Origin of the sequence: Streptomyces sp. NPDC056486 (assembly GCF_042795295.1) — a bacterium.
GTDB lineage: Bacteria > Actinomycetota > Actinomycetes > Streptomycetales > Streptomycetaceae > Streptomyces.
Map to the genome: position 1 here is coordinate 1 of NZ_JBHTSF010000035.1, position 55626 is coordinate 55626.

Annotated in this window: 54 protein-coding genes and 2 pseudogenes (1 of these 56 only partly in view); 24 read left to right on the plus strand and 32 right to left on the minus strand. The window is 70.6% G+C overall.

The features are described from left to right. Positions 1-377 precede the first annotated feature (377 nt). Positions 378-596 (plus strand): annotated as a pseudogene (locus tag ACFQ7F_RS16505) (SARP family transcriptional regulator); the annotation flags it as partial. 29 nt (positions 597-625) lie between these two features. Here the strand turns inward: ACFQ7F_RS16505 and ACFQ7F_RS16510 are convergent. From ACFQ7F_RS16510 to ACFQ7F_RS16525, 4 genes are all read right to left on the minus strand, one after another. Then, a complete protein-coding gene (locus ACFQ7F_RS16510; protein WP_383270917.1) occupies positions 626-1588 on the minus strand; it encodes an electron transfer flavoprotein subunit alpha/FixB family protein in 963 nt (320 codons plus the stop codon). Positions 1589-1627: 39 nt separating this feature from the next. Further along, a complete protein-coding gene (locus ACFQ7F_RS16515; protein ID WP_383270919.1) occupies positions 1628-2413 on the minus strand; it encodes an electron transfer flavoprotein subunit beta/FixA family protein in 786 nt (261 codons plus the stop codon). A gap of 230 nt (positions 2414-2643) precedes the next feature. After that, positions 2644-3153 carry a flavin reductase family protein gene (locus ACFQ7F_RS16520; protein ID WP_383270921.1) on the minus strand — a complete coding sequence of 170 codons (510 nt, stop codon included), beginning with the start codon at positions 3151-3153 and terminating at the stop codon, positions 2644-2646. 240 nt (positions 3154-3393) lie between these two features. Continuing rightward, entirely contained in the window at positions 3394-3756 is a 363-nt protein-coding gene (locus ACFQ7F_RS16525) for a thioredoxin family protein (protein WP_383270923.1), read from the minus strand. Between the two features lie 200 nt (positions 3757-3956). On the opposite strand from ACFQ7F_RS16525, the gene ACFQ7F_RS16530 reads away from it, so the two are divergent. Further along, the gene (locus ACFQ7F_RS16530; protein WP_383270924.1) at positions 3957-4685 is read left to right on the plus strand and encodes a lysophospholipid acyltransferase family protein; all 729 of its coding nucleotides are present in this window, start codon (positions 3957-3959) and stop codon (positions 4683-4685) included. A gap of 31 nt (positions 4686-4716) precedes the next feature. On the opposite strand, the gene ACFQ7F_RS16535 is transcribed toward ACFQ7F_RS16530, so the two are convergent. The 6 genes from ACFQ7F_RS16535 to ACFQ7F_RS16560 all read right to left on the minus strand — a co-directional run bounded on the left by ACFQ7F_RS16535 (position 4717) and on the right by ACFQ7F_RS16560 (position 10096). Continuing rightward, a complete protein-coding gene (locus ACFQ7F_RS16535; protein WP_383270925.1) occupies positions 4717-5427 on the minus strand; it encodes a B3/4 domain-containing protein in 711 nt (236 codons plus the stop codon). A gap of 46 nt (positions 5428-5473) precedes the next feature. Further along, positions 5474-6067, minus strand: coding sequence for a transglutaminase domain-containing protein (locus ACFQ7F_RS16540; RefSeq protein WP_383270927.1), 594 nt, complete (start codon positions 6065-6067; stop codon positions 5474-5476). Positions 6068-6157: 90 nt separating this feature from the next. Then, positions 6158-7228, minus strand: coding sequence for a threonine aldolase family protein (locus tag ACFQ7F_RS16545; protein WP_383271018.1), 1071 nt, complete (start codon positions 7226-7228; stop codon positions 6158-6160). Between the two features lie 29 nt (positions 7229-7257). Continuing rightward, the gene (locus tag ACFQ7F_RS16550) at positions 7258-7998 is read right to left on the minus strand and encodes an SDR family NAD(P)-dependent oxidoreductase (RefSeq protein WP_383270929.1); all 741 of its coding nucleotides are present in this window, start codon (positions 7996-7998) and stop codon (positions 7258-7260) included. A gap of 26 nt (positions 7999-8024) precedes the next feature. Then, on the minus strand, positions 8025-9440 hold the full coding sequence (locus ACFQ7F_RS16555; protein ID WP_383270931.1) for a DUF6421 family protein: 1416 nt from the start codon (positions 9438-9440) through the stop codon (positions 8025-8027). A gap of 80 nt (positions 9441-9520) precedes the next feature. Beyond that, positions 9521-10096, minus strand: coding sequence for an alpha/beta hydrolase (locus ACFQ7F_RS16560; RefSeq protein ID WP_383271020.1), 576 nt, complete (start codon positions 10094-10096; stop codon positions 9521-9523). 151 nt (positions 10097-10247) lie between these two features. Here ACFQ7F_RS16560 and ACFQ7F_RS16565 point away from each other — a divergent pair, with 151 nt between their 5' ends. Then, entirely contained in the window at positions 10248-10544 is a 297-nt protein-coding gene (locus ACFQ7F_RS16565; protein ID WP_383271025.1) for a hypothetical protein, read from the plus strand. Here ACFQ7F_RS16565 and ACFQ7F_RS16570 read toward each other — a convergent pair. Both ACFQ7F_RS16570 and ACFQ7F_RS16575 read right to left on the minus strand, forming a co-directional pair. After that, on the minus strand, positions 10529-11659 hold the full coding sequence (locus tag ACFQ7F_RS16570) for an LLM class flavin-dependent oxidoreductase (protein WP_383270933.1): 1131 nt from the start codon (positions 11657-11659) through the stop codon (positions 10529-10531). The two genes, ACFQ7F_RS16565 and ACFQ7F_RS16570, sit on opposite strands and share 16 nt — an antisense overlap. 153 nt (positions 11660-11812) lie before the next feature. Beyond that, on the minus strand, positions 11813-12412 hold the full coding sequence (locus ACFQ7F_RS16575) for a CGNR zinc finger domain-containing protein (RefSeq protein WP_383270934.1): 600 nt from the start codon (positions 12410-12412) through the stop codon (positions 11813-11815). Between the two features lie 61 nt (positions 12413-12473). On the opposite strand from ACFQ7F_RS16575, the gene ACFQ7F_RS16580 reads away from it, so the two are divergent. Next, positions 12474-13700: an MFS transporter gene (locus ACFQ7F_RS16580; protein ID WP_383270935.1), complete on the plus strand. Its 1227-nt coding sequence runs from the start codon at positions 12474-12476 to the stop codon at positions 13698-13700. Positions 13701-13748: 48 nt separating this feature from the next. Here ACFQ7F_RS16580 and ACFQ7F_RS16585 read toward each other — a convergent pair whose 3' ends face one another. Together ACFQ7F_RS16585 and ACFQ7F_RS16590 are read right to left on the minus strand one after the other, a co-directional pair. Beyond that, positions 13749-14303, minus strand: coding sequence for a tellurite resistance TerB family protein (locus ACFQ7F_RS16585; protein WP_383271022.1), 555 nt, complete (start codon positions 14301-14303; stop codon positions 13749-13751). 144 nt (positions 14304-14447) lie between these two features. After that, positions 14448-14975: a GNAT family N-acetyltransferase gene (locus ACFQ7F_RS16590; protein WP_383270937.1), complete on the minus strand. Its 528-nt coding sequence runs from the start codon at positions 14973-14975 to the stop codon at positions 14448-14450. A gap of 119 nt (positions 14976-15094) precedes the next feature. On the opposite strand from ACFQ7F_RS16590, the gene ACFQ7F_RS16595 reads away from it, so the two are divergent. Both ACFQ7F_RS16595 and rox read left to right on the plus strand, forming a co-directional pair. Beyond that, on the plus strand, positions 15095-15730 hold the full coding sequence (locus ACFQ7F_RS16595) for a glyoxalase (protein WP_383270939.1): 636 nt from the start codon (positions 15095-15097) through the stop codon (positions 15728-15730). A gap of 232 nt (positions 15731-15962) precedes the next feature. Further along, on the plus strand, positions 15963-17444 hold the full coding sequence (gene rox / locus ACFQ7F_RS16600) for a rifampin monooxygenase (RefSeq protein WP_383270941.1): 1482 nt from the start codon (positions 15963-15965) through the stop codon (positions 17442-17444). Positions 17445-17459: 15 nt separating this feature from the next. Here the strand turns inward: rox and ACFQ7F_RS16605 are convergent, their stop codons facing one another. Next, on the minus strand, positions 17460-18665 hold the full coding sequence (locus tag ACFQ7F_RS16605) for a hypothetical protein (RefSeq protein ID WP_383271023.1): 1206 nt from the start codon (positions 18663-18665) through the stop codon (positions 17460-17462). A gap of 698 nt (positions 18666-19363) precedes the next feature. Here ACFQ7F_RS16605 and ACFQ7F_RS16610 point away from each other — a divergent pair. Beyond that, the gene (locus tag ACFQ7F_RS16610) at positions 19364-19936 is read left to right on the plus strand and encodes a dihydrofolate reductase family protein (RefSeq protein WP_383270943.1); all 573 of its coding nucleotides are present in this window, start codon (positions 19364-19366) and stop codon (positions 19934-19936) included. 21 nt (positions 19937-19957) lie between these two features. On the opposite strand, the gene ACFQ7F_RS16615 is transcribed toward ACFQ7F_RS16610, so the two are convergent. Both ACFQ7F_RS16615 and ACFQ7F_RS16620 read right to left on the minus strand, forming a co-directional pair. Next, complete coding sequence (locus ACFQ7F_RS16615) at positions 19958-21595, minus strand: amino acid ABC transporter substrate-binding protein (protein ID WP_383270945.1); 1638 nt, start codon at positions 21593-21595, stop codon at positions 19958-19960. Between the two features lie 4 nt (positions 21596-21599). Beyond that, on the minus strand, positions 21600-23738 hold the full coding sequence (locus ACFQ7F_RS16620) for a hypothetical protein (protein WP_383270946.1): 2139 nt from the start codon (positions 23736-23738) through the stop codon (positions 21600-21602). A 250-nt stretch (positions 23739-23988) separates the two neighbouring features. On the opposite strand from ACFQ7F_RS16620, the gene ACFQ7F_RS16625 reads away from it, so the two are divergent. Continuing rightward, positions 23989-25608, plus strand: coding sequence for a carboxylesterase/lipase family protein (locus tag ACFQ7F_RS16625; RefSeq protein WP_383270948.1), 1620 nt, complete (start codon positions 23989-23991; stop codon positions 25606-25608). Positions 25609-25689: 81 nt separating this feature from the next. Next, positions 25690-26934 carry an amidohydrolase gene (locus tag ACFQ7F_RS16630; protein WP_383270949.1) on the plus strand — a complete coding sequence of 415 codons (1245 nt, stop codon included), beginning with the start codon at positions 25690-25692 and terminating at the stop codon, positions 26932-26934. An 8-nt stretch (positions 26935-26942) separates the two neighbouring features. Here the strand turns inward: ACFQ7F_RS16630 and ACFQ7F_RS16635 are convergent, their stop codons facing one another. The 3 genes and pseudogenes from ACFQ7F_RS16635 to ACFQ7F_RS16645 form a co-directional block, all read right to left on the minus strand. Next, a complete protein-coding gene (locus ACFQ7F_RS16635; RefSeq protein WP_383270951.1) occupies positions 26943-28124 on the minus strand; it encodes an acyl-CoA dehydrogenase family protein in 1182 nt (393 codons plus the stop codon). 2 nt (positions 28125-28126) lie between these two features. Then, positions 28127-28768: pseudogene (locus ACFQ7F_RS16640) on the minus strand (CaiB/BaiF CoA transferase family protein); the annotation flags it as partial. Between the two features lie 134 nt (positions 28769-28902). Next, positions 28903-30075, minus strand: a complete 1173-nt coding sequence (locus ACFQ7F_RS16645) for an RNA-guided endonuclease InsQ/TnpB family protein (RefSeq protein ID WP_383270952.1) — start codon at positions 30073-30075, stop codon at positions 28903-28905. Positions 30076-30106: 31 nt separating this feature from the next. Here ACFQ7F_RS16645 and tnpA point away from each other — a divergent pair, with 31 nt between their 5' ends. Both tnpA and ACFQ7F_RS16655 read left to right on the plus strand, forming a co-directional pair. Continuing rightward, entirely contained in the window at positions 30107-30535 is a 429-nt protein-coding gene (gene tnpA / locus ACFQ7F_RS16650; protein ID WP_383270953.1) for an IS200/IS605 family transposase, read from the plus strand. A gap of 240 nt (positions 30536-30775) precedes the next feature. Continuing rightward, a complete protein-coding gene (locus ACFQ7F_RS16655; protein WP_383270955.1) occupies positions 30776-31090 on the plus strand; it encodes a hypothetical protein in 315 nt (104 codons plus the stop codon). A gap of 194 nt (positions 31091-31284) precedes the next feature. Here the strand turns inward: ACFQ7F_RS16655 and ACFQ7F_RS16660 are convergent, their stop codons facing one another. From ACFQ7F_RS16660 to ACFQ7F_RS16670, 3 genes are all read right to left on the minus strand, one after another. Next, complete coding sequence (locus ACFQ7F_RS16660; protein WP_383270956.1) at positions 31285-31674, minus strand: hypothetical protein; 390 nt, start codon at positions 31672-31674, stop codon at positions 31285-31287. Between the two features lie 93 nt (positions 31675-31767). After that, the gene (locus tag ACFQ7F_RS16665) at positions 31768-32451 is read right to left on the minus strand and encodes a M23 family metallopeptidase (RefSeq protein WP_383270958.1); all 684 of its coding nucleotides are present in this window, start codon (positions 32449-32451) and stop codon (positions 31768-31770) included. 70 nt (positions 32452-32521) lie between these two features. After that, positions 32522-34045, minus strand: coding sequence for a bifunctional phosphatase PAP2/diacylglycerol kinase family protein (locus tag ACFQ7F_RS16670; RefSeq protein WP_383270959.1), 1524 nt, complete (start codon positions 34043-34045; stop codon positions 32522-32524). A gap of 79 nt (positions 34046-34124) precedes the next feature. Between ACFQ7F_RS16670 and ACFQ7F_RS16675 the strand changes: the two genes are divergently transcribed. The 3 genes from ACFQ7F_RS16675 (at position 34125) to ACFQ7F_RS16685 (ending at position 35801) form a co-directional block, all read left to right on the plus strand. Next, on the plus strand, positions 34125-34829 hold the full coding sequence (locus ACFQ7F_RS16675) for a PadR family transcriptional regulator (protein WP_383270961.1): 705 nt from the start codon (positions 34125-34127) through the stop codon (positions 34827-34829). A 77-nt stretch (positions 34830-34906) separates the two neighbouring features. Further along, positions 34907-35041, plus strand: coding sequence for a hypothetical protein (locus tag ACFQ7F_RS16680; RefSeq protein WP_383270963.1), 135 nt, complete (start codon positions 34907-34909; stop codon positions 35039-35041). 76 nt (positions 35042-35117) lie between these two features. After that, entirely contained in the window at positions 35118-35801 is a 684-nt protein-coding gene (locus ACFQ7F_RS16685; RefSeq protein WP_383270965.1) for a glycerophosphodiester phosphodiesterase, read from the plus strand. Between the two features lie 39 nt (positions 35802-35840). Here ACFQ7F_RS16685 and ACFQ7F_RS16690 read toward each other — a convergent pair whose 3' ends face one another. Next, complete coding sequence (locus ACFQ7F_RS16690; protein WP_383270967.1) at positions 35841-36392, minus strand: GNAT family N-acetyltransferase; 552 nt, start codon at positions 36390-36392, stop codon at positions 35841-35843. A 93-nt stretch (positions 36393-36485) separates the two neighbouring features. On the opposite strand from ACFQ7F_RS16690, the gene ACFQ7F_RS16695 reads away from it, so the two are divergent. The 4 genes from ACFQ7F_RS16695 to ACFQ7F_RS16710 all read left to right on the plus strand — a co-directional run bounded on the left by ACFQ7F_RS16695 (position 36486) and on the right by ACFQ7F_RS16710 (position 41516). Beyond that, positions 36486-36878, plus strand: coding sequence for a VOC family protein (locus ACFQ7F_RS16695; RefSeq protein WP_383270969.1), 393 nt, complete (start codon positions 36486-36488; stop codon positions 36876-36878). A gap of 193 nt (positions 36879-37071) precedes the next feature. Further along, entirely contained in the window at positions 37072-38460 is a 1389-nt protein-coding gene (locus ACFQ7F_RS16700; RefSeq protein WP_383270970.1) for an NAD(P)/FAD-dependent oxidoreductase, read from the plus strand. Between the two features lie 382 nt (positions 38461-38842). Then, on the plus strand, positions 38843-40423 hold the full coding sequence (locus ACFQ7F_RS16705; protein ID WP_383270971.1) for a hydantoinase/oxoprolinase N-terminal domain-containing protein: 1581 nt from the start codon (positions 38843-38845) through the stop codon (positions 40421-40423). Then, entirely contained in the window at positions 40416-41516 is a 1101-nt protein-coding gene (locus tag ACFQ7F_RS16710) for a DUF917 domain-containing protein (protein ID WP_383270973.1), read from the plus strand. Before ACFQ7F_RS16705 ends, ACFQ7F_RS16710 begins: the two co-directional genes overlap by 8 nt. Here ACFQ7F_RS16710 and ACFQ7F_RS16715 read toward each other — a convergent pair. The 5 genes from ACFQ7F_RS16715 to ACFQ7F_RS16735 form a co-directional block, all read right to left on the minus strand. Further along, positions 41486-43906, minus strand: coding sequence for a penicillin acylase family protein (locus ACFQ7F_RS16715; protein ID WP_383270974.1), 2421 nt, complete (start codon positions 43904-43906; stop codon positions 41486-41488). The genes ACFQ7F_RS16710 and ACFQ7F_RS16715 overlap by 31 nt on opposite strands. Continuing rightward, positions 43906-45453, minus strand: coding sequence for a sodium:solute symporter (locus ACFQ7F_RS16720; RefSeq protein ID WP_383270975.1), 1548 nt, complete (start codon positions 45451-45453; stop codon positions 43906-43908). Before ACFQ7F_RS16720 ends, ACFQ7F_RS16715 begins: the two co-directional genes overlap by 1 nt. After that, positions 45450-45791: a DUF3311 domain-containing protein gene (locus ACFQ7F_RS16725; RefSeq protein ID WP_383270976.1), complete on the minus strand. Its 342-nt coding sequence runs from the start codon at positions 45789-45791 to the stop codon at positions 45450-45452. The genes ACFQ7F_RS16720 and ACFQ7F_RS16725 overlap by 4 nt, the downstream gene beginning before the upstream one ends. A gap of 146 nt (positions 45792-45937) precedes the next feature. Beyond that, positions 45938-46612, minus strand: a complete 675-nt coding sequence (locus ACFQ7F_RS16730) for a MarR family winged helix-turn-helix transcriptional regulator (RefSeq protein ID WP_383270978.1) — start codon at positions 46610-46612, stop codon at positions 45938-45940. A 37-nt stretch (positions 46613-46649) separates the two neighbouring features. Then, the gene (locus ACFQ7F_RS16735; RefSeq protein WP_383270980.1) at positions 46650-48350 is read right to left on the minus strand and encodes an FUSC family protein; all 1701 of its coding nucleotides are present in this window, start codon (positions 48348-48350) and stop codon (positions 46650-46652) included. A gap of 168 nt (positions 48351-48518) precedes the next feature. On the opposite strand from ACFQ7F_RS16735, the gene ACFQ7F_RS16740 reads away from it, so the two are divergent. The 4 genes from ACFQ7F_RS16740 to ACFQ7F_RS16755 all read left to right on the plus strand — a co-directional run bounded on the left by ACFQ7F_RS16740 (position 48519) and on the right by ACFQ7F_RS16755 (position 51776). Continuing rightward, positions 48519-49106: a DUF5134 domain-containing protein gene (locus tag ACFQ7F_RS16740; protein WP_383270982.1), complete on the plus strand. Its 588-nt coding sequence runs from the start codon at positions 48519-48521 to the stop codon at positions 49104-49106. 158 nt (positions 49107-49264) lie between these two features. Next, positions 49265-50200, plus strand: a complete 936-nt coding sequence (locus ACFQ7F_RS16745; RefSeq protein WP_383270983.1) for a M56 family metallopeptidase — start codon at positions 49265-49267, stop codon at positions 50198-50200. Between the two features lie 104 nt (positions 50201-50304). After that, positions 50305-51003 (plus strand): phosphatase PAP2 family protein, encoded by a 699-nt coding sequence (locus ACFQ7F_RS16750; RefSeq protein WP_383270985.1) that lies wholly within the window; start codon positions 50305-50307, stop codon positions 51001-51003. A 71-nt stretch (positions 51004-51074) separates the two neighbouring features. Then, complete coding sequence (locus ACFQ7F_RS16755) at positions 51075-51776, plus strand: HAD family hydrolase (RefSeq protein WP_383270987.1); 702 nt, start codon at positions 51075-51077, stop codon at positions 51774-51776. 53 nt (positions 51777-51829) lie between these two features. On the opposite strand, the gene ACFQ7F_RS16760 is transcribed toward ACFQ7F_RS16755, so the two are convergent. After that, entirely contained in the window at positions 51830-52075 is a 246-nt protein-coding gene (locus tag ACFQ7F_RS16760) for a DUF2630 family protein (RefSeq protein ID WP_383270989.1), read from the minus strand. A 191-nt stretch (positions 52076-52266) separates the two neighbouring features. Here ACFQ7F_RS16760 and ACFQ7F_RS16765 point away from each other — a divergent pair, with 191 nt between their 5' ends. Continuing rightward, positions 52267-52947 (plus strand): TetR/AcrR family transcriptional regulator, encoded by a 681-nt coding sequence (locus ACFQ7F_RS16765; RefSeq protein WP_383270990.1) that lies wholly within the window; start codon positions 52267-52269, stop codon positions 52945-52947. A 13-nt stretch (positions 52948-52960) separates the two neighbouring features. Here ACFQ7F_RS16765 and ACFQ7F_RS16770 read toward each other — a convergent pair whose 3' ends face one another. Then, positions 52961-54463, minus strand: coding sequence for an LVIVD repeat-containing protein (locus tag ACFQ7F_RS16770; protein WP_383270991.1), 1503 nt, complete (start codon positions 54461-54463; stop codon positions 52961-52963). A gap of 186 nt (positions 54464-54649) precedes the next feature. Here ACFQ7F_RS16770 and ACFQ7F_RS16775 point away from each other — a divergent pair, with 186 nt between their 5' ends. Beyond that, positions 54650-55303, plus strand: a complete 654-nt coding sequence (locus tag ACFQ7F_RS16775; RefSeq protein WP_383270993.1) for a DUF305 domain-containing protein — start codon at positions 54650-54652, stop codon at positions 55301-55303. A 29-nt stretch (positions 55304-55332) separates the two neighbouring features. Here the strand turns inward: ACFQ7F_RS16775 and ACFQ7F_RS16780 are convergent, their stop codons facing one another. Beyond that, positions 55333-55626: the end of an MFS transporter gene (locus ACFQ7F_RS16780; protein ID WP_383270994.1), read on the minus strand. It continues 969 nt past the right edge of the window; 294 of the gene's 1263 nt are visible here — the last part of the coding sequence; its start codon lies beyond the right edge, outside the window — the gene reads right to left on this strand; its stop codon occupies positions 55333-55335.

Consider the following 55626-nt stretch of genomic DNA (forward strand, 5'->3'; position numbering starts at 1 on the left):
CGACGATGTTGTAGACCAGCGGCAGGTATCCGGCCACCAGGTCGTCCTGCGCCTGCTGGTCCCCGGTCTGCGCCGCCGTCACCAGAGGATCGTGTTCACCGATCATGGACTGCCTCACTCGCTTTCTTCGTCGGCACGTTGTGGCCTTACACCTGGGAGATCGCGTGAGCGCACGGAGATAACAGAAATCCGCGAACAGAAATCTGCGGCGAGCATACGCACCTGGTCATTCGCGCAAGCGATACAGGAATGCGTAAATCCATATATACGGCTTACCGGATATTGACCGGTTTTGCACGATCGATGAGGCAAGTGACCTCACGCCCGCGACAAGCACTCCTTGACCGCCCCGATCAGACGCGCGGACCGTGCGTCGCCTCCCGGACCCGCCCCGCGATCTACTGCTCGAAGCCCTGTGGTGTCTGGTCGGGCGAGCGGCGATCGCCGTCGACGACCGGGAGACGATGGAGCGCGCCCACGCAGAACTGGCCCCCGCCACAGGGGAGTTGGCGGGGGCGGGCAGTGGTCTGCTCACGCTGGGTCCGGTCGCACAGCACCTCGACGACCTCACCGCCGCCCTCCGACGGGCGCGGTGAGCGGCCGTCAGGAGGCGGACATGCTGCGCTCAGCCCTTGCGGGTGTTGACCTCTTCGGTGAGGGCGGGGACGACGTCGAAGAGGTCGCCGACGACGCCGTAGTCGACCAGGTCGAAGATCGGGGCCTCGGCGTCCTTGTTGATCGCCACGATGGTCTTGGAGGTCTGCATGCCCGCCCGGTGCTGGATCGCACCCGAGATGCCCGAGGCGATGTACAGCTGCGGGGAGACGGACTTGCCGGTCTGGCCGACCTGGTTGGAGTGCGGGTACCAGCCCGCGTCCACCGCGGCGCGCGAGGCACCCACGGCCGCGCCAAGGGAGTCGGCCAGGGACTCGATGAGGTGGAAGTTCTCCGCCCCGTTCACGCCACGGCCGCCGGAGACCACGATGGCCGCCTCGGTCAGCTCCGGACGCCCGGTGGACTCGCGCGGGGTACGCGAGACGACCTTGGTGCCGGTCGCCTGCGCGGAGAAGGACACCGACAGGGCCTCGACCGTGCCGGCGGCCGGGGCGGCCTCCACCGCGGCACTGTTGGGCTTGACGGTGATGACCGGGGTGCCCTTGGAGATACGGGACTTGGTGGAGTACGACGCGGCGAACGCGGACTGCGTGGCCACCACGCCCTCGTCACCGGCCTCCAGGTCGGTGGCGTCGGTGATGATGCCCGAGCCGATACGCACCGCGAGGCGGGCGGCGATCTCCTTGCCCTCCGCGGAGGAGGGCACCAGGACGGCGGCCGGGGAGACGGCCTCAAAGGCGGCCTGCAGGGCGTCCACCTTCGGCACGACCAGGTAGTCGGCGAACTCCGGGGCATCGGCGGTCAGGACCTTGACGGCACCGTGCTCGGCCAGCACCGGCGCGGTCTCCGCGGCACCGGCGCCCAGGGCCAGGGCGACGGGCTCGCCGACCCGGCGGGCCAGCGTCAGCAGCTCCAGGGTGGGCTTGCGGACGGCACCGTCCACGTGGTCGACATAGACAAGAACTTCAGCCATGACTCTTCCAATTTCCTCGACGTGTCAGCGAATCAGGGACTAGATGAACTTCTGGCCCGCGAGGAACTCGGCGAGCTGCTTGCCGCCCTCGCCCTCGTCCTTGACGATCGTGCCCGCGGTGCGCGCGGGACGCTCGGTCGCCGACTCGACCTTCGTCCAGGCACCCTCCAGGCCCACCTGCTCGGCCTCCAACTCCAGGTCCGAGAGGTCCCAGGCCTGCACCGGCTTCTTCTTCGCCGCCATGATCCCCTTGAACGAGGGGTAGCGCGCCTCACCCGACTGGTCGGTCACCGACACCACCGCGGGCAGCGAGGCCTGCAGCTGCTCACTGGCCGAGTCACCGTCCCGGCGCCCGGTCACCACACCATCGGCGACCGCGACCTCGGAGAGCAGCGTCACCTGCGGCACGCCCAGGCGCTCGGCGAGCAGCGCCGGAACCACACCCGCGGTGCCGTCCGTGGAGGCCATACCGGAGATCACCAGGTCGTAGCCGGCCTTCTCGATCGCCTTGGCAAGCACCAGCGAGGTGCCGATGATGTCGCTGCCGTGCAGGTCGTCGTCCTCCACATGGATGGCCTTGTCCGCACCCATCGACAGCGCCTTGCGCAACGCGTCCTTGGCGTCCTCGGGACCCACCGTCAACACGGTGATCTCCGCGTCGTCCGCCTCGTCCGCGATCTGCAACGCCTGCTCGACCGCGTACTCGTCCAGCTCCGACAGCAGGCCATCGACGTCATCCCGGTCGACGGTCAGGTCATCGGCGAAGTGCCGGTCGCCGGTGGCGTCGGGCACGTACTTCACGGTGACAACGATCCTCAAGCTCACGCCGGCTCTCCTACTGCATCGTCTTTACTGGGCTGCTGCCTTGCTCTGGCCACTGCCTTCTTGCAGGCAGCATAGGCGCCTGAAGGGGCGGATCCCGGTCGGGGCGGCCCGCGCTCCGACCAGAATATTACTCGCCAGTACACCCAGTACATTCCCACTAAGCAAGCGCTTTGAACTGTGACCTTCCCAACGCTCTGCAATCGGGCGCGGGAAGGGTCATCCGGGAACTTTCAGTCGCGCAGCGCGTTGAAGCGCCCTTGGTGGTAGAGCAGGGGCCGACCCGCACCGGCGGGATCGCCGAGTACGGCCTCCGCGAGGACGATGCGGTGGTCACCGGCGGGCACCCGCGCCGCGACCTTGCAGACGAGCCAGGCCAGCGTGCCGTCGAGCACGGGGACGCCCTCGGGCCCCTCGTACCAACGCGTGCCCGCGCCGAAGCGGTCGGCGCCGCTGCGCGCGAAGGTCGTGGCGAGGTCGAGCTGATGCTCGCCGAGTATGTGGACGCCCACGTACTCCGCCTCCGAGACCGCGGGCCAGCTGGACGCCCCCGTACCGATGCCGAACGAGAGCATCGGCGGCTCGGCGGAGACCGAGACGAGCGAGGTGGCGGTGAAGCCGACGGGCCCGGCGGGGCCCTGAGCGGTGATCACGGCGACCCCTGCCGCGTGCTGCCGGAAAACGGAGCGCAGGAGGTCGGGGGAGGCGATGTGGGGAGTGCGGAGATCGGGCGTGGCCGTCATGGACTTGTCCTTCTGCAGGAGGTACGAGCGGTTCCGTGGCTGCTCAGCAGCCCGGACAGCGCGCACTTGCATGACGGGCGAGGTCCACGTGGACACGCTCGACGAGAAGGAGTTCCGAAGGCATGGGAGAAGGCTGGCGATAGGTGGCGGGTGCAGTCAAGTCCGTTCCGCGATGTGGAAGACGGCTCCGCAAGCCCTGGACCTGTGTCATCGCGATCTCATCCCCCCTCACGCCGCACCTCACACGGCCTTGCCGATGGCGGCGATCACATCGACCCTGCGCGGCTGCCCGGTCGCGCGCTGCACGACCTCTCCGTCCGCGTCGAGGACCAGCACTGTCGGCGTCTTGAGGATGCGCAGTTCTCGTACGAGATCGAGTTCCGCCTCGGCGTCGATCTCCACATGGCAGACGCCGGGCACCATTTCGGCCACGTCCGCGAGGACGCGGCGGGTGGCCCGGCAGGGCTGGCAGAAGGCGCTGGAAAACTGCACGAGCGTGGCCCGGTCCCCCAGTTCGTACCCCGTCCACGCGCCCGGCCCCGGCACGTCGCGCCGGTCCCCCGCATCACGTTTGTGCACGTCAGCCTCCCGCCCCTGCGTCATGATCCGACCGTCCCCGTCTTCAGCGTCGGCGCGCCCGCGAACATTCCCAACGTGACGAGAATCTCGCGCCCGCGGGGCACGATGGGTGGTCAGCCGTCCGTTCTTGGGGCACGATCTGCGCAACGCCGAAAAACCTACGGCTGCGTAACTTCCCGCCGGGAGCCCCCTCCCAAGGCAGACACGAAGGGCCCTCCCCACCCATGGCAGAGCTTGTCTACCGTCCGGTCATCGGTGCCGCGAAAACGCTGTTCAGGGCATGGGACCTGAAGATCGACTGCAAGGGGTCTGAGAACATCCCGCTCACCGGCGGTGCGGTGTTGGTCAGCAACCACATCAGTTACCTCGACTTCATCTTCGACGGCCTCGCGGCGCTGCCGCAGAAGCGGCTCGTGCGCTTCATGGCCAAGGAGTCGGTGTTCCGGCACAGGATCGGCGGCCCGCTGATGCGCGGGATGAAGCACATCCCCGTGGACCGCAAGCAGGGCGAGACGGCCTATCAGCACGCACTCGACTCGCTGCGCTCCGGGGAGATCATCGGTGTCTTCCCCGAGGCGACGATCTCCCCGTCGTTCACGCTGAAGAGCTTCAAGTCGGGCGCCGCGCGTATGGCCCAGGAGGCCGGGGTCCCGCTGATCCCGATGGCGCTGTGGGGCACCCAGCGGCTGTGGACCAAGGGGCAGCCGCGCAACTTCAAGCGCAGCCACATCCCGATCACGATCCGGGTCGGCGAGCCGATGGAGGCTCCGAAGGACCAGTTCGCGGGCGCGATCACCCGCCGCCTTCGCGAGCGCTGCCAGGAGCTCCTCGAAGCCGCGCAGCGCGCCTATCCCGTACGCCCCAAGGGCCCGGACGACACCTGGTGGATGCCGGCGCACCTCGGCGGCACCGCGCCGACTCCGGCCGAGGTGAAGGCCGCCGAGGCGAGCTGAATCGATTACCCCGGGCGCTTACTGCGGGCGTTTACTGCGGGCGCTCGGACGATGCCCGCTCCGGCGCGTGGACCGTGAGTCGCGCGCCGGGGCTGAACTTTTCGAGCAGCTCGGCCAGTTCCGCGCCCGCGGCCTCGACCCCGGAGTCAGGCCCCATCCCCTCCAGCAGGAAGATGGCGTTGACCGACTCCTCAGTGAGGCGGGTGCGCGGCCCCTGGCGCCAGTTCCAGCGGCGGCAGGTGACGCCCTCGTCGTCGCACCAGACGACCTCGCCCGCGTCGGGGCGCTCGACGGCCTGCTCGCCCCCGGCCATGGTGACGAAGGCCTCGGTGCCGGTGGCCCGCACCAGGCGCATGCCGCCCTTGATGTGGTCCAGGTCCTCGCCGCCGACCGGGATCAGGTGGGCGACGCTGATCGCGTTGTAGACGTCGACGAGGGTGTTGATGCGCGGCAGGCCGCCGTCGGCGAGGGCGCGCTTGGACAGCGCCTCGGCGGAGTTGCGTGTACGGGACGGCTTCGCGCCGAAGGCGGTGTATGCCGCGCGCCAGGCCACCATGTGCGGGTCCTCGTGCGGGGCGCGGCCTTTGAGCCGCTCGGTGAGGCGGCGCGCGGCCTCGTCGAGGAGCACCGACGTCTCGTCGGTGCTGGGTCCGTTGACGAGCCCGTAGGCCTCGATGGCGACGTGGGTGAAGCCGGGCGCGAGGGCGCGCACGTCGTCGGTCACGGTGATCTGGAAGGTCATCGTCTGCCTCGCGTTCGGGGTAAGGCGGTTCACGGTGTGTCGCGGTTCAGAGTGCGTCAGGAAGGTGCTCCCACAGGTACGGCCGGTCCGGGGCGTCTTTCAGGGCGCGCAGAACCGCCGAGTGCGGTGCAGCATAGAGTACCGGATAGTCCACCTCACTGGACTCACCATCCGGCACGAAGGCGAGCCGCTCACCACCGAGGGAGAACCGGGCATCGACCCCGGGCTTGTTCCCGCGACAGTCCTGCCGATGCCAGGCACCCTGGAAGCGGACGGCGACGAGACCGTGCACGACGTGCCCCGTGCCCGCGTCGTGCGTCAGGCGCTGATAGCAGAACGCGGTGGGGATGTCCTCGGCCCGCAGCAGTGCGGCCAGCGCGTGGGCCTTGGCGTGACAGATGCCCGTGCCCTGCTCAAGGACGTCAGAGGCGCGCCAGGTCACCCGCATGTCACCGCTGTCGGCGGAGTGCGGGATGGCGTCCCGTACGAACTCGTAGGCCGCGTGAGCGTATGCGTATGAATCAGCGGCCTCGGCGGCGAGGCGCGCCGCCGCCTCGCGGACGAGCGGGTGATGGTGGTCGACGACCTCGTCAGCGGCCAAGTAGGCGGACAGGTCAGGGGTTTCCTGGATCAGCAGCATGCGACGAGAGCATAGAAATGCGATCGACCGCACGTCAATGCTTTTACGGTCGACCGCATATCTATGCAGGAATCAGGGGGCGACAGCTGGCTAGCGCGCCATCTCCTCCTTGAGCGCCGCCACGAACCCGTCCACGTCCTCCTCGCGCGTGTCGAACGCGCACATCCAGCGGACGTCGCCCGCCGCCTCGTCCCAGAAGTAGAAGCGGTACAGCTTCTGCAGCCGCTCACTCACGTCGTGCGGCAGCCGCGCGAAGACCGCGTTGGCCTGCACGGGGTAGAGGATCTCCACGCCGTGTACGGCACGCACCCCCTCCGCGAGACGCTGGGCCATCTCGTTCGCGTGCCGGGCGTTGCGCAGCCAGAGATCCTTGGCGAGCAGGGCCTCCAACTGCACCGACACGAAGCGCATCTTGGAGGCGAGCTGCATGGACAGCTTGCGCAGGTGCTTCATGTGCTTGACGGCGTCCTGGTTGAGGACGACGACGGCCTCTCCGAAGAGCGCGCCGTTCTTCGTGCCGCCCAGGGACAGGATGTCCACACCGACCGCGTTCGTGAAGGTCCGCATCGGGACGTCGAGCGACGCGGCGGCGTTCGATATGCGCGAGCCGTCGAGGTGCACCAACATGTCGAGCCCGTGCGCGTGGTCGCAGATGGCACGGATCTCGTCGGGCGTGTAGAGCGTGCCCAGTTCGGTGTTCTGCGCGATCGAGACGACCTGCGGCATCGCCCGGTGCTCGTCGTCCCAGCCGAACGCCTGCTTGTCGATCAGCTCGGGCGTGAGCTTCCCGTCGGGCGTGGGCACCGTGAGCAGTTTGAGGCCGCCCATGCGCTCGGGGGCGCCGCCCTCGTCGACGTGGATGTGCGCGGACTCGGCGCAGATCACCGCGCCCCAGCGGTCGGTGATCGCCTGGAGCGCGACGACGTTGGCCCCTGTGCCGTTGAAGACCGGGAACGCCTCGGCCGTGGGGCCGAAGTGACCGCGGATGATCTGCTGGAGGTTGGCCGTGTAGTCGTCCTCGCCGTACGCGATCTGGTGACCGCCGTTGGCGAGGGCGATGGCGGCGAGCACCTCCGGGTGGGCGCCCGCGTAGTTGTCGCTGGCGAAGCCCCGTACATCCGGGTCGTGGTGGCGGCGCGCGTCGGTCTTCGGAGGGTTCACGGGTTCACTGGCACGCGTGTCGCGGGCGTTCACCGCTTCTCGGTCAGCCACAGGCGGGTTCCGTTCACTTCTCCTGCGGGCCGCTCCCAGACTCCGGCGATGGCCTCGGCCAGCTCCTTGACGTCCGTGAAGCCCGCGAACTTCGCGTTGGGCCGCTCCGCGCGCATCGCGTCGTGCACCAGCGCCTTGACCACCAGGATCGCAGCCGCCGATGTCAGGCCCTGCTCGCCCCCCGCCTTGCGGAAGGCGTCACCGAGGGCGAGGGTCCAGGCCTCGGCCGCTGCCTTAGACGCGGAGTACGCCGCGTTGCCCGCCGTCGGCTTCGATGCGCCGGCAGCGCTGATCAGGAGGTAACGACCGCGGTCGCTGCGCTGCAGGCCCTCCTGGAAGGCGAGCGATGTGTGCTGCACCGTACGGATCAGGAGCTTTTCGAGCAGGTCCCAGTCGGCGAGGTCGGTCTCGGCGAAGGTGGCACTGCCGCGCCAGCCGCCGACGAGGTGGACCAGGCCGTCGATCCGCCCGAACTCCTTCTCCGTGCGGGTGGCCCACTCCCGGGCAGCGCCCAGGTCGAGGAGGTCGACCGTGTCCCCTATGACGGTGGCCCCGCCGTGCGCGTACCGCGCGGCGTCCACGGCCTCCGCGAGGCGCGCCACGTCGGCGTCGGACGCCACGACCGTGGCTCCGGCCTCGGCGAGCCGCAGCAGCGTGGCACGGCCCGCAGGACCGCCTGCCCCCGCGACCGCGACCACAGCTCCATCAAGTGCGGACATCGTCCTCGCCTCCTCGGTGCGGCCGCTCACGCTGCGACCTGCTCGGCGCTCGCTGCGGTGATCCCCTTGGTTGAGGCGATCACGTGCTTGAGCTTCTTGGAGAGCGCCTCATAGAACATGCTGAGCGGAAACTCGTCAGGAAGCACGTCGTCGACGAGTTTCCGGGGCGGAAGCTGCACATCCAGGGCGTCCGGGCCCTTGGCCCAGCGCGATCCGGGGTGCGGGGAGAGGTACTGGGACACCAGGTCGTACGCGGCGAACCAGTGGACGAGCTTGGGGCGGTCGATGCCCGCGCGGTAGAGCTCCTCGATCTCGGAGCACAGCTGGTTGGTGACCTGCGGCGCCCGCTCCCAGTCGATCTTGAGCTTGTTGTCGGTCCAGCGGACGACGTCGTGCTTGTGGAGGTACGCGAAGAGCAGCTGGCCGCCGAGCCCGTCGTAGTTCTTGACGCGGTCACCCGTGACCGGGAAGCGGAACATCCGGTCGAAGAGGACGGCGTACTGCACGTCACGCGCCTGCGGGACGCCCTCGGCCTCCAGTTTCACGGCCTCCTTGAAGGCGGTGAGGTCGCAGCGCAGCTCCTCGAGGCCGTACATCCAGAACGGCTGGCGCTGCTTGATCATGAAGGGGTCGAACGGCAGGTCGCCGTGGCTGTGGGTGCGGTCGTGGACCATGTCCCACAGGACGAACGCCTGCTGGCAGCGGTCCTGGTCGCCGATCATCTCGCGGATGTCGTCAGGGAGTTCGAGCCCGAGGATGTCGACGGACGCCTCGGTGACGCGGCGGAATCGGGCCGCCTCGCGGTCGCAGAAGATGCCGCCCCAGCTGAAGCGCTCGGGGGCTTCGCGCACGGCGATGGTCTCCGGGAAGAGCACGGCCGAGTTCGTGTCGTACCCGGCGGTGAAGTCCTCGAAGGTGATGCCGCAGAACAGCGGGTTGTCGTAACGCGTGCGCTCGAGGTCGGCCAGCCACTCGGGCCAGACCATGCGCAGCACGACCGCTTCCAGATTGCGGTCCGGATTGCCGTTCTGCGTGTACATCGGGAAGACCACGAGGTGCTGCAGGCCGTCCACGCGGTCCGCCGCGGGCTGGAAGGCAAGGAGCGAGTCGAGGAAGTCCGGCACCTTGAATCCGTCGTCCACCCAGCGACGCAGGTCCGCGCCGAGCGCCTGGTGGTACGCGGCGTCGTGCGGCAGGAGCGGGGCGAGCTGGTCGATCGCGGACAGCGCGCGATCGACGGCGAGTTCGGCCACGGACTTCGCCGGGGCACCCTCCGCGTCGAAGTCGATCGAACCGTCCGCGGACTGCCACGGGCGGATCTCTTCCACGGCGTCCTTGAGCATCGGCCAAGCCGGGTGCTCCACGACCCTTCCCATGGGGGCACCCCCGCTCGCGGGAGGAACCGCACCTTCCGTAACCCTCTGCACAAGAATATCCGTCACTTGTCAACCTCCACGGGAGAACCTCGCGTATGGACACCGTATGCGTGCGAGGTTCTCCCCACAAGGGGAGGCTCGGGAGATTATCCTGTGACACCCCCAACATCACCGCTGATTTTCCTGCCGCGTACCGCCGATGCGACTACTTCTGCCACATCTGCCACCGCGGACCGCGCATCGCTCAGGAACTGCGGGAAACCCAGGAAGCCGTGGAACATCTCCGGATAGTGCCCCCGCGTCACCGCAGCCCCCGCCAGACGCAGTTTGACCGCGTACTCCGCGCCCTCGTCGCACAGCGGATCGCAGCCCGCGGTGACGATGTGCGCGGGCGGCAGCGCGGCGGCGTCCGCGCGCAGAGGTGAGGCGTAGGGGTGCGTGCCGTCGCCGTCCGGGCCGAGATACTGCTCCCAGAACCAGCGCATGTGCGCGGCGGTGAGGAAGTAGCCGGTCGCGTTCGACGTATACGAGTCGCTGCCCTGCCCCGCGTCGAGCACGGGATAGATCAGCACCTGGAGCGCCACGGCGGGCCCTGCGCGATCCCGCGCCATCAGAGCGGCGACGGCGGCGAGTCCACCCCCACTGCTGTCCCCCGCCGTCACCACGGCGCCCGGATCGCCGCCGAGCCCTCCCGCCCGGGCCTGGGCCGCGGCCCAGCACAGTGCCGCGTACGCGTCCTCGGTGGCCGCGGGGAAGCGGTGCTCGGGCGCGAGGCGGTAGGCGGTAGGCGACCACGACGGCGCCGGACGCGGCGCAGAGGGTGCGGGCCGTGGCGTCGTGGGTGTCGAGGTCGCAGAGGGTGTAGCCGCCGCCGTGGAAGAAGACGACGGTGGGGCGGGGGCGGTTACGGGGCCCCTCGGGGCGGTAGACGCGCACGGGCAGGTCGGGAGCTCCTGCGGGGCCGAGGATGGTTCGCTCCTCGACCGCCCCCACGGGCGGCGCGGCCTTACCCGAAGTGGGGGCCGCGGCGAGGATGCGGCGGGCCTCGACCGCGTCGGTGACGGTGCCGCCGAGGTCGGGGAAGGCGGCGCTCAGCGCGTCGACGAGGGGCCGCGCGCCCGGGGCGAGGCGATCGCCGCCCGGGCCGGCCCTCATCACCCCGACTCCTGAGCGCGGAAGTACGGGATGACCTTCTCGCCCCACTGCCGCAGGGTCTCCATGCACGCCTCCTGCGGGACGGTGCCCATCTGGATGAGGCACATGATCTCGTCGGCCCCGGCGTCACGGAGCCGTTCCACGTAAGCGATGGCGTCGTCGGCGGTCCCATAGGCGTGATCGGCGTTGAAGGTGGCCGTGGAGGTGGGCCGCACGGGGATGTCGTGCTCGTGCAGCCGCGCGACGACCTGCTCGGCGGCCTCACGCATCGCCGCCGCCTCGTCGGCCCCTTCGACCACGGCCTCGTCGGGGATACCGGCGCCTCCGTACCAGTGTCCGATGGACTGCGCGAAGAACCGCTGCCCTCGGATGCCCACGCGCCTGGCCGCTTCCCGGTCGTCGAGCACGATGGTCGGGCAGAGCACGGAGAAGTGGTCGTTGACGACGCCGGACACGAACCGCGCGCCGCTGCGGCCCGCGATCGCCGCGTCGTACGCCGCACGCATCCCGGCGATCGACTCGGGTCCCGCGAAGCCCATCACCAGTGCGCCGATGCCGAGTTCGGCGGCCTGCGTCAGGGTCTCGGTCCTGCTGCAGGCGAGGAAGAGCGGGGGGTGCGGGGTCTGGTGCGGCCGGGGCAGGATCGGATGGGGGTCGATGTCGAGCAGCGCGCCATGATGCTCCAACTCCTCGCCCTCCCAGGCCTTCCCGATGATCTGCAGCGCTTCCTCGACCTCTTGAGTCGTACGTTCCTTGTCGACGCCGCAGAGTGATGTCTCCTGGAGCGTCCCGCCACGCCCTGCTCCGAGGTCGAGCCGCCCCCCGGACAGCAGATCGAGCATGGCGGCGCGTTCGGCGACCCGCGCCGGGTGATTGAAGCGGAACGGCATGCAGACCACGCCGTGCCCGATGCGGATGGTGCTCGTGCGCGCGGCGACCCAGGTCAGGAAGATCTCCGGGGCGCTCATGTGGGCGTACCACTTGAGGGAGTGGTGCTCGACCGCCCAGACGCGGTCGAACCCCATGTCCTCGGCCAGGACGGCCTGTTCGACGCTGTCGCGGATGAGTTGATGCTCGCGCTCGACGGTGGGGTCGGCGAGCTGCGCCTCGAAGATGACGGAGAACTTCACGTGGCCTCCAGGGGGTTGAGCCCCGGGCACACGGGTTTCTCGTGCGCCCATATTTCGATTAGCCATATGACTAGTCGTCAGGTCGCAAGGAAACAAGGCCCGCGTCGGGCTCTTCTTCTGGCTCTTCGGTCTCTTCGGGCTCTTCGGGCTCTTCTACGGGGCCGGGCGGGTGCGGCGGTGGCTTGCCACGCGCTCCCGTGTCGCGCAGCGACCCGAGCAGTAGCGGCGGGGCGGTCCGCCAGCTGCGACAAAGACGTTGGTGCAGCGCCGCGCGGCACACACTCCGCCGGGAGGCCGCTGCCGGTCCCAGACGAGGACGGTCATCGCCATGCAGGAGGAGGCAAGGAACCACTCTGCCCACGGTGCGTCATCGTCGCTGTCGAGATGGATGTGCCATGGAGTGCGGCCCTCGTGCGAGGTGAGACGGGCCGGTCCGGATCCCCCGGCCAGGAGCCCGTTCAGACGGGTGGCCGCCGTGTCGACATCAGGGGAGGCGAATACGTCGCGGAGGGAATCCGCCACAGCGCGCATCTGTCTCACGTCGTCGCGGGACACGTCCAGCGGGTCGGTCTCGCCGTACTCGCGCAGCACGGCTGCGACATCCTCCGGCGCGGGCTTTTCGACGGCCGTCAGGACATTGACGAGTGCGGCGGCGCGCTGAGCGGTCCGCAGGACGGAGTGGCGGGTGCACCAGTCGCCGTTGGCGTCTCCGCCGCTCTCGGGCGTGTTCTGGGGCGCGCGGTGGGAGGGCACATGGAGAGCGTAACGCGTATATGAACATGTGACGTTACGACGTAACGTAAAACTTATGCTGATGCGTTACAGACTGCCGCTCTACGTCACCGGGGCCGCTGCCGCTCGTGTCGGCGACGAGATGTCGGGCCCGGCCCTGCTCCTGGTGGGCATCGCAGCCACCGATTCCGCCTCGGCGGGGTCCGCGCTCCTGTCAGGGATCACGATTTCGGCTGCGGTCGGCGGGCCCGTGTTCGGAGCTTTGCTCGACAGGGCGGCGGCCCCGGGGCGATTACTGGCCGGCGCCCTGGCTGCTTACTCCGCAGCGCTCATAGTGATCTTGTTGATTCTGGGGCACCTCCCCCTCCCCGTCGTCATCGCGACGGCCGTGCTCGGCGGGCTTCTCGGCCCCGCTCTGGCGGGCGGCTGGACCTCACAGCTCCCCCGGGTCGTCGAGCCTGCCGGGCTGCCGCGGGCCACCGCGCTCGATGCGATGACCTACAACTTCGCGAGCCTGGCGGGCCCGGTCCTCGCCGGTGTGGTCGCCGTGCTCGCCGGTGCCGAGACCGGCGTGGTCGCGGCCGTGGCGCTGATCGCGCTCGCTCTGCCGGTCGCGTGGACGCTGCCCGCGGACCCCACCGCCTCATCGCGGCGCCGCGAGACCTCGGTTGCCGGTGATCTGGTCTCCGGCTTCCGCGCCATCGTTCGCGCCAGGTCCCTGGCCCGCGCCACGGTCGCCTCCGTGATCTCGTACATCGGCGTCGGCATGCTGGTCACCTGCAGCCCCCTCCTCGGTGCAGAGGCGCTGGGGGCGACGAACGCCGGGACCTTCCTTCTTGCCGCTCTCGCGGCCGCGTCCCTCGGGGCGAACGTACTGGTGGCCAAGCGGCCCGACGTGCTGCTCCCCGACACGACGGTGCTCGGCAGCACACTGGTGCTCGCCGTCGCGTTCCTCCTTGCCGCCACGGTCTCGCCGGTCCCGCTCTTCATCGCCATGGCGCTCGCGGGAGCCGCCGCCGGACCGCAGTTGACCGCACTGTTCGCCGTGCGTCATCGCGAGGCGCCCGCGCGGCTGCGCGGCCAGATCTTCACCACGGGCGCGAGTCTGAAGATCACCGGCTATGCGATCGGAGCGGGTATCGGCGGCCCGATCGCCACATGGTCGCTTCCCGGAGCCCTCGTGGTGGCCGCCGGTTTCGAGGTCCTCGCCGCCGTGAGTTACGTGACTGTCACGGCAGTTGGGCGCAGAGGGGAAGCGCCGCCGCCCGTTGGGGCAGCCGCACAGCAGCAGTTGGGGCCCGCACCGTGAAGTGCGGGCCCCGACTTCGCAGGTCAATGTGCGGTCATCGAACCTCGATCAGAGGCCGAACTCCTGCGGGGAGACGCCGAGCGCCGCGCACGCCTCGCGCAGGACCTGCTCCTCGGCCGGGGCGATGTACCCGTCCGCACCGGCGACGACGAACCCCGTCTGCACGACCGCCTTGGCCTCCATCGGCTTCTTCGCCGCCTTGGCGATCTCCTGCATGGCCTCGGTCTTGCCCTGCTGGAAGTTGAACGTCAACTGGTCGGCATGCTTGTTGAACCGCTGCCGCAGCTGGTCCGGCGGGAAGTTCTTCAGGACGTCGTTCTGCAGGATCAGCGACTCCACGTGCTGCCGCTCGGCCGGGTCCACCGACCCGTCGGCTGCCGCCACCAGGGCGCACATGGCCATGCTCGCGTCACGGTAGGCGCCGCTCTTCAACTCCGTCTTGAGGGAGGTGAGCTGGGACTTGAGCACGCCCACGAGCTGCGCCTTCGACCCCCCTCCGGATCCTGACCCCGGCCGTCCGTGACCACCGGAGCTGCGTGTCCCCTGCGACTGCTGCTGCTGCAGTCCCTTGGCCTGGTCCTTGATCCGGTCCCACATCGCCATCCGTGCCACCTCGGCTGCCTGTTCGCTTCGTCCGTGCGCGTTCCGCACGTCCTTCTGCCAACCTGCCAACGCCTCCCCGCCCATCGAAGTTCCTCGACGGACACAGGGGGTGAACACGGTGCCACTGAGCAGGTCTCTGCGGGATCAGTCCTTCGTGCAGGCGAACACAGCCGTCACGGGCAGGCCTGCCGCGCCCGGCCCGACGTGATCGTCGATCCGCTGGAACCCGCACTTCTCGGCGACCCGGACCGATGACGTGTTCTCCGCAGCGGCCTCAAGCAGGAGTTGAGCCAGTCCGAGGTCGCTCAAGGCCCACCCCGCGAGCAGTCGCACGGCCCGCGGGGCGATGCCCCTGCCGCGATGAGCGGGAAAGACGCTGTAGGCGACGGTTGCCACCTCGTCGTCCCTGAACTGCAGGTTGATGATCCCGACCGGCTCGTCCGTCGTGACGTCCGCGATCAGCAGCGGGGCCGCCCGGCCGCTCCGCCACGCTTCTTCGACCGTGGCCATGCTCGTGCCGAGAGCCGCTTCGTCCATGGGTTCGTCGTCGAGCCAGCGACGCGTCTCGGGGTCGTGGCTCGCCGCCCCGATGGCAGGCAGATCCGACTCCCGCCGCATCCTCACGGCGACCACTCCATCGGCGAGTGGCCCGGACAACGGTTCTATCGGCATGGAGCGCCCCATGAAGTTGATCGTATCCCGGTCAGGAATACGGGGCGGGAACACCGGTCGCGCATACCGGTCAGGAATGAAGAAGCGCCCGTGGCCGCCCCGTAACTAGCGTGTTGGCCATGGCATTCATCGAATCCGTCACCCTCGACGTGGCCGACACCACGGCCGCCCACCGCTTCTACTCCGCCGCCTTCGGTCTGGACACGCAGCTACGTCTGCGGGCCCCTCAGGAACCCAGCACCGGCTTTCGTGGGTTCACGCTGGCGCTCACGGTGTCCCGGCCCGCCGACGTCAACAGCCTCATCGACACCGCACTCGACGCCGGCGCCTCGTCCCTGAAACCCGCCGCGAAGTCTCTCTGGGGCTACGGCGGTGTCGTACAGGCCCCGGACGGGGCGATCTGGAAGGTGGCGACATCGGCGAAGAAGGACACCGGCCCCGCCACCCGGCAGATCGACGAGATGGTGCTCCTGCTGGGAGTGGCGGACATGACCGCGAGCAAGCGGTTCTACGTCGGTCAGGGCCTCGCCGTGTCGAAGAGCTTCGGCCGTGTGTACTGCGAGTTCGAGGGTGGGCCGGGCCCCTTCAAGCTGGCGCTGTACCGGCACCGGGCCCTTGCCAAGGATGTGGGTGTCCCGCCCGAGGGCACCGGATCTCACCGGCTCATGATCGGCGGCGGCGACGGGCCCTTCACCGACCCGGACGGGTTTGCCTGGGAGGCCGAAGCGCCTGCACGACGGGCCCACTCCGCGTAACGAGTCGTGGCCGAACACAACAATGGCAAGGAGTGTATGTACTCCCTGCCACTCTCAAGATATAGCGCATGGGGGGCCTTGCGGCAAGACCCCGGTATTGCCGCAGAATCATCGGCCTAGGCCAGAGCCGACGGAAATGAGAGTCACGAAGTGCGTGTGTTGTTCTCGCGATTTCAGCACGTCATCGACGACGTTGCAGTCAACTTCACGAACGTCGTGAACGGGGGTCTCCATGTTTGATGTGATCGTGGTCGGCGGCGGCCCGACCGGTTTGATGCTGGCGAGCGAGCTGCGTCTGCACGGCGTGGACGTGGTCGTCCTCGAGAAGTCGGCCAAGCCGACCGAGCAGTCCCGCGGGCAGGGCCTGCACGCGCGCAGCGTCGAGGTGATGGACCAGCGCGGTCTCCTCGACCGGTTCCTCGCGGTCAACGAGAAGTTCCAGGTCGGCGGTCTCTTCGGCGGCATCATGAAGGCGTGGCCGGACCGGTTGGACACGGCTCACCCGTACGGCGTCGCCACCCCGCAGCCGGTCACCGAGCGGCTGCTCAACGAGCGCGCCGTCGAGCTCCGTGCGGAGGTCCGGCGCGGCTGCGAAGTGGTCGGTCTCAGCCAGACCGAGGACGGGGCCGGGGACGGTGCCGGTGCCGGTGCCAAGGACGGGGCCGGAGTGACCGTCGAGCTGGCGGACGGCACGCGCTTGCGCTCGCGCTATCTCGTCGGGTGCGACGGTGGCCGCAGTACCGTGCGCAAGCTGCTCGGCGTCGATTTCCCCGGCCAGCCCGCCACGGTCGAGACGCTCCTCGGTGAAATGGAGGTGACCGAGGATCCGGCGACGATCGCCTCCGTCGTCGATGAAGTCCGCAAGACCCAGCTGCGGTTCGGGGTCGCCCCCAGCGAGAACGGGTTGTACCGCGTTGTCGTACCCGCCGACGGGGTGAGCGAGGACCGTGCCACCGAGCCGACCCTCGACGACTTCAAACAGCAGCTGCGGGCCCACGCGGGCACCGACTTCGGCGTGCACTCGCCGCGCTGGCTCTCCCGGTTCGGCGACGCCAGCCGGCAGGCGGAGCGCTACCGGGTCGGCCGGGTGCTCCTGGCCGGTGACGCGGCGCACATTCACCCGCCGACCGGCGGGCAGGGGCTCAACCTCGGCGTGCAGGACGCGTTCAACCTCGGCTGGAAGCTGGCCGCCGCGGTCGACGGCTGGGCGCCCGATGGGCTGCTCGACACCTACCACGCCGAACGGCACCCGGTGGGCGCCCGTGTCGTCGAGAACACCCGCGCGCAGATCACGCTGCTCGGGACCGACCCGGGTGCGACCGCGCTGCGGGAGCTGTTCTCCAAGCTGATGGACTTCGAGGAGGTGAACCGCTACGTGACCGGAATGATCACCGCGGTCGACGTCCGCTACGACTTCGGTGAGGGCCACGAACTGCTCGGGCTGCGGATGCGGGACGTGGAACTGAAGCAGAGCCGTCTCTACGAGCTGATGCACGAAGGCCGCGGACTGCTGCTCGACCAGACCGGCAGGCTTTCGGTCGCCGGGTGGGCCGACCGGATCGATCACGTCGTCGACGTCAGCGAGGAACTCGACGTGCCCGCCGTGCTGTTGCGGCCGGACGGTCACGTGGCGTGGGTCGGTGAGGATCAGCAGGATCTGTTGAGCCAGTTGCCGAAGTGGTTCGGCTCGCCGCACCACGAGGCTGCCGTCTGAGCCGTGGACCGGACTTCAGCCGACCTGCGTGTGGAACTGCACGAGTCGCTGCTGAACGAGGTTCACCGTGCCGCGCTGGCGGCCCGGCACGCGGCGCCGCAACGCGACGAGGGCCGGGCCGAGTTCGCGGACGGTGCCCGGGTCGCGTACCTGCTCCCACTGGTGGTGGGCCAGGTCCGCGGCGGCCTCGACATCGGGGGCGTCGAGGGCTTGGCCTGCCGTGAGCCTGGCGGAGACCACGGCCAGCCAGATCTCGCAGCTGCGGGCCGGATCCTTGGCGAAGATCGCCAGATGTCCGCGCACCTCCATCCAGTGCACCACCTCGGGTGAGGAGGGCCCGTACGTACGCAGCGCCTCCTGCTCCCACGCCGCCGCCATCGCCGCGGCCTCGCCGTGCCGTCCCGCCTCCACGGCCTTGGTGATCGCCGCGTGCGGGTCCGCACCTGGGGCCCGCGGCGCCGCGGAAGGTGGTGTGTCAGGGGTGGGGCCTTGCTGTTGGGCGGGTACCGGCACCCGGCTTCGCGCGCCTCCGAAGCCGCCGCCGGGGCCACCCCCGAGGCCGGCTCCAGGACCGCCGCCGGGGAAGGAGGCGGCAGGGTCGGCGAACAGCACGATGTCGGTCGCACCCTCCTCCAACGCCTGGGCGACGACGTGCTGATGCAGGTCCGGCAGCGGCGGCCGGTGCCCGCTGCGCAAAACCGTCGCAAGCGCCTTCATGTACGAAGGCACCGCGATGGCACGCCGACCGGGCGGCGGAGCGACCCGGCCGTACAGAGCCACACCCGTCCCCACGTCCAGGGGACGCTGCGACAGCTGCTGCCAGCTGTCCGTATCGGCATGGAGATCGGCGATGACGGTCGTGCTGCCCGGCGGGCGAAGGCGCAGCTCCTGGGCGATCCAGTGCCAGGGGAAACCGGTGTAGCGCACCGTCGCCGACGTGGTCCGCGCAAGCGCCACATGCTGCAGTTGCTGACGGCGATCGAGGTGCAACTGCCCGACCAGATACACCGTCAAAGGCCCCGGCGCCATCGCGGCAGCACGCAGCCGGGTGAGCACTGTCTGCGGATCCAGCGGGTCCGCCAGCTCCACCACACTCGCTGTCGCGGTCCCGGCGAGCACCGCCGGCGACACCGCAGCAAGCACGGGCAGCACGGAAGCCGCATCCACGATACGGGCCTTGCCGACCGGCGCCGCCGCAATCAGCAGCGCGGTCCCGGGCACCGTCCCCTCCCCATCAGTCACCAGAGCACCGTATCCGCTGCTCACTCCACGTGCGGCAGCGGGAAGACGATCCGCACGGGTCGAGGGGCGCCGAGACAGGATCACCGAGGGCCCGCGCACCCTCGATATAGGTGCATCCACCGTGGTGTTGGGCCGTGGAGGGCGGGTAAGCGGGGGTGGGCTCCGGGTAGTGGACGGTGCTGTCGGAGCCTGCGGCCGCCGCCGAATTCGGCGGCGGCGGCCGCGGCGCTCCTGGGGGCAGGCTCCCCCTGGCGCCCCAGGAGCAGGTGTCCGCACCGGCCGGTGACCGAGGGGCCGCGGGAATGGCCCCCTGATACAACAGCCGGCGGGACCGGCCGGTGTCCGTGCGTCCGCTGCAAGGAGGTACGGACCCGGCAGCCTGGGTTACCGACATGCCTTCCGCTCGGCGCCGGAACGCGAGCGGAGCGGTCGGGCCGTTCCGGGGGCTGGGGGCGGGCCTCGGCGCCAGGGTAGAACGAGCAGGCGGGAGCGGACAACGCCTTTCCAAACTCCGGGATGACCAAGCCCTTCCGGCTGCACGCCCCGTGGGCGTCGCCCACCGCCGGTCTCCCCTCGCCGAACGCCACCGATTAGTTCTCGCGTGCAGCGCGGTCAATAGCCCCGTAGCCGCAAGGATGGAGCGGCAACCATCGGCGACCCCACCAGGAGATCTTGAGATGCGTACGTTGATCAGCACCGCTTTCGTCTCGCTCGACGGTGTCGTGGAGGCCCCGGGCGGCGAGCCCGGCTACCGGAATTCCGGGTGGACCTTCAAGGACGTGGAGTTCGTCCCCGAGGCGTTCGAGATCAAGGGCCGGGAGCAGCAGGAAGCCTCGGCGATGATGTTGGGCCGGGTCAGTTATGAAGCCTTCAGCACGGTCTGGCCGGGCATGGAGGAGTTCGCGGACTACAAGGTGATGCCCAAGTACGTCGTCTCCACCAGCCTCGCCGAGGGCGATCTGGTGTCGGACTGGGGAGAGACCACGATCCTGCGCTCGCTCGACGAGGTGGCCACGCTGAAGAAAACCGAGGGAGGGCCGATCATCGTGCACGGCAGCGCCACCCTGAACCGGAACCTCTCCGACGCCGGGCTGATCGACCGCTACCACCTGCTCGTCTTCCCGCTGCTGCTCGGCGCGGGCAAGCGGCTGTTCAGCGCCACGGACAAGGACACCCAGCAGCTGAAGCTCGTCGAGCACGAGGCGTACGCCAACGGCCTTCAGAAGAACGTCTTCGACGTCATCCGCTGACGCCGCGCCACCCTTGCCCCCTTACTCGCCCCGTACGACACAGTCCTCCGGCTGTCGCTTGCCGGTCGGCCAGGCCAGGCCCACGAAGTCCAGCGTGCCCGGGCCCGCCTTCGTCCCCGGTTTCAGCTCGACGACCGCGAGCGGCTTGTCGTACGGGTTGCCTGCTTTGGTGAGGCAGATACGGCCGCTGGTGCCGTTCACGCGGTTCTTCGACTGCATCGTGGCCCAGCGGTTGCCCACCTGCTCGGCGGAGGGTGCCGCCTCCCCGGTGGGCTTCGCGCCGCGGATCGCCTCGACCGCGGTGCGTACTCCGTCGTGCACCATCATGGTGCGGGAGTCGCCCAGTTCCACGTCGCCGATGTCGCGTCCCGCCGCCTTCAGCGCGGCCACCGTTTTCTCCAGTCGCGCCAGCTCGTCCAGCGGGTCGCGCAGCGATCCTGGGGCCTTCGACCCGGGTGGCTTCTTTCCGGTCCGCTTCTCCTCATCGGCCTGCCATTTGCTCACCTCGGCGCTCCAGGCATCGGGGTGGGCCGGCGCGGCGTACTGCACGGTCAAGCGCGGCTTGCCGGAGCCGTCGCGGAGCTCGGCCCAGTCCTCGTCGGTCATCCGGTTGTTCAGCGAGGCCGCGTCCGAGCCGGACACCACGGTGAACTTCCGCTCCGCGCACGCCTCCTTGGCGAGGCTCTTGAGGAACAGCCTCAGATGGGTCGAGCGGCCCGCGAAGTAGACCGTGTCCGCGCCCGAGTTGCAGATCGTGTTGACCGTCGGTCTGAACTGGTTGTCGACGTCGCCAGGGTCGGCGACTCCGGGGGACGTGAAGGTCATGTCGTCGGGTCCTGCCGGGCCGTCCTCCGGCAGCTTCTGGAAGGCGCGGGCGAGCGAGCGGACGTACGGGTCGGGCCGGGTGTCGCGGACCAGGACGGTCTGCCGGTCCTTGCGGCTGCCGTTGTAGGCGGCAAGAGCCCTGGCCTGTTGTTCGTTGGTGGGGATGATCCGGGCGAGACCCTTGAAGTCGTACGTCCCGTCCTTGCTCTCCCCGTTGGCGAGTGAACTCGCCGACGCCCGCGCCACGAGCACCGGCACCTGCTGTTCGGTGAGGCTGCGCACCGCCTTCTTCGTGGCGTCCAGGGAAAGGTTGAACCCGGTCACGGCGCGGAGGTTGTCGCTCCCGGAGCGCGACATCCGCACCAGCTCCGGCACCACCTCGTCCTGCCGGAGGTAGTCCTTGCCCGGGTTGGCGAGCACCAGACGCACCACCGGCTTCCCCGGCTCCCGGTTGGCACGGTACTGCGCAAGGAAGGCGCCCTGCAGTTCGCTGCGCAGCTGCTGCCGCTCGGCCTTCGACTCCGGCTGCAGCGGCAGCATCATCGCCACGGTGACATGCGGCTGCTTGTCGATCCGGCGGTTCTCCTCGGCGATCCGGGCCGCGACCGGGGCGATCTGCGGCTCCCCGAAGTCGTAGCCGGAGCCGTTGACGCCGACGCACTCGCCGCCGGACTTGGTCACGCCGTCGGCGCAGCTGCCCGCCTGCTCGGTGAGCCGCGAGACGAGGCCGTACGCCCCCACGGCGAGGAGGGCGGCGATGACGCACGTGATGATCTTCTTCAGCAGCGTGTTCCACAGGTGCTCGTGCAGCCAGTCGGCGGCGGTCTGGAACATCCCCTCAGCTCCCCTCTCCGATGTGGGCCGTGCAGGAACAGGACTGCAGCGGCTGCCGGTTGCGGGCGCGGCGCTCCCAGCGTCCGGCCCGCGCGGTGAGCACGGGCGCGGCCTCCGCGTACTCCCGGGCCAGCTCCTGCATGAGGTGCGTCATCCGGTCGGCCGCGGCGATGTCCGGCGGCCTGGTGCGCTCCTCGCAGAGCCACACGGCGTGCAGCAGTTCGTCCAGCTGGCGCTCCAGCTTGGTGCCCTCGATCCGGGCCACGGTCATACGGGCGTGCCGCTCGTCGTGGCCGCCGGGTGAAGGGGCCTGGGCGAGCGCGAGCAGCTGGTCGCACCACTCCTCGGCGCCCTCGCCGTACACCGGGAACTTGACGGCGAGGTGGCGCACCGCGCGCTCGGGGCCATGGGCGACCAGGTCGTGGTTGAGTCCGTGTGCCGCGGTGGTGCCGAAGGCGCGGTCGGGGGTCTCGGCCCGTCTTCGGTAGTGCGCGTGCAGCAGGCCGTGGTTGCGGCGCCATTCGTCGCCCGCGTCCGGCGGCCCGTGCAGCCTGCTCATCAGGAGCTGCCGGAGGCCGAAGTCGCCGATGAAGTGCCGCTCGCAGGCGGGCCAGCCGCTCTCCAGGAGGTATCCCCCCACCTGGTCCGCGGTGAGCCCGCCCGCCGTCTGTTCCAGCTGCGGTATGCGCAGCAGGGCACGGGCGCAGTCACCGGTGTGCGCGACCGACAGCTGGGTCAGCAGGTCGAGCCAGCGGTCGGTGTGCTCGACGGGCAGCCGCTCGGGCAGCTGTCCGAGCACCAACTCGGCGAGCAGGACGTCCCGTACGGCGAGTGGCTCCCCGTCGAGCACCGCGGACTGGTCGAGGAGTTCCCGGTCATTGTCCAGCTCCGGCAGCTCGCCGGCCGACTCGACGAGGCGCTGCACGGTCCGGGGGCGGCGGCCGGAGAGCCGGTGCACCGCGCTCTGCGCCCGGCGCAGCCGAGCCGCCTCCGGTGCACCGCCGGTGTGCCGTTGCAGTTCCTTGTTGATGTGCTCGGTGGTGAGCAGCGGCATGTGGAGGAGCAGTACGCCCTGACCGAGACGGCCGCGCGTGGGCAGCCGCTGCCAGGGGGGCGGCTCCTCCTGGTCGGGCCGGTAGCCCGCGAGTTGCTCAGTGCGCGGCTCGTCGGCAAGGAACAGCGGTTCTGCCGCCCGTTCGCTCGCCACGAGCACCGTGCGCTCGCGGTGGCCGTGGGCCCGGTCGGCGAGCGCCGCCGTCAGGAGCCCGCGTCCCACCGGCCAGTTGGCGTGTTGCAGCAGCACGGCGGGGCGGCCGACCCGGGTGAGTGCGGCGCCGAATCCGGTGTAGGCGGCGTCCAAGTCCTCGCGCAGGGCGCGGAAGAGGAAGCCCTCCGCGAACTCCCGCTCGTCGCCGTCCTGTTGGAAGTCGTGGGCGAGCAGCCGCAGCCCGGTACCGGCGCTGCCCGCGGCGCCGGGATAGTCGCCGTAGGTGGCGCGCACCGGTTCGGCGCCGGTGCTCGCCAACTTCTCCAGGAACTCCGTGAGGGCGGCGCCCACCAGCGGCGCCGCCGCGGGGGCGACCACTCCGGCGAGCGCGGACAGATAGCCGGTCAGCACATTGCGCATGAACCGGCCGAGCGCCCTGCGTGGCTGCAACAGGACCCGGTAGCGGGCCAGTTCCTCCTCGAGCGCCCGGCGCCGCAGCCGCGCGCCCGCAGCGACCGCCGCCATCCCGGCGAAGAAGCGCGGCGCGGGCAGCGCACCGCCAGGCCCCTCCCACTCGCTCACCCGCAGCGCGATGTCGTACATCGTCTCCGTGGCCTCCGAGCGGCAGCCGGCGCGCCTCGCGGCCTCTTCCGCGTACCGCGCGTCCGCACAGTCCACGTACGCCACCGGAACCTTCCGCCCGAACTGGTCCCGCAGCAGTTCGAGGAGCCGCTGCTTGCCCATGCCGGGGCCGCCGGTGAGCAGCACGACGGGCAGGTCGGGCCCGTACAGAAGCTTCTCGTCGCGGCCCCGGGCGTTGCGGCCCAGGAGCCTGGGAAAGAAGCCTTCGTCCTCGATGAGCCCCTCGAATCCCAGCTCCCGGCTCATCCGGCGCACCCCCGTGCCGTACGTGACCGCCGCGCGGTGGGTGGTCAATGTTGCACGGAGCGTACTGGAGCCTGCCTTCGGATACATCAACTTTGCTGCATGGGAGGTCAGTTGCCTGATTCTCCGGTAGAGGCGGCCATCAGCGCCCGAGTATCCGGCGGGTGCTTCCGGGTGGCTCTCCCCGGCGTCCGGCGGCAGGCTGCCGAGTCTCCGTGCGGGCGGGGTGGTGCTGGCACCACCCTGCGAGCGGTGGCTGTCCGGCTGCTCGCCGCATCTTCGAATCCATACGCTCGTCTACATGTTGAAGCGGACAGCACACACAGCCATCGCCGTCACACTCGCCACCGGAACCTTGGCCGCCCTGACGGTCACGGCCGGCGCGGGCACGGCCACCGCAGGCACGGGCACTACGGACGGCACCGGCCCCTCTGTGGTGCGGACCGACAAGGGCTCCGTACGCGGCACCGTCACCGACACCGTGCGCACCTTCGAAGGCATCCCCTACGCCGCCCCGCCCACCGGCGAGCGACGCTGGGCGCCCACCGCGCCCGCCAAGAAGTGGCGGGGGATCAAAGACGCCACCGAGCCACGTTCCGCCTGCCCGCAGACCGGCCTCACCCCGCCCGCGGGGCCCAAGTCCGACACCGAAGACTGCCTCTTCGTCAACGTCACCACCCCGCGCGCCGAACCCACCAAGCCCCGCCCCGTCATGGTCTATCTGCACGGCGGTGACCACACCGACGGCGAGGGCGCCATGCACGGAGCCCAGCGGCTCGCCGCACAGGGCGATGTGATCGTCGTGACCGTCAACTACCGCCTCGGCGCACTTGGTTATCTCGCCCACCCCGGCCTGGAGAAGGGCTCCCGGCGCGGCGAGTCCGGCAACTACGGCTTCCTCGACCAGCAGGCCGCCCTGCGCTGGGTGCGGCACAACGCCTCAGCCTTCGGCGGCAACCCCGACAACGTCACGCTCTTCGGCCAGTCCGCAGGCTCCCACAGCGCCTGCGCCCACCTGGTCGCCCCCTCGTCCGCCGGCCTCTTCGACCGTGTCATCTCGCAGAGCGGCCCCTGCGCGAGCACCGCCGGAAAGACCAGCCGCGCGGCTGCCCTGCGGCAGGGCGAGAAGACGGCCGCCGACATCGAGAACATGCCCGGCGTGAAGAACTGGCGCAAGGCACCCGTCGAGGATCTGATCCACCCCTTCGGGCAGGGCCCGGGCTACTCCCCCGTATACGGCGGCAAGTTGCTGCCGCTTGCTCCCGAAGAGGCTTTCGCCACGGGCCGGTTCAACAAGGTTCCGGTCCTTCAGGGCATCAACCACGACGAGATGCGGGCGATGGTCTACGGCATGGAGCTCGCCAAGAAGCAGACCACGGGCGACCCGGACGCGACGATCGACGCAGCCGACTACCGGGACCGCCTGGACGAGGAGTTCGGCAAGGAGAAGGCCGCGACCGTAGCCGCGCGCTACCCCGTGAGCGCCCACGACGACACCCCCGCCCTGGCGCTCGCCGCCGCCCTCACCGACGCGCAGTTCGCCAAGCCCTCCCTCGACACCGGCCGCGCCCTCGCCGGACACGTACCCACGTACTCCTACGAGTTCGCCGAGAAGGAGACTCCCTGGTACGCGGACCCGATGTACCCGAAGCCCGGGTTCCCTGCCGGTGCCGGACACCTCTTCGAGCTGCCCTACCTCTTCGAGATCGACGACTACGAGAAGCTCGACCCCGCCCAGCGGGACCTCTCCGACGCCATGATCCGCGTCTGGACGGACTTCGCCCGCACCGGCAAGGCCGACTGGAAGCCCACCACCCCCGCCGAACCGCACACGCAGTCCCTCGCCTCGGGCCCCGGCGGCATCCGCCCGGTGGACTTCGCCGAGGACCACCGGTACGACTTCTGGAAGTCCCTGAGCTGAGCCGGTCACCGCAGCGGCTGCTGCCGGGCGGCGCGCCTTGTGCGAGGGTGAGGACGACCGTCTCGAAACGCGAGGAGCCTCATGCCCAAGGCAGCAACCGCAGCGAGCCAGGCCCTGGACATCACCTCAGGGCTGAGGGCGAGTGATCTCGAGGGCTACTACCAGGACCTGCATCGCCACCCCGAGCTCTCCTTCCAGGAGCACCGCACGGCCGGGATCCTCGCCGAACGACTTCGCGGCGCCGGGTACGCGGTGACCACCGGGGTGGGCGGCACCGGCGTCGTGGGGGTCCTGGAGAACGGCGACGGGCCCGTGGTGTGGCTGCGCGGGGACATGGACGCGCTGCCCGTCACGGAGACCACGGGCCTTCCGTACGCCTCCACCGTCGACGGTGTCATGCACGCCTGCGGCCACGACATGCACGTCACCTGGCTGACGTTCGCGGCCGAAACCCTCGCGGCGGCCAGGGAGACCTGGTCGGGCACCCTCGTGGTGATCGGGCAGCCCGCCGAGGAAGCGGGCGGCGGGGCGAACGCCATGGTCACCGACGGGCTGCAGGAGCGCTTCCCCCGCCCCGACGCGGTCTTCGGCCAGCATGTCGCCCCCGGGCCCGCCGGGCTCGTCTCCCACACGCCGGGGCTGATCATGTCGTCCGCCGACAACCTGGAGATCGTGGTGCACGGCGTCGGCGGCCACGGCTCACGGCCCGAGGCCACCGTCGATCCGGTGGTGACGGCCGCGTACATCGTGACCCGGCTGCAGACGGTGGTGTCCCGGGAGGTGTCCGCGTCGGATGCGGTGGTGCTCACCACCGGCCAGTTCAACGCCGGGCAGCGGCCCAACATCATCCCCGCGGAGGCCCGGCTCGGCCTCAACCTCCGTACGCAGGACGTGACGGTGCGCGAGCGGGTCCTGTCCGCCGTCCGCCGCATCGTCGAAGGAGAGTGCCGGGCCGCCGGGTGCCTCACGCCGCCGGAGGTGACCATCGGCGCGAGCTTCCCTGCCACCGTCAACGACGCCGCGCTCGACGCGGACATCGCGTCCGTGCACCGCGAACTGTTCGGCAAGGCGAGCGTGTTGGACTTCGGTCCCGCGATGGGCAGCGAGGACTTCTCCCTCCTCGTGCCCGCCGGGGTGCCCTACGACTTCTGGTTCGTGCCCTCGACGCCGGGGGCCGCCTGGCAGGCGGCGCCCGGCCAGGAACTCGGCGAGAAGATCACCGGCGTGCCGGGCAATCACAGCCCTCTGTTCGCCCCGGATCTCTCGGTCCTGCTGCCGGGAGTGCGGACGCTGGTGGGCGCCGCGCTGCACGAACTCGGCACCTGAGGGCCCGGTCAGCGGAAGGCCGCGTGGCCGGTGAGGGCCTGGCCGATGGCGAGCGTGTGCATCTCGCTCGTTCCCTCGTAGGTCAGCACCGACTCCAGGTTGTTGGCGTGCCGGATCACCGGGTACTCCAGCGAGATGCCGTTCGCGCCGAGGATCGTGCGCGCGGTGCGGCAGATCTCGATGGCCTCGCGTACGTTGTTCAGCTTGCCGAAGCTGATCTGCGCCGGGTGGACACCGGCGGGCGAGTCCTTGAGGGCGGACAGGTGCAGGGCGGTCAGTGTCGCCTTGTGGAGTTCGAGTGCCATGTCCACCAGCTTCTGCTGCGTCAGCTGGAAGCCCGCGATCGGCTTGCCGAACTGCTCGCGCTGCAGGGCGTAGTCGCGCGCCGACCGCCAGGCCGAGCGGGCCGCGCCCGTGACGCCCCAGACGATGCCGTAGCGCGCCTCGTTCAGGCAGGTGAGCGGGGCGCCGACGCCGTTCGCCGCCGGGAGCAGCGCGGACGCGGGCAACCGGACGCCGTCCAGAACGAGTTCGCTGGTGACGGAGGCGCGCAGCGACATCTTGTGCTTGATGACCGGCGCGGAGAAGCCGGGCGTTTCGGTGGGCACGATGAAGCCTCGTACGCCGTCCTGCGTCCGCGCCCAGACGACGGCGACGGCCGCCACCGAACCGTTCGTGATCCACATCTTGCGGCCGTCGAGGATCCAGTCCTCCCCGTCGCGGCGGGCGCGGGTGGTCATGGAGGACGGGTCGGAGCCGTGGTCGGGTTCGGTCAGGCCGAAGCAGCCGATGGCGGATCCTTCCGCCATGCGCGGCAGCCACTCCCGCTTCTGCTCCTCGGAGCCGAAGCGGTGGATGGCGAACATCGCCAGGGATCCCTGAACGGAGACGAAGGAGCGAAGGCCGGAGTCGGTCGCCTCCAGTTCACGGCAGGCGATTCCGTACGCGCGGGCCGACATGCCGGCGCAGCCGTAGCCCTCCAGGTGCATGCCGAGCAGGCCCATCTTGCCGAATGCGCGGGCGAGTTCGGGCAGGTCCGGCAGCTCTCCGGACTCGAACCAGTCGGCGATGTGGGGCTCCACCTTGTCGTCGAGGTACTGGCGGACCGTGTCGCGCACGGCGCGCTCCTCGTCGGTGAGGAGCGCCTCCAGGTTCAGCGGGTCGACGGCGTCGAGGGCGGGGAACGGCATGGTCAGGCTCCTTGCGGGTGCTGTGGGTGCTGCGGGTTCTGCGGGTTCTGCGGGTGGTCGAGCAGACGGTCGATGTCCGCTTCTTCGTAGCCGAGTTCGGCGAGTACATCCCTGCTGTGCAGGCCGAGGGTGGGCGGTGCGGTGCGTACGGCGGGGCGTTCGCCGCGGAAGCTGACGGGGAAGGCGACCTGCTGGAGCGGGCCCACGTCCGGGTGGTCGACCTTCTGGACCATGCCGAGCGCCTCGGTCTGCGGGCAGTCGTAGACCTCGTCGAGGGTGCGGATGGGGGCGACGGGGACGCCTCGCGGCTTGAGCAGCGCGCACCAGTGAGCCACGGTCTCGTCGACGAGGACCGCCTCCAACTTGGCGTTGAGGGCGTTGCGGTGGGTGACGCGGGCGCGGTTGGTGGCGAAGCGCGGGTCGTCGGCCCACTCCGGGTGGCCGAGCGTCTGACTCAGGCGGCGGAAGAGGCCGTCGCTGCCGACGGCGATCACGAAGTGCCCGTCGGAGGCGGCGTAGGCCTGGTACGGGACGAGGCTCGGGTGGCCGGAGCCCAGGCGCGTCGGCCGTTCCCCGGTGGCGAAGTAGCCGGTGGCCCAGTTGATGTGCAGGGCGAGCTGGGACTCGTAGAGGGAGGTCGTGACGTACTGGCCACGTCACGGGCCCGCTGGAAGGTGGTGCTCGGCCACCATCCCTACGTCAACTACCCGGGACTGAAGTCCCGGGCTTGCTGCTCAGGTCATCACTGGCTGTGATGGGTCCTGGCTGCGTCCGGCTCTCACGCGATGAGTGTGAGGGCTGGGGCCGTTGACTGGGCCCCGCGAACCCACGCCATCCATCCGAGGTGGGAGATGTTGTGGGACGAGTTGTGATCCGCGTGCTCAACGAAGCCGCAGGACGTGCACGCGAAGCGGGCCTGGGAGGGCCGGTTTCCGCGTGCGGTGTGGTGGCACTGGGAGCATTCCTGGCTGGTGTACGCCGGATCGATGTAGATCACCGGCACCCCGGCCCTCTTCGCTTTGTAGGCGAGGAAGGCGCCGAGCTGGGCGAAGGCCCAGGAGTGGAGCGTGGTGCGTTGGGGCTTTCTCAGCCGTGCCCGCTCGCGGATGCCCGTCAGTTCCTCCAGGGCGATCCCGCGACCGGTGCGTTCAGCCTCCGCCACGATCCGCTTCGAAATCTTGTGGTTGATGTCCTTGTTACGACGGGCTTCCTTGCCCGCGTACTTCTTCGCCCGCCGCTTCGCGGACTTCGTGCCCTTCTTCTGCAGCTTGGACCGCAGCGCCCGGTCGTTCTCCCGCTTCCGGTTGACCCGACGGCCAGAGTGGCGCTCACCGTCGGAGGTGGCGGCGATGTTCACGATCCCCAGGTCGACCCCGATGAAGCCCACCGGGTGGGCGTTCAAGGCATTCTCGGGGATCTCGCAGGTCGCGATCAGAAACCACTTCCCGCCCTGGCGGACCAGGTCGGACTCACCCTGGCGATGTGCGGCCAGCACGGCCAGTTGCTCGGCCTGCCCGGTGAACGCCACGCCCTTCAGCCGGCCCGACGTGGTCCAGATCGACACCGTGCGGGCCTCGTGCTGCCAGGACAGCATCCGGTCGTCGTAGGGCTGGGCCGCCTCCGGCCGGAAGGTGACGGGCTTGCCTGACGCGCGGGTGTGGCGCGTGGTGCCGGGCCGCCCGTACCGTCCGCTGCGGAGGTTGGCGCGCAGGGTGGTGTAGGCGTCACAGGTCTTCTTGATCGCATGCTGGGCGGCCTGCGCGCCCAGCGCCCACCGCTGCCTGACCTCGGTGTAGGTGTGCTTGCGCAGGCCCAGCGGGCGGCGGACGTCCTTCTCGAACGCGACCTGCGCCACCCAGGTCGCGGCCTCGTTGCAGGCGTGCAGGGTCGTCTCAAGTGCCGCCGCCTGTGCGGGCGTCGGCAGCAGTTTGACCCGCACCACCAGCTTCATGACCCGAAGCTAACACTCCTACAATCAGTCCATGTCACCTCGATGGGAACCTAACCCCGATCTGAGGAGGGGTAGAACAGTTGTCTCCACCCTCCACGCGCACTTGGTCTTCACCCCGAAGTACCGGCGCGGCCCCTTCACCGACGACATCCTCGCCCGCTGCGAGGAGGTCATGCGGGACGTCTGCACCGACTTCGGCGCTGAGCTGACGGAGTTCAACGGCGAAACCGACCACGTCCACCTCCTCGTCCACTATCCCCCCAAGGTCGCCCTGTCCCGGCTGGTCGGCTCCCTCAAGGGCGTCACGGCCCGCCGCCTGCGCCAGGAGTTCCCCGGCCACATCCGCAAGTACCTCTGGGGCGACCATTTCTGGTCACCCTCATACTTCGCCGCGTCCGCCGGAGGGGCCCCACTCAAGGTCATCAAGGAGTACATCGAGAACCAGAAGCGCCCCGGCTGAGCCTTCACGTCCGGCTCCGCCGGACCAGCCGTCCCAGCGCTCCCCACCGGCTCCGCCGGTCACGACACCGCGACGCTCCGCGTCGCAGCGACGGGATGCGATTCCTCCCGGGCGTGAACGCCCGGGGCTCCTCGCAAGAGTCCGCTGAACAACAGGAAGCACGGCAACGCCGGTTCGTACGACGGATTCGTCATCGGCCACTACACGAGCGGGATCCACCTCAAGGAGCTGTACGAACAGGTGGTGTGCGGCAGGGCCGACCTGATCCTGTCCGGGCACGACCACACCCTCCAGGTCCTCGAGCCCACGGCCCGTACGGCGGGCACCCGCCAGATCGTCAGCGGGGCCGCCGCCAAGTCCGGTGACGGCAGGGCCCACTTCGACCACCCCGCCGCCTGGCAGAACTTCTCCGACGTGGGGTTCATGGTGCTCAAGGTCTCCGAGCGGGCCATGACCGTGGACACCTATACGGTCGACGTCCCGGCACGGACCGCGCACCTGGCCCACACCACGACGACCTCCACGGCGGTCGAGGGCCGCAGCGCGGTGCGCTAGGGCCCTTCTGATGGATCTCCGTGGGAGAAGGAGCGGCGTTCGGTGCGTGCCCTCGGCGTGCGGCGTGAAGGGTCATGTGGCGGAGCCACCTGTCCCTTTGCGCCGTGCGGTGAGAGGGGGTACCTCCCACGCCCTTAAGGCAGTGGGGGTGCGTGCCGGGCGTCGCGACGCCGCGGAGATCCATCAGAAGGGCCCTAGGACTCGCCGCCGACGCGACGCGAGGCCCCCGCCACGTTCCTGGCCCACAGCACGAGCGGGACCTGGAGCGGGAGGCGGCCTATCGCTGCAGCCCTGAGCGGGGCGGAGCGGCGACGCCAGTCCACCGCCATTTGTACGTTGGCGGGGAACACGCCCACGAAGAAGGCCGCCGTGGCAAGGGCCGCGGGGCGCCTGGTGCGGGGCAGCGCCACTCCGGCCGCAAGGCCGAACTCGACCACGGCGCTCGCGTACGTCCAGGTGCGCGGCGATCCGGGCAGGACGCGCGGCACGGTGGCGTCGAACGCCTTCGGGACGGCGAAGTGCAGGACTCCGGCCCCGGCGAGCAGACCGGCCAGAAGCATCGGGGAACGGGGTGCCGGCGACATGCTGCCTCCTGAGGTGGCGACGGGAGGCCGACCTTACTCGACAGTAAGTACCGAGTCACCCGCTCCCGACGCTCCTGACGCTCCCGGCCAGGCTCACAGCAGCCGTGCCCCGCGCTTCGCGAGATACCTGACCGGGTTGATGTCCGATCCGTAGCCCCGCCGGGCCCGGATCTCCAGGTGGAGGTGGGGTCCGGTGGCACGCCCTGTGGCCCCGCTGCTGCCGATCCGGTCTCCGGTACCGATGCGGGCCCCTTGGCGTACCGAGATGCGGGAGAGGTGCCCGTACACGGAGTAGTGCCCGTCCCGCAGTCGCACCGTCACCGCCTTGCCGTACGCGCCCGACCAGCGCGCCAGGACGACGGTGCCCGCGCCCACGGCGTGCACCGGGGTTCCCTGCGGGACGGCGAGGTCGATGCCGGTGTGGTGCCCGGCGATCCAGTTGCCGCGCACCCCGTAGCGGGCGGTGACGCGAAAGCCCCGGCGCAGCGGCAGGGCGAATCTTCCGGGAGGTCGTTCCGGGGCGAGCGCGCGGGTCTCGGGGACCGCCTCGTCCGCCTCGGCGAGAGCCGCCTCGAACTCCTCGTCGTAGCCGACGCCGCAGCCGCCGTCGGACTCCGCGGCTGCGTGCGGCGCCGGTCCCGCCACCGTGAAGGCGCCGCCGGCCATGAGGACCGCGGCGACGCTCAGTACGTCACGTCGTGTGGTGCCCGCTTCACGCGGGCTGTCTATGTCGTAGCCCATGAGGGCCAGCACACCGGCGGCGGGCCCGGCGCGCACGCCGAGTGTGCGCCGCTTGGCGTAATGCCTTCCGTACGCGTTCCGTACGTCTTCCGTGCCCGCGCCGGGGTCAGTCGGCGATCGGCCGGTAGACGGTGAGCGCCTCGGGGAGCTTGTCGAGGAGCAGGGCGGGGGGCGCGGGGGCGAGTTCACCGTCGTACGCCATCTGTGTGTCCTCGGGCAGGCCGGAGATGACCAGACGCTGGGCCTTGGCGGACGCGTACAGGCGGGTCTTGGCCAGCTGACCGGCCACCGCCGCGGCGAGGAGGCGGCTGCGCGCGAAGTGCCCGCCGTTCGCGATGCGCACGTCGAGAAGACCGTCGGCCAGGTCGTGCCTGCGCACCGGGGCGATGCCGGCGCTGCGGTAGGCGCCGTTGCCCGCGAAGAGCAGCCACATCGAGCGGGCCTTGCCGTTCACCACCGCGCGCAGCGGCCGCCCCGTGTGGATGATCTGGGCGACGCCGAGCAGGGCGGCGGGCGGACCGCCGATCTTCGGGGACCACTCCTCCCTGATGCGGACGAGTTCGGGGTAGGCGCCGAGGCTGAAGGTGTTCAGGAAGTACACAGGATCGGAGTACGACCGGCCGTCGGGACCGATCCCTGCCAGGGGCTTGATCCGGCCGACGTCGGCACGTACGGCACTGCCCACAGCGAGGGCGGCGCAGGCGTCCGCGACCGTGTCGACGCCCAGGTCCGCGGCGAAGTGGTTGAACGTTCCGCCCGGAAGGACCATCAGCGGCACGTCGAACCGCAGGGCCGGTGTCACGGCGGCGTTCACCGTGCCGTCTCCCCCGCACACGCCGAAGACTCCGCCGCGCCGGGCCGCCTCCCTGGCCGCTTCCTCCAGGACCTTGGGCAGCGGCCCCGCTTCCTCCTCGTAGAGGATCACCTCTGCCTTGGGCAGGGCCGTCTTCAACTGCCGGACCGGGTCAAGGAGTTGCGGCTGGGCCCCGGAAGAGGGGTTCACCACCACGACGAGGCCATCGCCGTCCGGCAGCGCGGGCGCGTCCGTACGGGGCCGGGCGGGCGGTGGCAGCTGCGCCCGCGACGGCACCATGCCGCGCACCGCGTAGGCGGCGCCGACGCCCAGGGCCGCGCCGACCAGGACATCGCTGGGGTAGTGCACTCCGGTGTAGACGCGGGAGAAGGCCACCGACGCCGCGACCGGGGCCACGGCCACGCCCATCCCCCGCGACTCAAGGGCCACACCGGCGGCGAAGGCCGCCGCCGATGCCGCATGCCCGGAGGGGAACGAGCTGGTGACCGGCTGCCGGGAGAGATGCCGTATCACCGGCACGGTGTCGAGGACCGGCCTCGAGCGGCGCACCGCGCTCTTGCCCAGGGTGTTGACCGTGGCCGACGCGAGAGCCAGCGATGCGACACCGCGCACTGCCGCACGCCTGCCGCGCGCACCGCCGAAGGCCCACATTCCCGCGGCGATGCCGAACCACAGCAGTCCGTGGTCGGCAGTGCGGCTCAGCCGGGGCAGGACGGGCTGCGCCGCCGGCCAGGAGCGGGCGGCCACGCGGCGGAACGCGAGACGGTCGGTGGCGCCGAGCAGTCTGCGGATGTGCGGCGTCGGGAGATCACTCATGAACCCCCTATACCCCCGCACGCCCTTCGCACCGCACGCATCTTGCGCCGACGCTGTGACGTTCACTTCAATCAGTCATATGGCAGCCCCCCGCCCCACCTCACCGCAGCACAAGCCGCCCGCCGAGCTGCCGCCGACGGCGTGGGCCGTGCTCGGCCTGCTCTCCTTCCCCGGGGAACGGACCGGATACGAACTGAAGAAGTGGGCGGACGCCTCGCTGCGCCACTTCTACTGGGCACCCGCCATCAGCCAGATCTACGCCGAACTGCGCCGCCTCGAAGCGCTCGGGTACGCCACGTCCCGGCGCTCGGGGCCCGAGGAGCCCCGCGCGAAGCGGTCGTACGCCATCACGGCCGAGGGCCGTGCCGCGCTCGTCGGATGGGCGGGGGGCGCCGAGGACGCGGGGCCGCCCGTCCTGAAGCATCCGCTGCTGCTCCGGGTCTGGCTCGGGCACCTCGCGGCGCCGGATCACCTGCGGGCCCTGGTGAGCGAGCACATCGCGCACACGCGGGGCGAACTGAAGGAGGTGCACGACGCGCTCGCCCGCGCGGACGGGCAGGAGGCGTGGACGCATCCGCAGATCGCGCTCCGCTGGAGCGGCCGGCGCCTTGAGGCGGAAATCGAACTGGCCCAGGCGATGCTTGCCGACCTCGCGGAATCCGCGGCGGGAGCCGGGGCGGGAGCCGGGTCGGAATCCGCGGCCGAGATGCGCACTGATCGCGCCAAAATCACCGACCGCGCCCCCTCCGGTCAACCCCCCGGGGACTCGCCCACCCACGGGTGACGTTGCTCGCGGCGCGGGGCCGCCGACCGGTAGGACGGGCGGTGTCAGCCGCCCCCGCCGTATGGAGCAGTGCACCTGTGAGCACCCGCGCCGTCCTTGTCGCCGCCGTCATCACCGGGCTACTCCTGGGGATCGTGGGAATCAGAGCGGACGACTCCGATTCTTCGGGGCAACCCCGTACGGGCACTTCCTTCACCGAGGCGGGCCGTTAGGCTGCGACATTGCCGCGTGGCACCTCCGTCCTCGCCGCGTGGCCACCGAGCCGCCGTCGACGGAAGCGAGTGAACCTTGAACTTCCTCACCATCGGTCACCGCGGGGTCATGGGTGTCGAACCCGAGAACACCCTTCGGTCCTTCATCGCCGCGCAAGCCGCGGGCCTCGATCTCATCGAACTCGATCTGCATCTGAGCAAGGACGGCGCCCTCGTCGTCATGCACGACGCCGACGTGGCCCGTACGACCGACGGGAAGGGACCGATCGCCGAGAAGACCCTGGCCGAGCTGCGGGAGCTCGACGCTGGGCGCGGCGAGCGCGTCCCCGTCTTCGAAGAGGTCCTGGACGCCGTGCAGGCGCCGCTGCAGGCCGAGATCAAGGATGTGGCCGCCGCCCGCGCCCTCGCCGAGGTGATGCACCGGCGCGATCTGGTCGGCCGCGTCGAGGTGATCTCCTTCCACGACGAGGCGATCGCCGAGATCGCGCGCCTGGTCCCGGGCGTCCGCACCGCGCTCGTCGCGAGCCGCTACGGCACCGACGTCGTGGAGCGCGCCACGGCGGTCGGCGCCACCACCCTGGTACTGAACATCAGGCGCCTGACCCTGGAGATCACCGAGCGTGCCAGGAAGGCCGACCTGCGGATCATCGGCTGGGTCGTGAACACGCAGGACGATCTGCGGCTCGTGCGCGCGCTGCAACTGGACGGAGCGACCACGGACTATCCGGACATCAAGCGGACGGGCCGCTTCACGGCCTGACCGCTCCTCCCGGCCGCGCCCGGGTTCTCCCGGCCGCGCTCAGGCGAGGGGCTTGACCAGCAGCTCGAACTGCAGGTCGTCCCGCTGCGGAATGCCGAATCGCTCGTCGCCGTACGGGAAGGGGGTCATCTTTCCCGTACGGCGGTAGCCGCGCCGCTCGTACCAGGCGATGAGGTCGTCGCGTACGGAGATCACGGTCATGTGCATCTCCTTCGCGTCCCACGCCTCGCGTACGGTCCGCTCGGCCTCCGCCATGATCACCTTGCCGAGACCCGCGCCCTGGAGCGCCGGGCTCACCGCGAACATCCCGAAGTAGGCGTGCTCACCGCGGTGTTCGAGCTGGCAGCAGGCGACGATCTCACCGTCGCGCTCGACCGTGAGCAGCTTGCCGGCCGGCGACTTGATGACGTCGACGACACCCTGCGGGTCGGTCCGCTGCCCCTGGAGGATGTCCGCCTCTGTGGTCCAGCCGGCCCGGCTGGAATCGCCGCGGTACGCCGACTCTATGAGCGAGACGAGCGCGTCGACGTCCGCGTCGGTGGCGTCCCGGAAGGTGAGGTCGCTCGTGCTGGGGCGCGGTGCGGTGTCCATGGGGCGGGTTCTCCGATCTCTCTGGCCCACCGCTTTCCTGCGCGGCGTGGGCGAGGCACCGCCGAGGGTATCCCCCTACTAAGGTGCGGCTGCATGGTGCATGTACTGAGCAGCAGGATCCTCCTCCGTCCCACCGACCCCGAGCGCTCACGCGCGTTCTACGGCGACGCGCTGGGCCTCGCCGTCTACCGCGAGTTCGGCACGGGCCCCGAGCGCGGCACGGTCTACTTCCTCGGCGGCGGCTTCCTCGAGGTCTCCGGCCGCTCGGCGACTCCGCCCACGCCCGGCCTTCAGCTGTGGCTCCAGGTGGCGGACGCGCGGGCGGCGCACGCGGACTTCGTGGTGCGCGGGGTGGAGGTGGCGCGGGAGCCGGTGAAGGAGCCCTGGGGGCTCGTGGAGATGTGGATCACCGACCCGGACGGCGTCAAGATCGTCATCGTCGAGGTACCGGAAGACCATCCCATCCGCTACCGGCCCAGCATCTGAGCTGCCCTGACCTCCCTCTCGCCTCTCCCTTGTTCTCTCTGGACTGCTCGGAGAAGCAGCGCTCGGGGAAGAGCGCGTGAAGGTCACGGTTGCGGGGTACTCGAGTGACTCGCCCGGCGCACCCGAGGTGCGTCGGGCCGCCCCTCGTCGGAGGATTGACCGGACCCCTCGCCCAACCCTGGAGCGATCTCTTATGCAACGTCCCCGGATTCTGATCATCGGCGGTGGCTTCGCCGGTATGGAGTGCGCGCACAAGCTGGAGCGGACGCTCAAGGCGCAGGACGCCGAGCTGCGACTGATCAGCCCGCAGGACCATCAGCTGTATCTACCCCTGCTCCCCCACGTCGCGTCGGGCGTGCTCACCCCGCAGTCGGTCGCGGTGCCGCTGCGCCGCATGCTGCGCCGTACCGCGATCGTGCCGGGCGGGGCCATTGGGGTGGACCCGCACGCGAAGGCCGTGATCGTACGGAAGATCAACGGCGACGAGGTCATCGAGCGCTACGACTACCTCGTCCTGACCCCGGGCAGCGTGACCCGGCAGTTCGACATCCCCGGCGTCGACCTGCACGCCGTGGGCGTGAAGACGCTGGCCGAGGCCGCCTGGATCCGCGACCACGTGATCTCCCAGCTCGACCTGGCCGCCGCGAGCTCGGACCGCGCCGAGCGGGAGGCCAGGCTGCAGTTCGTGGTCGTCGGCGGCGGGTACGCCGGGACGGAGACGGCGGCGTATCTGCACCGCCTGACGAGTGCCGCCGTCAAGCGCTACCCCGGGCTCGATCCGTCGCAGATCAAGTGGCATCTGGTCGACGTGGCACCGAAGTTGATGCCCGAGCTGGGTGACCGGCTCGGCGAGAAGGCGCTCGCCATAGTGCAGCGGCGCGGGATTCATGTGTCGCTCGGTGTGACGGTGGAGAAGGCGACCGACGACACCGTCACGCTGACCGACGGGCGTACGCTGCCCTGCCACACGCTGATCTGGACCGCCGGTGTCGCGCCGAGCCCGCTCATCGCCACGCTGGGCGCCGAGACCAACCGGGGCCGTCTGGTCGTCGAGCCGAATCTGACGGTGCCAGGCCTTGACGGCGTGTTCGCGCTCGGCGACGCGGCGGCCGTTCCCGACCTCGTCAAGGGCGGCGAGGCGATCTGCCCGCCGACCGCGCAGCACGCGATGCGGCAGGGATGGGCCGCCGCGAAGAACGTCACCGCGGCGCTGAAGGGACAGCCCCTTACCGCCTACCGGCACAAGGACATGGGCCTGGTCGTCGACCTCGGCGGCATCCAGGCCGTGTCGAAGCCGATGGGCGTGGAGCTGACGGGGCTGCCCGCCCAAGTCGTTGCGCGCGGCTATCACTTGGGGGCGATGCGCACACTCACCGCACGCTTCCGCACGGCCGCGAACTGGGGGCTCAACGCGCTCGCGGGCGACGACTACGTACGGACCGGGTTCCAGAGGCAACGGCCCGCCACGCTCAACGACTTCGAGATGACGGACGTCTATCTCTCGCCGGAGGAAATCCACGCGCGGGTGGCGGCGGAGGTGGCGGAGCGCTCGATGGCTCCGCAGAAGCCGCAGTTCCCTTAGCGGCGGAGGCCTGAGAGGGCGAACCAGGCAGTGACCGGGGTGGCTTCGGCCACCCCGGTGTGGGGTCGATACGCGCCATCGGGGGACGCGCGCACGCCGGAGGGGCCGCTTCCTGCCTGTCGTGCGGCTCGGTGGCGCCTGAGAGTGGTGGAGTAGGCGCCGCTTCGATTTCCCGGAGTCCTTGCTGCGGCGACGCGAGGGGGTGGCCCATCGGGCCGGCATAAGGGGCTCCGAAGGCCGCGGCCGCCGTCTGACAGTCGATGCCGCCGTCAGATGGCCGAGAGACGCCCTGTGCAGGCGGTCTCCCGGCGCCTGGTTGATCGCGGCGTGCGTCACGTCCGTACTACGCATCATCCGTCGTCACACGAAGGACTCCACCACTATGCGTATCGGCATCGATGTCGGTGGGACCAACACCGACGCCGCCCTCCTCGGGCACGACGACCGCGTGCTCGCGGCGGCCAAGTCACCGACCACCCCCGACATCACCTCCGGAGTCACCGCCGTGATCCGGGCGCTCGCACCGCCCGTCGAATCCGTCACGGCGGTGATGATCGGCACCACGCACTTCCTCAACGCACTCGTCGAGGGCGCCCGGCTCACCCCCGTGGCAGCCGTACGTCTCGGTCTTCCCGCCACCGCCGCCCTGCCGCCCATGGCTGACTGGCCCGCGCGGCAGCGGGCCGCCGTCGGCGGGCACGCCTATCTCTGCCACGGCGGGCGGGAGTTCGACGGTCGGCCGCTGTCTCCGCTCGACCCGGAGGAGCTCAGGCGCACGGCCGCAGACATCGCCGCGCGCGGGCTCACCTCGGTCGCCGTGTCGTCGGTGTTCTCGCCGGTCGCGGAGGAGGACGAGCGGCTCGCCGCCGAAATCCTGCGGGCCGAGCTGGGTGAGGGCACGCATTTCTCGCTCTCGCACGGTCTCGGCCGGGTCGGGCTGCTCGCGCGCGAGAACGCCACGATCATCAACGCGTCGCTGCGCCATCTGGCGACCGTCGTCGTCGAGTCGTTCGGGAAGGCGCTGGCCGAGATGTCGATCACGGCGCCGTTCTTTCTGTCGCAGAACGACGGGACACTGATGGACGTCGACTTCGCGCGCACCTGTCCCGTCGCCACGTTCGCGTCGGGGCCGACCAACTCGATGCGCGGCGCGGCTCTCCTGTCCGGGCTCGGGGACTGCGCGGTCGTCGACGTGGGCGGCACGACGGCCGACATCGGCATCCTCTCCGGGGGCTTTCCGCGCGAGACGGCGGGCGAGAGCGAGGCCGCGGGCATCCGCACCAACTTCCGCATACCCGACGTCCTTTCACTGGGCATCGGCGGTGGTTCCCTGGTGTCGCGCGACGGCGGGACCGGCCCCCGGTCGGTCGGCTACCTGCTCACGGAGGAAGCACTCGTCTTCGGCGGTACGCGGCTGACGGCGACGGATCTCGCGGTGGCCGCGGGCCGGGCGGACATCGGCGACAGCGCCCATGTCACCCATCTGGACCCGGAGTTCACCGAGTGCGCTCTGGACCGCATCGCCGAGCGGCTCGCCGAAGGCGTCGACCGGATGCGGACCTCGGCGGCGGTCCTTCCGGTGGTCGCCGTCGGCGGCGGCTCCGTGCTCGTGCCCGACGCACTGCCCGGCTTCAGCGATGTGCGCAGGCCGGGGCACTTCGACGTGGCCAACGCGGTGGGTGCGGCGATCGCGCAGGTCGGCGGCGAGGTCGACCGGGTCTTCCGCGTCCCCGAAGGACACCGTGACGCGGTGCTCGCCGAAGCCCGCGACGAGGCCGTCGGGCGTGCGCGGGACGCCGGGGCGCGCCCCGGCAGCGTACGCGTCGTCGACATCGAGGAGGTGCCGCTCGCCTATCTGCCCGGCGGCGCCACGCGCATCCGCGTCAAGGCGGTGGGCGATCTCGACCTGGGGCGTCTCAGCCCGGCCACGGGGTCCGGCGCCGGGGCCGCCTCCGATGCGTGAGACCACCCTTCCGATACGCGAGATCACCCTCGACAACCTCGACGACATCGCCCGGGGCTCGGGCATCCTCGGTACGGGCGGCGGCGGTGACCCCTACATCGGCAAACTGCTCGCCCGTGAGGCGATCCGCGCCTTCGGGCCGGTGCGGGTCGTCCGCATCGACGAGGTCGACGCCGACGCGACCGTCGTTCCCATCTCCGGCATGGGCGCACCCACCGTCCTCCTGGAGCGCGTGCCCAACGGCAACGAGCACCTGGCCGCGCTGCGGGCCCTGGAGAAACACCTCGGGCGCCGTGCCACTCACCTCACGCCGCTGGAGGTCGGCGGGGTCAACTCGATGCTGCCGATCGCGTGCGCCGCACGGGCCGGGCTTCCCCTCGTGGACGGGGACGCGATGGGGCGGGCGTTCCCCGAGGCGCAGATGGTGCTGCCGGGCCTTGCCGGGATCACCAATTCACCGATGGCGCTCGCCGACGACAAGGGCAACACGGTCATCGTCGAGGCCGTCGACAATCACGCGGCCGAGCGGATCGCGCGTGCGGTGTGCGTGGAGCTCGGCTGCCAGATCAGTTGCGCGGACACGGTGCTGCGCGGCGATCAGCTCGCCGACGGCCTGGTACCGGCGACGCTGACGCTCGCCCGGCGGCTCGGCGCGGTGGTGCGTGAGGCGCGGGCCGCGCACGGCGATCCGGTGGCGGCGGCGCGGGCGATGCTGGCCGGCGTTCCCCTCCTGACGGGCAAGGTGGTCGACGTGATCCGCCGTACGGAGGGTGGCTTCGCGCGCGGTCACGCACGTATCGAAGGGACGCGGGGTGACTCCGAGAGGGTACTCGAACTCGGCTTCCAGAACGAGCACTTGCTCGCCACGCTCGACGGGGTGTCCGTCGCGACCACGCCCGACCTGATCTGCGTCCTGGACAGCGAGACCGGCGACCCGGTGACCACGGAGGGCCTGCGCTACGGCCTGCGCGTCAGCGTCTTCGCCGCGCGCTGCGACCCACGCTGGATCACTCCGGGCGGGCTCGCGCTCGCCGGTCCCCGCTGCTTCGGGTACGAGATGGACTACCTGCCCTTCGGGTCGGCCGCCCCCTGAGGTTTCGCGGCGGACGGTCGCAGCGTGATCGTCCGCCGCGTGTGCTTCTCCACCGCGTCGCGGGAGTAGAGGAGCGGGAAGGAACCGTCGGCGGCCCAGCTCGCGAACAGGTCGTCGTAGTGCGGGCTGCCCGGAACGCCGGACTGCCCCGGCGAGTTCATCGCCACGGAGTCGTCCCAGGAGCCGACGTCCACGACGATACGGAAGGAGGCCCCCGCGGTCTGCCGGAACCCGGGCCCGTAGGCGGCGGCGCCCACGGTGTCGCCGCTGCCGCCGCGCGGTACGGGGCCCACGGAGGCCCAGTCCGGGGCGGGCCCGTCTAGCAGGGCGGCGATGGGGTGGTGCGGGTGGGCGTGATGAAGGGCGCCCCAGGACCAGGAGGCCGGGTCGGCGCCCAGGAGCCCGGCGAGTTCGTCGAAGGCCGCGGCGAGCGTGCCGAGCAGCACCCCGGGGTCCGGGTCACCTTCGAGGAGCTCCAGATCGACGCGGGCGTCCGCCGCCGCGTCCTCGGCGGGAAGGATCCGCGCCAGGGCCCGCTCACGGCGCTCTTCGCCCACGATCCCGTCGAGGGCCCGCGCCAGTAGGGCGGGACGCAGGTGCCGCCGGTACCAGACCTCGAAGAGGGCGGCGGCCGGGGAGTCGACGGTGAGACGGGTGTCCCAGTCACGCAGGAGGGCGAGGGCGGTGGCGAGGGGGTCACCGGGGGCGGTGGGGCGACCGGACTTGGCGGCGTCCGCTGCGGCACCAGAAACGGCCGAGCGATCATCGCCGGGCGCGGAAGCCCCGGACTCCGCGTCCCCGCCCCGCAGCCCCGCGAGCAGCGCGTGTACCCGCCGCCCGGGCAGGCTGACGTAGTCCGTCTGCAGTCGTACGCAGTCCTCGACCGTCCAGGCCGCGTGCGCACTCAGTTCCTCCGTGATGCGGTCGTGGCGCGTCGGTGCGTACCAGTCGTACGTGACCGTCTTCTCCGCGTTCGGATATGTGGGCGGCAGGTTCAGCTGGTTGGCCGTGGCGAACCAGCCCTGGGCCGGGTCGCGGACCGAGGGGAGGTCCTCCACGTCCAGGAAGCCGTCCCATTCGTAGCGGCCGTCGCCCGGCACGGGCAGTGTGCCGTCCCAGCCCGGGCGTACGGGGACACGACCTGCGGGGCGCCAGCCGATCGTGCCGTCCGGGGACGCGTAGACCTGGTTCTCGCCGGGGGCTCCCCAGCGGCGCATCGCCGTGACGAACGCGTCGGGGCTCGCCGCCCGCATGTAGTCCATGCTGCCCAGGTAGGGGGCCATGCCGGGGCCGAGCCAGGCCGCGCGGACCGCGAACGCGGCGTTCCGGTCGGGGAGTTCGCGGATCACCGGGCCGTGGCGCGTGAACCACAGGTCTGCCGGGATCGCCTCGCCGCCGCGCACCGGGATCGGTTCCGTGACGCGCGTCATCGGCTCCCAGCGGTCCTGGTACCAGTACTCGTGCGGGTTCGCCGGGTTCGTGCGGTAGACGTACAGGTCCTCCTGGTCGATCGGGAAGATCGTCAGGCCGAAGGCGACCTGGCCGTTGTGACCGATGGAGATGCCGGGCAGGGCCGGTTCGCCCGCTCCGACGGCGTCGATGCCGGGCGCCGAGAGGTGTGCGAGGTAGCGAAGGGCGGGCAGGGCGATGCCGCGGTGCGGGTCGTTGGCCAGGAGGGGGCGGCCGGTGGCTGTCCGGGACGGGGCGATGACCCAGTTGTTGGAGCCGTCCAGGCCCTGTCGGGGCGCCGCGCCCGCCGCCCATGGGGGCGTGGTGGCCATCTCGTACACGCGCAGGACGTCGGGCGGGATGACGGACAGGTCGAGCCCCTCGGGGACGCGCAGCCGGTGCGGAGCGGGCTCGCGGCGGCGGCGCAGCTCCTCCGCGTCGGGGCCGTGGTCGCGCAGGGTGAGGGCGCGGGCGACCTCGTCACGGAGGTTGTACTGCAGACCGTGGCTGCGGATGCGGGCCACGTCGGAGGGGTGCCAGTACGCCGGTTCGTACGTCAACAGGGTGAATTCGGCCGGGAGATGGGTCGCATCCGCGCGGCACAGCGACACGTACGCGTTGATGCCGTCGACGAACGCCGTCGTCACCCGTTCCGCGTCGTCCCCGTACGCGCGCCACTCCTCGGCCATGTCGCCGCGGTAGAGGAACAGCCGTGCCGCACGGTCGTGTTCGGCGTACCCCTCCCCGAGCACCTCGGCGAGCAGGCCGAGTCCGCGGCGCCGCCAGAGGTCCAGCTGGAAGAGGCGGTCGCGGGCCGCGTTGAAGCCCTGGGCCAGGAAGAGGTCGTCCTGCGACGCGGCGTACAGATGCGGTACGCCCCATTGGTCGACCAGGATCTCCACGGGCTCCTGGAGTCCCGGCACCTCGAAGACATCACTCATCAGCTCTCCGTAACGTGTTGGGCGGCTTTCGCCGCGCTCCCGTCGGGGGTGGCCGGGGTCGGGGAGGAAACCGCGGCCGGTCCTGGGCCCGGCGCGAGCCGGACGACCGCGAGCAGCACGGCGAGGTTGGCGGCGAGCGCGATGATGCCGCCGTTCACCCCGTGGTACGGGTCGTTGTCGGTGGCCCACAGCAGGATCATCACCGCAAGGCCGGTGAGCATCCCGCAGACGGCGGCCCGCGCGGTCAACCGCCGCCAGAACAAGGCGAGCAGCACGACAGGCACGAGCTGCGCCAGGCCCTCGTACGACAGGACGGAGAGCTCCACGAGGGTGTTCGGGTAGAAGAGACTTCCGGCGAGGGCGATCAACCCGGCGACGACACACACCAGTTGGGAGAGCCGCTTGGCCCGCATGTCACTGGCGTCGCCGGGCTTTCCGAGCACACGGCGGCGCGCCCGCGGATCGGCGCCGTTGCCGCCGCCGAGGATCGTGCGGCCCCACAGCGTGCCGATGGAGAGCATGAAGACGCTCATCGGCACGATCGCCGAGAGGGCACCCGCGACGCCGATGAGCGCGACGACGGGTGAGGGCAGGGAGTCGGTGACGAGGCTGAAGAGGGCCAGGTCGGGGTTGCCCAGGGTCGGCATCACGAACAGCGCCGTGGCGCCGACCACCATCGGGACGAACAGGAGCAGTTGGTACCAGGGCAGGAGCAGCGCGTTGCGGCGCAGGGCGTTGGGGCTCTTCGCACTGAGGTAACCGGCGACGGTGGTCGGGAAGATGGTGATCGTCACGGCGTTCAGGACGACGGTGCTCAGGAACCACATGGCGTTGCGCCCGCCGGACTCGTGCCCGGGGAAGGTCAGCCACTCGGGCTTCTCGGTCACCATGCGCCGCATGAAGTCGCTGAACCCGCCGAGGTAGTGCATCGGGATGTACACGGCGAGGAACACGACGGCGACGATCACCAGCATGTCCTTGAGCGCGCTCACCCACGCCGAGCCGCGAAGGCCTGACACGAGGATGAACACCTCGGCCACGACGAAGGAGATGACGGCGGCGACCTTGAGATCGACGCTGCCGTACGTCATCGCGTTCACGACGACGCCCATGCCCTGAATCTGCACCTGGATGTAGGGGACGATGAAGACCGTCGCGACGGCGGCGACGAGGATCCCCACCGGGCGCGAGCGGAACCGGAATTCGGCGATGTCCGCGATGGAGATGAGGCCGTGCCGGGACGCGTACGTCCACAGGGCGGGGCCGACGACGTACGCGACGGCGAATCCGACGGTCAGGTAGGCGACCAGGTAGAGGATCGGCGCGCCGAAGGAGTACGACCAGCCCGCGGTGCCGAGGAACGAGAAGCTCGTGTACGTCTCGCCGGCCATGAGCAGCCAGATGAACAGGACGCCGAGTCCGCGGCTGGAGACGGACCACTCGGCGAGGCCCTTGGACCGGCCGCGGGCGCTCCATACGCCGATCCCGATGGTGGCGACCATCGCGAGGCCGAAGATGGTGGTCGCGACGGCCGCGGAGCCGTTCATCGGCGGCCTCCTTCGGTGTCGGTGCCCGGGAGGTCGTCGGCCGGGATGGGCTCGACGGCGTTCGTTCGGTACGCCGGGTCGAGCCGGGCGGCGATCCAGATGACCAGAGGACTGATCACCGTGGCGGCGATGACCCAGAACAGGAGGAAGGGAATGCCGAGGACGCGCGGCTCGATGCGGTTGGCCACGAACGGGGCGGCGCCGTAGAGCAGGACGGGGACGAGGAGCAGCCAGAGGGAGGGGCGGGCCACGCCGCGGAGGGTGGGGAGGCCGTCCAGGGGCGAGGCCGCGGGGTCCGCTGGACCCTGCTCTCCGCTGTCTTCGGCTGTCGGGGGCATGGGGGGCTCCTGGGGAGGCGAGGAGGGGCACACGAAATCACACGGGTCACAGGATCACGGGATCACGGGACCTCAAGGGATCACACGGAGGGGCTGTAACGGCCGTCGAGTACCACTGACACCCCCGTACGGCCCCGCCAGGCCCCTCAGCCCCGGAACCCCGGCGAGAGCCCGAGGCGCCCCTCGAGCTGCGCCAGCAACTCGCCGAGGAGCGAGCTCAGTTGGTCCTGCCCGTCCTCGTCGAGACCGGCGAGGACAACCGTCTCGTAGGCGAGCTGGTCGGGCAGGATCGAGTCGACAAGGCCGCGGCCCGTGTCGGTCAGGCTGACGTGCGAGACGCGGCGGTCACGGGTGTCGGCGCGCCGGTCGACCAGGTCGCGCTCCTGGAGCTGCTTGAGGCGCTTGGTGACGGCGGCGCCCGAGGAGAAGGTCTCGCGGGCCAGTTCGCCGGGGGTCAGTTCGTGGCCGGTGCGGCGCAGCGCGCCGAGGAGGTCGAACTCGGGGCGGGTCAGGCCGACGCGGCGCAGCGGGGCGTCCTCGGCCTGTTGCAGGAGGGCCGCGCAGCGGTTGATGCGGCCGATGACCTCCATCGGCCCTGTGTCGATGTCCGGCCGCACCGTCTGCCACTGCCGCACGACGGCGGCCACGGTGTCGCGGGGCGCGCCGACGTCGGAGGCACTGTCCGTCACGCCCGCGGCAAGAGCCGTGGCACTGCTCGCGGCACCGTCTCGCGCATGGGCACTGCCTCCCGCACGGGCACCGTCTCCCGCACGGGCGGCCACGGCTTCCGCCGCCGCGTCCCGTTCGCTCCCGTTCCTCATGCGCCCCTGTCCTCGCCCTTCGGCCCGGCCCGGCTCGTCATACCCGTACGCACTCGCCGTGCTCCATGCCTCGTACCGTCGCCGCGAGCGTACGGTGTCCCGCCTGCTCGGCGAGCATCACCCGCTGGTCCGGCAGGGCGCGCTGCCACCATTCGCCCGCCGCCGCGTCGTGAGCGGTGCGCAGGTCGACAAGGGCGGCGGTCAGGCCGCGGCGCGCCGGGCGCAGGGCGCCGGGGGTGGGGAGCGGGGCCGCAAGGGCCTGTTCGGCTCGGGCGCGGGCCCGGTCGGTGGCGTCGATGGCCAGCTCGATGTGGTCGGCGGCGCGCCGGTTGGTGACGGCGATCGCCGCGAGGATGCCGAGCAGCGCGCCCACGAACGTGTCCACGACCCGGTCGAGGATGAGGCCTCCGGGCTGCTGGATCCGTGCGAACTCGGTGACGAGGAGCGCCATCGGCGTGACGCACACGCTGCCGAGCCAGTAGTTGCGGCCCATCAGCGCCTCCGCCCCGAAGGCGAGCGCCAGGCAGCAGACGATGAGCGCGGCGTGACTGAGGTGGGCAAGCGGGGCGATCGCGGCGAAGGCGAGCACGCCGACGAGGTTGCCGACCACCCGCTGCACTCCCCTGTTCCAGGTGAGCGTGACGTTGGCCTGGTAGAGCGAGGCCGCCGTGACGAGCGCCCAGTAGGGGCGGCCGACGCCGAGCGCCAACGACGCGTACCCCGCGAGCGCGCAGCCGACGGCCGTCCGCAGGGCGATGGGCAGCAGCGGCGATCCGGGGCCCAGGCGCCGCCACAGGGCACCCTTTGCGGCCCTGGAGGCCAACTCGGCCTCCACTCCGAGGAGTTCGTCGTCCGCTTCGGGCCGTACGCCGCCGGGGCGCGGCACCGCACTCGTGCCGCGCAGCCCCGCCGCCCAGGAGCGCAGCTGGGCGGGGTCCGCCGCCGATGGCGCCGCCAGGGCCTCCTCGGCCCGGATCACCAGGCGTTCCAGGGCACGACGCGCCGCCGTGCGGGCGCCGGTGGCGAGCAGTGACTGCCAGGCGGCGTGCACGGCTGCCGCCGCCCCCGGCCGGGCCCGCTCGCGTCCTGGGCCCGATGCATCGGCGTACGCGGCTGCCGCGTGCAGGGCCCGCGCGGTGGCCCGGCGCTCGGGGCCGTGCGGTCGCACCAGGGCGGGGGCCATGCCGACGAGCCAGGCCACGGCGCCCGCGCCGAGTGTCAGAGCGAGGTGGCCGGGGACCTGCCCGATGGCCTGCGGCGCGAACAGGGTGGCGGAGCTGATGAACGTGAAGATGAGGTGGCCCGGCGGGCCGATGCGGGTCGCGTCGCAGAGCGTCTTCTGCGCGGCGGCGAGCAGCGCACCGACCGCCACGAGCAGCGCCGCCGACGTCGTGAGCGAGGCGGCGACCATGGCGACGCCGACACTGGCCAGCATCCCGAGAACGACCCCGGCGAGGGCACGGGCCCGCGCGGCGTAGGGGAGGTTGTGGGCGTAGAGGGCGCAGAACGATCCGGCCATCGTGTACATGACAAGGTCGAGGCGGCCGAGCGCGAGGAGCGTCAGGTTCGGTATCGCCGTGGCGACGACGACGCTCGACGCGGGCTTGAACCAGATGTCGGACGGCTTGCCCGGGCGCAGCACACCGGCGAGCGGGAGTCGGCGGACACGGAAACGGTCACGGAGGCGGACACGGGAGGGCCCGAACGGGTCGGGTGAGGGTGGCGGTGTACTGCTCATGCCTAGAACCTTAGCAAGTGTTTTACTCGGAAACGATTCCCTTCGGAGTCACCTCGATCACGTTCCGTCCGCCCCCCTTCGCGCTCCCCGCGTACACCCGTGCGCTCGCATACGAGGCCCCGTGCGAGGGCATCGACCCGACGACACCGTCAATCGGGGAGGTGTGCGGTGCACGGACCGGCGCAGGCCGGCTGGCTGCTCGTCGCGCTGTGCGCGGCGACCGGGTCCTACTGTCTGCTGCGGATGCGCAGCAGGATCGAGGAACAGCGCCGGGCGGCCGGCGGCGAGGCGCTCATGGGGTTCGCGATGGCATTGATGGCCCTGCCCGCGGCCGTGCTGACCCCGCCGCGGTGGGCCTGGCTCGCTTACGCGGCCGTGTTCGGCGCGGCGGCACTGCGCGCCCTGTGGGCGGCCCGGCGCAATCGCCACCACCTGCATCACCTGGTCGGCACCTGCGCCATGGTCTACATGGCGGTGGCCATGACCACGACCCCCGCCGCGCACACGGGCCACGGCGGCGGGGGTACACCGGCGCTCAGCGGCGTACTGCTGCTGTACTTCGCCGGATACGTGCTCTGGTCGGGGGTCCGCCTCCTGCCCGTACCGACGCCCGTACCGACCCCCTTACCGACGCCCGCGGCGGCGGAGGGGCCCGGGGGAGGCACGGCGATGGGGTGGGGCGACCGCACGGAACTGGCGATGGCGTGCCGGCTGTCCATGGGCATCGCCATGATCGCGATGCTCCTCACGCTGTAGCCGCAGCAGACGCCGCACACCCGGCACGCCCCACAGAGAGCCCATCGAGCGGAATCCGCGAGGCCGTAAGGGGTGATATCCCGCGATCGGCCGTGGCGTGCGTCACTTGAGGCGATAGGTCATACCCTCCGACAGCGCCACCCTCATAGTCTTGACGCATGTTGCTCCCCGTTGCGCTGTTGCTGCTGGGCGCCCTCACCGCCGTCGTCGCCCCGCGCCTCCTCGCACGCGCCGACTGGCCGGAGCGCGAACCGGTGGTCGCGCTGTGGGCATGGCAGTGCGTCGTGGCGGGTGTGCTCATGTGCTGCGCCCTGTCGATGACCCTGAGCGCCGCCGCCGCGTGGCAGGCCGTACGCGGCCATGTCTTCGCGCCAGCGCCGCACGACGTGGTCGAGGCGTACGCGCTGGGGGCCGGAGGCTCCTGGGCACCCGCGACCGCCGTGGCGCTGGCCCTGGGCGCCGTCTGGACCGCCGCGATGCTGACCCGGGAGATCGCCCGGGCGCGCACCAGGCGCCACAAGCGGCGCGATGAACTACTCCTGCGCGCACCGCTGTTGCCCGGCGAGGAGCCCGGCGCCGACCGTCTCGTCGTCCTGGAGGGCGAGCGCCCCGACGCCTGGTGGCTGCCGGGCGCGGCACCCCAACTGGTCATCACCACCGCCGCGTTGCGCCGCCTGAAGGGCCGTCAGCTGGATGCCGTGCTCGCCCATGAGCAGGGGCACGCCCAGGCGCGGCACGACTGGCTCCTGCACTGTTCGGGCGCGCTGGCCACGGGGTTCCCGCAGGTGCCGGTGTTCGCCGCGTTCCGGGGCGAGATGCACCGCCTGGTCGAGCTGGCCGCCGACGACGTGGCCTCGCGGCGCTTCGGGCGCCTGACGATCGCCCTCGCACTGGTCGAGCTCAACGAGGACCGGGGCGTGTTCGGCCCCTGCCCGACCCCGCACGCGCACGTGCCGCAGCGGGTGCACCGGCTGCTGTCCGCACGGCCGCGGCTCACCGCGGGGCGGCGGCTGCGCCTTACGGCGGCCGCGGCGCTTGTGCCGGTGATTCCGCTCCTTGTGACGTTCGTGCCGGGGCTGCGCGCGCTGGGATAGCGGTCTGCCACCGGGGGCCTAGGCCGCCGGGCTCACCGGGCCGAACTCACCGGAACCGCGCCCCGGGATGGCCCTCGGCGCCACCCGTCGGCGAGGATCTCCTCATGCACCCCGCCGCGCCCCTCGACTCGCCGCCCAGTCCGCCCCGTCCGCGAAAGTCCCGCGCCGCGCTCACCGCCGCGTTCCTGTGCGTCCCGTCGGTCCTGCTGATTCTCCTGGTCGAGCTGGAGTGGCGCCCGCTGCGCACCCTCGACGGCGACATCGCGCGCACCACGCACCGCTGGGCGCTCGCGCACGACGGTCTCACCCACGCGAGCCGCATCCTGACCGACTGGGTGTGGGACCCGTGGACGATGCGCGCACTGATCACCGTGGCCGCGGTGTGGCTCGTCTTCCGCGGCGCGTACTGGCTCGCGCTGTGGCTCGCGGTCACCTGCGCGGTGGGCACCGTGGTGCAACAGGGGCTCAAGGCGGCGGTCGACAAACCGCGCCCGGTATGGCCGGACCCGGTGGACTCCGCACACTTCGCGGCCTTCCCCTCGGGGCACGCCCTGACGGCGACGGTCGTCTGCGGGCTCCTCCTGTGGCTGCTCCGTGTGTACGGCGCCGGGCCCGCCCTGTGGCGCACGGGTGTGACGATCGCCGTGGTCAGTGTCGTCGGGGTCGGCGTGACCCGGATCTGGAACGGCGTGCACTGGCCGTCGGACGTCGTCGGCGGCTGGCTGCTCGGCTCGCTGATGGTGGCGCTCGCGATCGCCACGTACGCGTACCGGCCCGGCGCCCGTACAACTGCCCTTGTGTGACGGAACTGCCGAACGGGCCTGCGGCCGAGCCCACTTGACTGCCCGTCGGCAGGTCACGGAGGATCCTTGCCATGGTGATCAAGGGCGCGCTCTTCGACTTCTCCGGGACCCTGTTCCGTATCGAGTCCACCGGTGCCTGGCTGCGCGCGGTGCTTCAGGATGCCCGGCTTCCGCTCCCATCGGCGGAGCTCGAGCGCCTGGCGGCCGACCTGGAGCGGGCGGGCGCGCTGCCCGGCGGGGCGTATCCCACCGCCGTGCCCGACCGTCTCGCCGAGCTGTGGGCCCAGCGCGACCGCAGCGCCGCACAGCACCGCGCCGCGTTCACGGGCCTGTCGCGCGAGGTCCCGCTGCCGGAGCCGCAGCTGCACGACGCCCTGTACGAGCGCCATATGACGCCGGAGGCCTGGCGTCCTTACGCGGATGCGGCCGAGGTGCTCGCGGGGCTCCGGGAGCGGGGCGTACGTGTCGCGGTGGTCAGCAACATCGGCTGGGATCTGCGCCCCGTCTTCCGCGCCCACGGTCTCGACCCGTACATCGACGCGTACGCCCTGTCGTACGAGCACGAGATCCAGAAGCCGGACCCGCGCCTGTTCGCGAACGCCTGTGAGGCCATCGGCGTCGATCCGGCGGATGCGCTGATGGTGGGCGACGACCGGCACGCGGACGCGGGCGCCGCCGCGATCGGCTGTGCCGTGCACTTCGTGGACCATCTGCCCGTGGACCGCCGGCCGGACGGACTGCTTCCCGTTCTCGGCCTCGTCGACCAGGGCTGAGGTGTGCGAGACGGCTGAGGTGTGCGAGACGGCCCAGGACCATGCGAGGCGGTCTAGGACCAATAGCCCTCGACCTCGACGACGGGCCGCACCCGCGCCTCGTCCGGGCTCCCGCCGAACTCGGCCTTCGCGCGGCGCCGGCGCAGCATGTCCCAGCACCGGTCGAGTTCCCGTTCGATGGCGCCGAGCCTCGCGCGCTCCGTCGCCTCGTCGATCGCACCTGACGCAAGGGAGTCCCGCAGCGTCCGCTCGTCGTCGACCATCGACGAGATCCGGGACAGAATCTGCTCTTGATCCATCTCAGTACGCCTCCTCGGCCCCCCGGCCCACTGTAAGGAGGGTTCGGCCGATCGGCACCCGTGAGCAGGCAACACTCCCCCGCGGTGTTGCCTGCCCCAGGTCGCACCGGACCGTGAAAGACCCGACTGGGAGTCTTGGTCCGAGACGCTGAGTATACTGGCTCCCAGCCAGTCAACGCAGGAGTTACAGGATGTCCCCGCGTAGCGCATCGGTCAATGAAGAGTTGCGAAGGCGTTCCAGGGAACGGCTCCTCCAGGCCACGGTCGAGCTGGTGAGCGAGCGTGGCTACGAAGCGACGACGCTCGGCGACATCGCCGACCGCGCGGGCTCGGCCCGCGGCCTCGTGTCGTACTACTTCCCCGGCAAGCGGCAGCTCCTGCAGTCGGCGGTGCACCGCCTGATGCACCGCACGCTCGAGGCCGCGCTCGAACGAGAGCCCCGGGCCACGGACGGGGGCGAGCTCCTGGCCCGCGCCATCGACGCGATCCTGGGCCTGGCCAGGGACCAGCCCGTGCTCATGCGCACCCACATGGCGGGCATCCTCCAGGCCGACGGATTCGTGCGCTGCCCGGAGCAGCAGCACCTCGCCGAACTGCTCCGCGACACCGTCGTACGCAATGGGTCGCTCAATGTGGACACCGACTATCCGCTCCTTCGCGCGCTGCTGATGGGCGCGGTCTTCGCGGTGCTGCTTCCGGGGGCGCCGATGCCGGCGGGCGCGCTGCGGTCGGAGCTCTTCCAGCGGTACGGGCTCGCGTGGGAACTCGGCGTCCCGCCGGGCGACGAGCCGCCCGGCGGGACGCATGCACGAGTCGACGATCAGTCCGCGCAGGAGACGCGGTCCTCTCAGTGGCCCGTTCAGTCGAAATAGTCCGGCAGTCCGGTCAGTCGAAGTAATCCGGCTGGGTCTGGACGTTGAGCTCACGGACGCGGACCCGCTCGGCGGGATCCGTCCGCTTGTCATCGATCTTCAGGACGTCGAAGCCCTTGGCGATGTCGTTCGAGTAGATGTAGCCGTTGTAGTAGTACGCCGACCAGGAGCCGCCCAGCTGGATCGCGTCGGTGGACAGGGGGCCACGCTCGAAGTAGCCGATCTCCTTCGGCTTCGAGGAGTTCGTGAAGTCCCAGACGGAGACGCCGCCCTGGTACCAGGCCTGGACCATCAGGTCCTTGCCCTTGACCGGGATCAGCGAGCCGTTGTGGGCGACACAGTTCTCGGTCGCGGCCTGGTGGCGCGGGATCTTGTAGTAGCTCTTGAAGACGAGCTTGCGGTGATCGCCCTTGCCCTTGACGTCGTAGATGCCGTTGGCGCCGCGCTCAGGGCCTGTCGCCTCGTCGCAGGTGGCGCCGCCACCGCCGCCGAGCTCATCGGTGAAGACGACCTTGTCGGCCTTCTGGTTGAAGGTCGCCGAGTGCCAGAACGCGAAGTTCTTGTTGTCCTGGACCTGGTCGATGACCGTGGGCTTCTCGGGGTTCTTGATGGAGAAGAGGATTCCGTCGCCCATGCAGGCGCCCGCGGCGAGGTCCTTGGAGGGCAGCACGGTGATGTCGTGGCAGCCGGTGGTCTTGGAGACGCCCGGGTTGGTGGGCCCGCCGGGGTTGCCGCCACCGTCGGGGCCTTCACCCGGGAAGAGCACGGGGAAGTCGACGACCGCCGCCTTCTGCGGGGCCTTGCGGGGCACCTTGATGATGGAAATGCCGTCGTGCGGCGGCTGGCAGTCCGGGAACGTCGCGCTCGGGGAGTACGAAGAGACGTACACGTAGACGTTCTTCTTCTCCGGCACCAGGGTGTGCGTGTGCGAGCCGCAGGCGGTCTCGACGGCGGAGACGTACTTCGGGTTCGACTTGTCGCTGATGTCGAAGACCTTCATGCCCTCCCACGAGGACTTCTCGGTCGCAGGCTGCGTGGTGCTGTTGCAGGAGTTGTCGCTGCGCGAGGAGTCGGTGGAGAGGAACAGCAGGTTGCCCGAGACGGAGATGTCGTTCTGCGAGCCGGGGCACAGGACCTGGGACACGGTCCGCGGCTTCTTCGGGTTACTGATGTCGTAGATGCGAAAGCCGTCGTAATTGCCCGCGAAGGCGTACTTCCCCTGGAAGGCGAGGTCGGTGTTGAACCCCGGCAGCGCGTCCTTGGGGATGTTGGCGAGATGTTTGATGTTGTCCGAGTGCACGATCTCGTCGGGCGCGGGTATCTCACCGCCCTTGATGGCCGCCTTCGCGTCGGCGGCGTCGCTCTTCGACACGCTCTTGGGCGCGGCGGGCGAGTCACCCGGGTCGGGCGTCGCTCCGGCGGGCGCCGCGCTGAACAGCGCGGCAATCAGACCGAGCGCGGCCGCGCCGACGCCCAAGCGTCTGCGCCGTGTTCGGGGATTGTTCAACAGGCTCACTGCGTCCTCCCTAGTCGCCCTGGTCGCCGTTCGCAGTCGAACGGTTCACGGACACCCCGCAGTATCGTGCTCATCATGCACAGATCAACAGATGGCAACGCATCTGTAATGAAAGTTTTCGATCACTCGCGCGCGTAAGCGTGCTAGGACGGTCCTCAACTCCCCCGCGCGCCACAGGAGGCAGCCGTGCCCAACCGTCGTACGCCCGCCGTCGCCGTGTTCCTCACGGCCGCCGTTCTGACGCTCGGCGCCTGCGATTCAGGAGGTTCCGACGCCGGTTCGAAGCCGAGCGGGAAGGCAGAACCCGGCCCCTCGGTCATCGCTCCCGGCAAGCCGGGCGAGACGGCCGCGACCATGTCGGCCAAGGACGCGGCCAAGAAGAGAACCGACGACGACACCCCCAACTCGGCGGATTTCACCTACGTCCAGATGATGATCACGCACCACGGCCAGGCCCTGACGATGACCGAGCTCGCGCCCAAGCGCGCCGATTCCACGAAGATCAAGCGCCTCGCCGACCGCATCGCGGCCGCCCAACGTCCGGAGATCGGCGCCATGAAGGGCTGGTTGAAGAGTCATGGCGGCGCGAAGAAGCAGTCGGGGCACGACCACGGGACGATGCCGGGCATGGCCACGGACGGGCAGCTGAAGCAGTTGCGCGCCGCGAAGGGGAAGACGTTCGACGAGCTCTTCCTGAAGTTGATGATCACTCACCACAACGGCGCGGTCACGATGGCGTCGGATCTACTCTCGGACGGCAACAACATCCAGGCCGAGGAGATGGCGAACGACGTGATCGCGCAGCAGACGGCGGAGATCGGCCGGATGCGCGAGATGTGAGCCGTGACTCGGCACGGGTGCCGCGCCTCTCATGTGCGGCTCTCTTCGGTCAACTCGCGTTCGTGCGGCGGCGCTTGATCGCGTCGCGGGAGGAGCAGCGGGGTGGCCAGGATGAGGATCCCGGCGATCCCGATCGCGGTGCGCGGTCCCGTGACACCGGCCAGGAGGCCCCAAAGACCGGTCATGGCGGCGATGCTGAGCTTGCTGGTGACCGACCACGCGGAGAGGGTGCGGGCGACGCGGTCCGCCGGTGTGTGGTCGAGCCGGTAGGTGGCGAACACCGGGTTGAACACGCCCGAGCATGTGATCAGGCCGAACTCGAC

Coding starts and splice junctions, on each gene's coding strand:
- ACFQ7F_RS16695 (WP_383270969.1), top strand. CDS start 36,486: ATGGTGCATGTACTGAGCAGCAGGATCCTCCTCCGTCCCACCGACCCC.
- ACFQ7F_RS16625 (WP_383270948.1), top strand. CDS start 23,989: ATGTTGAAGCGGACAGCACACACAGCCATCGCCGTCACACTCGCCACC.
- ACFQ7F_RS16540 (WP_383270927.1), bottom strand. CDS start 6,067: ATGCTGCTGATCCAGGAAACCCCTGACCTGTCCGCCTACTTGGCCGCT.
- ACFQ7F_RS16745 (WP_383270983.1), top strand. CDS start 49,265: ATGTTGCTCCCCGTTGCGCTGTTGCTGCTGGGCGCCCTCACCGCCGTC.
- ACFQ7F_RS16700 (WP_383270970.1), top strand. CDS start 37,072: ATGCAACGTCCCCGGATTCTGATCATCGGCGGTGGCTTCGCCGGTATG.
- tnpA (WP_383270953.1), top strand. CDS start 30,107: ATGTCACCTCGATGGGAACCTAACCCCGATCTGAGGAGGGGTAGAACA.
- ACFQ7F_RS16595 (WP_383270939.1), top strand. CDS start 15,095: ATGGCATTCATCGAATCCGTCACCCTCGACGTGGCCGACACCACGGCC.
- ACFQ7F_RS16590 (WP_383270937.1), bottom strand. CDS start 14,975: ATGCCGATAGAACCGTTGTCCGGGCCACTCGCCGATGGAGTGGTCGCC.
- ACFQ7F_RS16735 (WP_383270980.1), bottom strand. CDS start 48,350: ATGAGCAGTACACCGCCACCCTCACCCGACCCGTTCGGGCCCTCCCGT.
- ACFQ7F_RS16675 (WP_383270961.1), top strand. CDS start 34,125: ATGGCAGCCCCCCGCCCCACCTCACCGCAGCACAAGCCGCCCGCCGAG.
- ACFQ7F_RS16520 (WP_383270921.1), bottom strand. CDS start 3,153: ATGACGGCCACGCCCGATCTCCGCACTCCCCACATCGCCTCCCCCGAC.
- ACFQ7F_RS16635 (WP_383270951.1), bottom strand. CDS start 28,124: ATGCCGTTCCCCGCCCTCGACGCCGTCGACCCGCTGAACCTGGAGGCG.
- ACFQ7F_RS16670 (WP_383270959.1), bottom strand. CDS start 34,045: ATGAGTGATCTCCCGACGCCGCACATCCGCAGACTGCTCGGCGCCACC.
- ACFQ7F_RS16535 (WP_383270925.1), bottom strand. CDS start 5,427: ATGACCTTCCAGATCACCGTGACCGACGACGTGCGCGCCCTCGCGCCC.
- ACFQ7F_RS16715 (WP_383270974.1), bottom strand. CDS start 43,906: ATGAGTGATGTCTTCGAGGTGCCGGGACTCCAGGAGCCCGTGGAGATC.
- ACFQ7F_RS16645 (WP_383270952.1), bottom strand. CDS start 30,075: ATGAAGCTGGTGGTGCGGGTCAAACTGCTGCCGACGCCCGCACAGGCG.
- ACFQ7F_RS16580 (WP_383270935.1), top strand. CDS start 12,474: ATGCGTTACAGACTGCCGCTCTACGTCACCGGGGCCGCTGCCGCTCGT.
- ACFQ7F_RS16530 (WP_383270924.1), top strand. CDS start 3,957: ATGGCAGAGCTTGTCTACCGTCCGGTCATCGGTGCCGCGAAAACGCTG.
- ACFQ7F_RS16760 (WP_383270989.1), bottom strand. CDS start 52,075: ATGGATCAAGAGCAGATTCTGTCCCGGATCTCGTCGATGGTCGACGAC.
- ACFQ7F_RS16550 (WP_383270929.1), bottom strand. CDS start 7,998: ATGTCCGCACTTGATGGAGCTGTGGTCGCGGTCGCGGGGGCAGGCGGT.
- ACFQ7F_RS16660 (WP_383270956.1), bottom strand. CDS start 31,674: ATGTCGCCGGCACCCCGTTCCCCGATGCTTCTGGCCGGTCTGCTCGCC.
- ACFQ7F_RS16725 (WP_383270976.1), bottom strand. CDS start 45,791: ATGCCCCCGACAGCCGAAGACAGCGGAGAGCAGGGTCCAGCGGACCCC.
- ACFQ7F_RS16510 (WP_383270917.1), bottom strand. CDS start 1,588: ATGGCTGAAGTTCTTGTCTATGTCGACCACGTGGACGGTGCCGTCCGC.
- ACFQ7F_RS16615 (WP_383270945.1), bottom strand. CDS start 21,595: ATGTTCCAGACCGCCGCCGACTGGCTGCACGAGCACCTGTGGAACACG.
- ACFQ7F_RS16720 (WP_383270975.1), bottom strand. CDS start 45,453: ATGAACGGCTCCGCGGCCGTCGCGACCACCATCTTCGGCCTCGCGATG.
- ACFQ7F_RS16525 (WP_383270923.1), bottom strand. CDS start 3,756: ATGACGCAGGGGCGGGAGGCTGACGTGCACAAACGTGATGCGGGGGAC.
- ACFQ7F_RS16710 (WP_383270973.1), top strand. CDS start 40,416: ATGCGTGAGACCACCCTTCCGATACGCGAGATCACCCTCGACAACCTC.
- ACFQ7F_RS16610 (WP_383270943.1), top strand. CDS start 19,364: ATGCGTACGTTGATCAGCACCGCTTTCGTCTCGCTCGACGGTGTCGTG.
- ACFQ7F_RS16690 (WP_383270967.1), bottom strand. CDS start 36,392: ATGGACACCGCACCGCGCCCCAGCACGAGCGACCTCACCTTCCGGGAC.
- ACFQ7F_RS16585 (WP_383271022.1), bottom strand. CDS start 14,303: ATGGCGATGTGGGACCGGATCAAGGACCAGGCCAAGGGACTGCAGCAG.
- ACFQ7F_RS16755 (WP_383270987.1), top strand. CDS start 51,075: ATGGTGATCAAGGGCGCGCTCTTCGACTTCTCCGGGACCCTGTTCCGT.
- ACFQ7F_RS16705 (WP_383270971.1), top strand. CDS start 38,843: ATGCGTATCGGCATCGATGTCGGTGGGACCAACACCGACGCCGCCCTC.
- ACFQ7F_RS16630 (WP_383270949.1), top strand. CDS start 25,690: ATGCCCAAGGCAGCAACCGCAGCGAGCCAGGCCCTGGACATCACCTCA.
- ACFQ7F_RS16765 (WP_383270990.1), top strand. CDS start 52,267: ATGTCCCCGCGTAGCGCATCGGTCAATGAAGAGTTGCGAAGGCGTTCC.
- ACFQ7F_RS16730 (WP_383270978.1), bottom strand. CDS start 46,612: ATGAGGAACGGGAGCGAACGGGACGCGGCGGCGGAAGCCGTGGCCGCC.
- rox (WP_383270941.1), top strand. CDS start 15,963: ATGTTTGATGTGATCGTGGTCGGCGGCGGCCCGACCGGTTTGATGCTG.
- ACFQ7F_RS16750 (WP_383270985.1), top strand. CDS start 50,305: ATGCACCCCGCCGCGCCCCTCGACTCGCCGCCCAGTCCGCCCCGTCCG.